This is a genomic window from Clostridiales bacterium (assembly GCA_014799665.1).
In the GTDB taxonomy this organism is placed as follows: domain Bacteria; phylum Bacillota; class Clostridia; order Christensenellales; family Pumilibacteraceae; genus Anaerocaecibacter.
On sequence record JAAVHP010000007.1, the window covers coordinates 230686 to 288356 of the forward strand.

A 57671-nucleotide genomic window follows, 5' to 3' on the forward strand; every position below is an offset into this window, starting at 1 on the left:
CTGCGCAGAGTGATCGAGCAGAACGTAGAGGACGAGATAGCCGAGGCGATCATCGACGGCAAGATAAAGAACGACAGCACCGTTCGCGTGGACTGTGTCGACGGAAAAATAGTTGTAGGATAAATAACTAAGTTTTTTCAAAAAGGCATTTACAATCGCGCATTAATTTGGTATAATATAACTACAAAGCATACGAATAGGAGGCAAAATCATGACAATTGAATATCTTTGCAAAGGTTACGACGCAAGCGACAAGCTTAAGACGATTATCGAAAAGAAAGTTCAAAAGCTCGATAAGTTTTTCGACGACGATACCCGCATTAAGATAGGGCTTAAAAAGGGTAATACCCGCAGTATAAACGATCAGTACACGCTCGAACTTACCGTTTTGCTCGACAGCACCGTGCTTCGCGCCGAGGTTACGAGCGATAATATGTACAATAATATCGACTTGGCACTGCCTAAGCTCGAAAAGCAAATCATTCGTCATCACAAAAAGATCGCTTCCAAGTCCAAGAAGTTCCGCGCCAAGGGCTTGTCGGTAGAAGAAGAAATCATAGAGGAAGGCGAGAAGGAAAAGACGGTCGTTCGCTCCAAGAGCTATACGCTAGTTCCCATGAGCATTGACGACGCGATAGAGGAACTCGAACTCGTCGGGCATAATTTCTACGTATTTCTTAACAAATCGACCAATTCTATCAACGTTTTGTACGTTCGTAACGACGGCAACTACGGTCTTATCGAAACGGTCGTATAATCTATTATAGTTTATACCAAAAATGTCGGCAAAATTTGTCGGCATTTTTGCTGTTATATAGGTATCGTATCGCTTGATTTTTTGTATCGTAAATGCTAAAATATATACGATAAAAATCTTATTTGAACGGAGATATACATAATGAAGCTCAAATTCGACTACAACAATATGATGGAAAAATCCATCGGCTCGCACGGTATTAAAGATGCTGACATTACCGGCGCAAAAGCCGCTCACGCCGCCGCCTTTAAAGAGGTTATCGATAACAGCGGCAAGGGCTGGCAGGAATGGACGGACAGCCCGCTCATCAGCGATAAAGAGGTCGCCGAGCTCAATACGTTCGGCAAGGCGATTCGCGACAAGGCGTCGAGCTTTGTCGTGCTCGGTATCGGTGGATCGGCGCTCGGTCCAATTTGCGTGTTCAACGCACTTTTGCACCTGCATCATAACGAGCTGCCTAAGGAAATGCGTAAAGCTCCTAAAATCTACGTAGAAGACAACGTAGACCCCGAGCGTATGGCGTCCCTTCTCGACGTAGTCGATATTAAAACCACCTATTTTAACGTTATAACCAAGTCGGGCGAAACGAGTGAAACGCTCAGCCAATTCCTTATCCTTTACAGCCTGCTAAAAAAAGCGTTGGGCGAAAAGGAAGCCAAAGAGCATATCTTTGTTACGACCACTATCGGCAAGGGCGCGCTTTATAACTGCGCGCAGAAGGAAGGCTTTAAGATTTTCGGTATTCCTGCAGGCGTCGGCGGCAGGTTCTCCGTCCTTTCCAACGTCGGTCTCGTGCCGTTTGCCGTTATGGGTATCGATATTGCCAAAATGATCGCCGGCGCGCGTGCAATGCGCAAAGCGTGCGAATGTGCGGATATCACCAAAAACCCTGCGCTCATGACGGCGTTTTTGCAAGTCAAGTCGATGGAAGCGGGCAAGAATATTTCGGTCATGATGCCTTACGCCGACGGGCTTAAAACAATGGCGGACTTCTACTGCCAAATCTGGGCGGAGTCGCTCGGCAAGGCTGTCGACAATGCGGGAAAAACGGTAAACTGCGGTCAAACTCCCGCTAAATCGCTCGGCGTTACCGATCAGCACAGCCAAGTTCAGCTGTATACCGAGGGCCCTTACGATAAAGTAGTTACCTTTATCGGCGTAGAGAACTACGGCGCAACGGTCGATATACCCAAGACCGAGAGCGCGGAAATAGGCGATTTCTTAAAAGGTCACACGCTTAATGAGCTTATCACTGCCGAGCGCAAGTCGACCGAGTATGCGCTTACCAAGGCGGGCAGGTCGAACTTTACGATCATTATGCCTGTAGTGGACGCCGAAACGGTAGGCGAGCTCCTTATGTACTATATGTACGAAACCGCGTTTGCGGGTGCTTACCTCAATATCGATACTTTCAACCAGCCCGGTGTTGAGGAGGGCAAAAAGGCTACCTTCGCCATGATCGGGCGCGCAGGCTACGAGCAAAAGCTTAAAGAACTTAATTCGATAAAGAAAGACGATAATTACATAATCGGCTAAAATCTTAAATTAAATTTTCGAAAACGTATTGCAAAACCCTAACAATTATGTTACACTTTTAGTAATTAAACCCAACGGAGGTTGTTATGAAATCAGTTCAAATTAAATTCCCCACCACCGAGAGCGTAAAAGAGTTCGTCAACGTGGTATCGCGCTATCCCTACGAAATAGACTTACATAGCGGGCGTTACGTCGTAGACGCAAAGTCGCTTTTGGGTATTTTCTCGCTCGATCTTGTAAAACCCATTGCTTGCGAGATTTATAACGATAACTGCGACGAATTATTGAAGGATATCAATAAATTTATTGCGAAATAAGTAAGTATTGGCTACTTTTCGGGTGAAATAAATGCGACGCGATTATATCGACAGTATGAAAGCCGACGGGTTCGGTGAGTTTTTGACTGCGTGCGAAAATTTAAGGAATTGTAAGTTTGTTATTGCGGAAACCAAGATTACGGCTCTGTTAAAGGCGATTGCCGATAACAAACAGCTGTATTCTATGTTTGGCATGGCACTATACGGGTTCGATTACGAACTTACTTTTTCCGAATGTATAAGCACTAATAATATTTTTTCACTGCCTACCGAACCGAAAAAGGCGATTGCGCTCGTATTCCGTATACTTTTGGATATTGACGCGGGCAAAATGCCGTTGCAAAATTTCCTGAGCGCGTACTTTCACAGCGCGTCGCTCAATGAGTCGTATGCTAGGTTTTGCCTTGAAATACTCGCGCCGTTCGAACGGTACTGCCGAAGCCTGTTCGCGCAGGCCGACGCGCTAAAAGACGTTGCAGCGTTGCGCGATGAAAAGGTAGCTTCGTCGTTAAGAGCGGACGCAAAAAACTGCGTTAATATCATAATCGAGATTGCAAATGCGGAAATTTCGGCGACCATAGAACGCGCCGAATTCGCGGCATGCGTTAAGGGCTTGACTCGAGCGCTAGATTCTAACGATTACGATCAGATAATTTCGTCCTTTCTTGGCGTTAAGTACGGAGTCGCGTACTTTTTTAAATCATCCAAAACAGTGCTTGATATCTTCAAGAAACTCGAATACGATATTAAGCATTTAGCCGACTGATTAATATTACGGTAAAAATAAAACCCTGTAAGTTGTTTCTTACAGGGTTTTATATTTTGTTGGGTTTTTATAGGTTTATCGTGTTTTCGTCGTCGCGAATTAAATCTACGTTGAAAATGAACAAACGGCGGGTGATAAAGTTATATACGAATACTATCAGCTGAACGATAAGCTTGACTAACCACATATTTCCGCCGATTACATCGTAGCCGATCCAACTGCCGAATGAGGTTAATCCGAGTCCGATTGCCGAGAATATCATGAACTTGGCAAATCCGCGCTTGGTTTTGCCTACGTTGCCGTACTTGTAAACAAATACGGACGAAAGAATGTAATTGACGGCAACCGACGCAACAAACCCTATCACCGTTGCGGTTATATATACCGAAACGGACGGCGAGTAGGGAATTCCGTCCTTGGTTGCGCCCGAAAACACGCCCCAAAAGCCCGCATAGTGTTCGTTACCGTACGCATACAAAAATATCGCCGTCAATAAAAAATCGACGGCGTTCGACGCCCAGCCCACGACGATCGATTTTAAAAATTCAAGCGTGGTTTGCTTATTTTTGAATACGCCGAACAAATGAAACTTCATTTTGTTTTATCTACGGTGCGTTTAGTCGTTAGTCGTTTTGGGAATGAACCCTTCGAAAATATAGTTGCTGCAAAATTCGAGTACCTTTTGCGCGGCAAGCTCGCTACGTACAGTCCAAGCGACTATCGGCAGCCCCGCATTTTTAACGTATTTGTTAGGCAAATAATGTGCATTGTACGCAATAAAATCGGGGTGGGATATGTCGTTGAACTTCAATTTTTTAAGCTTGGATCTTATCCGCCGAGGTCTGTCGAGCTCGGAATGACGGAAGTACGACGAAAGCTGCCCGCGCATGATTTGCGGCACGTTGTTATGGAAGTATTCCAGCGAAGTCGGATCGAACGACTCGACTGCGTAATCGCCGTTGTACGATTTAAGCATATCGATAAGTCGTTCTTCGAGCGCGAACGATTGTTCGGCCTTTTTGATTTCTATAAGAATTGGAACTTTGCCATTTACCGTTTCGAGCACCTTCTCAAAGGTGGGGATACCGAACTCGGTTTTGGCAAGTTTGATTTCATTCAAATCGGCGGCTTTAAGGCTGGATACGTAGCCGTCCTTTCCCGCCATGCGGCTCAATTTCTCGTCGTGAAATACTACCACCGTGCGGTCATCAATAATACGAACGTCGAGTTCAATAGCGAACCCGTGCTTAACTGAATTTTCAAACGCGGGCAACGAGTTTTCGGGCAATTCGAACGTGTGCAGTCCGCGGTGCGCTATCGGGTTACTGAGAACCCATGAAGTTTTAGTTTCCATAATAAACCTTTTTGTAAAGTTGCCCGTTTGTTCGTTTATCTAAAAACAACAATAGGCAATACAATTATATCATCTTTCAAATTTTTTTTCAATAGATTTTACCCACAAATAATAAATTTAGTTATTTTTTGACCTATATATTGATTTTTATTGCTGTTTTTCAAAGATTATGCTATAATTTTCGTATGGATAGGCAAAAGTTTATTCGCAATTTTTGTATTATTGCGCACATCGACCACGGCAAATCAACGCTCGCCGATAGGCTTATGGAAGCGACGGCTACGCTCTCCAAGCGCGAGCTGTCCGATCAAATGCTCGATAGCATGGATATTGAGCGCGAGCGCGGCATTACGATCAAGCTGACGCCCGTTAGAATGTTTTACCACCATAACGGCGAAAAGTATACTTTTAACCTTATCGATACGCCCGGGCACGTGGACTTTACCTACGAGGTCTCGCGGTCGCTCGCGGCGTGCGAGGGCGCTGTTCTTGTCGTGGACGCGGCGCAGGGCGTAGAAGCGCAAACGCTTGCCAACGTTTATCTTGCGCTCGATAATAATCTCGAAATCGTGCCCGTTATCAATAAAATAGATTTGCCCGCGGCACGCCCCGATGAAGTTAAAAAAGAGATAGAGGATATTATAGGCTTGCCGGCCGACCAAGCGCCGTGCATTTCGGCTAAGGAAGGCATTAATATAGACGAGGTGCTTAAAGCGATCGCCGAACAAGTTCCGCCGCCGTCGGGCGACGAGAGTAAACCGCTTAAAGCGCTCATTTTCGATTCGTACTACGATAACTATAAAGGCGCGGTGTGTTTGGTGCGCATTGTCGACGGCTCGGTCAAGGCGGGCGACCGCATAACGATGATGGCTAACGGCAAGTGCTATGATGTTACCGAGGTTGGCGTGTTCCAGCCTAAGCCCGTTGCGATCGCCAAGCTTTCGGCGGGTGACGTAGGGTATATTTGTGCTTCCATTAAATCGATAGCTGATACCGCGCCCGGCGATACCATAACGTTTGCCGACAACCCGACTGCCGAGCCTTGCCCCGGTTATAAAAAGGTCAAGCCCGTAGTTTACTGCGGAATTTATCCCGCCGACGGTTCACGCTACGAGGATTTAAAAGACGCACTCGAACGACTCAAACTGAACGATGCGTCGCTGTTCTACGAGCCCGAAACTTCGTCGGCGCTTGGATTCGGTTTTCGTTGCGGATTTTTAGGGCTTTTGCATATGGAGATTATCGAGGAACGGCTCGAACGCGAGTTCGATCTCGATATAATCACGACCGCGCCGAGCGTTGTGTATAAGGTTTATACAGCAAACGGCATGACCGAGGTGACCAACCCCACAAATCTCCCGCCCACAGGCGAGATTGAGCGCATGGAAGAACCCGTCGTTACTGCGTCGATCTATACTCCGCCCGAATATATCGGTCCTATCATGGATCTGTGTCAGGACAAACGCGGCGAGTATATCAATATGACTTATATCGAAAAAACACGTGTTTTGCTCACTTACACTATGCCGCTGAATGAGATAGTATACGACTTTTTCGACGGGCTTAAAAGCCGTTCGCGCGGTTACGCGAGCTTCGACTATGAGCAAGCAGGCTACCGCCCGAGTGATCTCGTCAAGCTCGACATACTTTTAAACGGCGAGGTTTGCGACGCGCTCAGTATTATAGTGCACCGCGATAAAGCGTACGGCAGGGGACGAGCCATGGCGGAAAAATTAAAAGAGGTTATTCCGCGTAAGCTGTTCGAAATACCTATTCAGGCTGCTATCGGCGGCAAGGTAATTGCCCGCGAAACGATTAAAGCGCTCAGGAAAGACGTTCTTGCCAAATGCTACGGCGGTGACGTTACGCGCAAAAAGAAGCTTCTCGAAAAACAAAAAGAGGGCAAAAAACGTATGCGCCAGTTCGGTACGGTCGAAATACCGTCCGAAGCGTTCATGTCAGTCCTCAAACTGGATGACAAGAAATGAGCTCCGCCTACGGTGTTTATATTCATATACCGTTTTGTAAAGCTAAGTGTAAATACTGCGCTTTCGTATCGGTTTCCGATTTTTCGTTGCAACACGCTTACGTAGATACGCTCATAAAAGAAATTCGTTCCGCACCCGAGAAGGGAAGCACCGTCGATACTATATACATAGGCGGGGGAACGCCGTCGTGCTTGTACGGCGGAGCGCTGCTCGATATAATAAACGCCGTGCGCGAAATGTTTTCCGTAGATCCATGTGCCGAAATAACAGTGGAATGCAACCCCGAGAGCGTAAATGAACGATTTGTAAACGAATGTATAGAGTGTGGCGTTAACCGCGTAAGTATCGGCTTGCAGTCGGCTGATGATCGCGTATTGAACGCTATCGGCAGGGTGCATACCAAAGAGAAGTTCATTCGGGCAATTGAATTAATAAGCTCGCGGTTTGATAATATTTCGTCCGATTTGATTTTGGGTTTGCCGCACCAAACCGAAAAAGATATAATAAATTCTATCGATATATTTGCAAAATACTGCACGCACGCGTCGGTCTATGCGCTGACAGTTGAAGAAGGCACGCCGCTTTTTAAAGATGGCTACGCAACAGACGATGATCGAATAGCTGATCTGTACGACCTTGCACGGAATAGGCTAAGCTTATACGGCTTCGAACGGTACGAGGTGAGTAATTTCGCCAAGCCGAATAAGCAAAGCAAGCATAACGGCAAATATTGGTTGTGCGAACCGTATCTTGGATTCGGCGTTGCGGCGCACGGCTACGACGGCGGAACGAGAAGATACGGACATACGGACCGTATAACCGATTATATATCCGCGCCCGAGCGAAGATACGTAAGCTTAACGCCCGATGACTTATATAATGAATACGTTATGCTGAGGCTGAGGACGGAGCGGGGGATAAACCTAAAAGACTTTTTGTCTCGGTTCTGCTACGATTTTATCGAGAAGAACAAAAGTGCGGTCGATCGCTTGATAAACGATAAGGCGTGCCTAGTACAGGAAGGTCGATTTTTTATTGCGCCGAACTATATGTTCGTCATGAACGGAATTATCGAAGAACTTATGGTGTAGGAGAGAATATGAAAAACGTTTACGAATATAAAGCGGTGTCGCGACTTAATATGTTAGATCCCAGACTGCGTTTGCTTCACAAGCTTAATACTTTTGCGGTAATAGCTATCGTTTTAAGCTGTTTGATCGGCGCGGTTCTAAATTACTGTTTGAGAATGCTTGGTGAAGCATTTGGAATGTATATCGTTTATATCTTATGCGGGGTGGTATTGTGTCTTATATATCCGTACGTTCACGAGTACGCTCACGCCTTTGCGATATTGATAACGACAGGCAAAGCGCCGAAGATCAGGTTTGAAAAGCTTGCCGCATACTGCGGCTCGCCCGATATTATGTTTAACAAGGCGCAATATTTTTTCGGCGCGTCCTTTCCGTTTATATTTTATAACGCGGCTCTTATTCCGCTGTGCGTATTGCTTCCTCCGATATATTTTCCGCTGCCGTTCATGCCGCTTATGTACAATGTTTTCGGCTCTGTTGCCGATTTCATCATGATCATCCGCGTAGCGCGCAGTCCTTTTCGCTCGATTATTGTCGACGGCGGTACGGATATAGTTATTTATATACCCGTTGATAAAAAGTAATTTATTTATATTATAGTAACTTTGGATATATATTGTGTATGAGTCGATTTGTCACATACTATTTTTGGAAATCTGTTTGAAAATTTTTATAAAAATGATTGACAAAGATAAGTGTATATGATAGAATAATTTTAGCAGTCAAGGTATAGGATTGCTAATTTATATAACGAATGTACGAATAAATGGGATTAACGGGACGCAAAGAAAAAATACTTCAAGCGGTGGTCGACGGTTATATCGAAAATTGTCAGCCCGTGTCGAGCACCGAAATAAAGGAACGGCATCTCCCGGCGCTTTCTAGCGCAACTATTCGTAACGAAATGGCGGCTCTCGAAGAAATGGGGTATCTGACTCAGATACACACTTCGTCGGGGAGAGTTCCTACCGCCGAAGCTTACAGGCTGTACGTTGAAAAGCTCATGCCGCGCCGTAAGCTGACGCGCTCGGAATTGAAAATCGTTAAGCGTTATTTTAACAAAAAAGTCACCGAGCTTGACGACGTGCTCAAAAGCACGGCAAAGGTCATATCGGAGATCACAAACCTTACCTCGGTAGCGTACGTTCAAAACAACGACGACGCAACTATCATAAATATTAAGATAGTGCGTATCACGAGTTCGACGGCTCTCGTAATAATCGTCACCAACCTCGGCGTTCTCAAAGACGCAACGGTGCATATAGACGGCGAGGTTACTGACGAATATTGCGACCAAGCATCGAGATTCGTTACCGAAGTTTTCGGCGGGCATAAGATCAGTGAGATCAACAAGCCCAAGCACATTGTAAAACAAGTAAAAAAAGAGTACGAAAAGGTTTTCAATACCATAATCGGTATCTTAAAGCATTATTCGCACGAGGAAATGTTTTCCGACATCGTGCTCGAAGGCAGCTCCAAGATCCTCGAACAGCCCGAATACGCCAACCTCAAAAAAGCGAAAGCAATGCTCGAATTTTTGGACGCCAAGGAAGAACTCGTTCCCGTCCTGCAAAACTCTGACGACGTGAATATCACGTTCAAGATAGGCAGGGACAACGAAATTCGTGACGGAATGCCCGAATGCGCGATCGTAACCGCGTCTTACAATATAGACGGCGTTACGGTGGGCAACGCAGGTGTCATCGGGCCCATCCGCATGGATTACAGTAAGGTTGTATCGGTACTCGACTATCTGTCCAAAACGGTGCAAATGTTACCTGAGGGCAAGGGCGCAAGCGAGACTGACGAAAACGACGAAGCTACAAATACCGATACGTCGGACGAACAATAATTTTTTAACAAAACAATCATCGATCGGAGGTAACAATGAACGACGAAAAAACGAGAGAGCGCACACGCGAGCTACCAGTCGTCGAGCTTAGGCAAGAGGAGTACAAGGCGTTGCAGGATCAAATCGCAAACGCCACTCAGCAGCTCAGCATTGCTCAGGCGATAGCTGTTAAGGAAAAGGCACGCTCGGAGGAGTTGTCCAATCTCGTTAACCGTATGCAAGCAGACTTTGATAACTACCGCAAACGTGTAAACGAGGGCAATAAAAAGCTTAAAGAGGATGGCGTATGCGCCGTTTTGGAGCGGCTTATCCCGTCGCTCGACGTCTTAAAGCAGGCTATTCAGTCCATTCCGGACGAGAAGGTTGCCGAGGGCGTTAAGATGATATACCGTCAAATCTTAGACGTTCTTGCGGCGTTCGGCGTGGAGGAGATCCCCGCGCTCGGTCAGCAGTTCGATCCCAATTTACATAACGCGGTTATGCAAACCAAGACGAACGATCCCTCTAAGGTCAATATGATCGTCGAGGTTTATAACAAGGGCTATAAAATGGGCGACCGCGTTTTGCGGCACAGCGTCGTCAGAGTCGCCAATTAAGCAATATATTTTCTAATTAAAACAATTTTTCGGAGGATTAATTTTATGGGCAAAATCATTGGTATTGACTTAGGTACTACCAATTCCTGTGTGGCTGTTCTCGAAGGTGGCGAACCTGTCGTCATCCCCAACGCAGAAGGCAAGCGCACGACTCCTTCCGTCGTCGGTTTTGCAAAAGACGGCGAAAGGCTCGTAGGCGACGTTGCAAAGCGTCAAGCCGTTGCCAACCCCGACAAGACCATCATATCGATCAAACGCGATATGGGTACGTCGAGAAAGGTAAACATCGACAAAAAGGACTACTCGCCGCAAGAAATCTCGGCTATGATCCTTACCAAGCTTAAACAGGACGCCGAAACCTATCTCGGCGAAACGGTAACCCAGGCGGTTATTACCGTTCCCGCATACTTCAACGACTCGCAGCGTCAGGCAACCAAGGACGCAGGCCGTATCGCGGGTCTCGAAGTTTTGCGTATTATCAACGAGCCTACGTCGGCGGCGCTTGCGTACGGTCTTGATAAAGGTCAGAATTCCAGCCAAAAGGTATTCATTTTCGACCTTGGTGGTGGTACGTTCGATATTTCGATTCTCGAAATCGGCGACGGCGTTTTCGAAGTTATAGCGACTTCGGGTGATACGCGCCTCGGCGGTGACGACTTCGACCAAGTCATCATCGACTACCTCGTTACCCAGTTCAAGAACGATAACGGCGTAGACCTCAGCAAAGACCGTATGGCTATGCAGCGTCTTAAAGAAGCGGCGGAGCGCGCCAAGATCGAGCTTTCCGGCACGCAAAAGACGACGGTCAGCCTTCCGTTCATTACTTCCAACGCTAACGGCCCGCTTCACCTTGAATACGAGATCACTCGTGCCAAGTTCGAAGCTTTGTCCGAAAAGCTTATTAACCGCACCATCGAGCTTACCAAGAAAGCCATGGCGGACGCGGGCTACACCAACAACGATATCGACAAGGTTATCATGGTCGGTGGTTCGACCCGTATCCCTGCGGTCGGCGAAGCCGTTCGCAAGCTTTCCGGCAAAGAGCCGTTCAAGGGCATCAACCCCGACGAATGCGTCGCTATCGGCGCGGCTATTCAGGGCGGCGTTCTTGCAGGCGAGGTTAAAGACGTTCTCTTGCTCGACGTTACTCCGTTGTCGCTCGGTATCGAAACGGTCGGCGGTATATTCACCAAGCTTATACCGAGAAACACGACTATCCCTACCAAGAAGTCCCAGGTTTTCTCGACCGCTACCGACAATCAGCCGTCCGTTGACATTCACGTTCTTCAAGGCGAGCGCGAGATCGCCGCGCACAACAAAACGCTTGCGCGCTTCGAGCTCGGCGGCATTCCGCCTGCACCCCGCGGTGTCCCTCAAATCGAGGTTACCTTCGATATCGACGCCAACGGTATAGTTCACGTTTCGGCTAAGGATAAGGGTACCGGCAGAGAGCAACGCGTTACCGTTACCGCTTCCACCAACCTTACGGAAGCGCAGATCCAGCAGGCTATCAAGGACGCGGAGAAGTTCGCGGACGAGGACGCCCAGCGCAAGGAAATCGTCGACTCCAAGAACCAAGCGGATATGCTTATCGGTTCTATCGAGAAGTTCCTTCGCGAGAACGGCGATACCGTATCCGCCGACGACAAGACCGAGCTCAACAAAGAGATGGCTAACGTTAAAGAAGTCGTCAAGACCGACGACCTCGAAGCTATCCGCGACGCCGTCGAATCCCTGCAAAAGCTTTCCAACGGCATATTCTCCAAGCTCTACGAGAATACTCCTCCGCCCGAGGAAGACGTTGTTATCGAAAATCCCGAACAGGTCGACGACAACAACTAATTAATTATAAGTTACAAAACCGTTAGCCAAGCCGTGGCTCATGCCACGGCTTGTAGCGGTTAGTTAGAGATTGCGGAGTTAAGCATGGCAAAAAGTTATTATGAAATATTGGGAGTGTCGAAAACCGCAAGCGACGACGAGCTTAAATCGGCTTTCCGTAAGCTTGCTCGTCAATACCATCCCGACCTTCATCCCGGTGACGAAGCCGCCGCAAACAAGTTCAAAGAGGTAAACGAAGCCTACGAAACGTTGTCCGACGCAACGAAACGCGCCGAGTACGACGCCGCTCAGGCGGGCGGTGGCAGCGGCGCAGGCGCCGGTGCGGGCTTCGGCGGTCAAGGCGGAGCGCACGGCGGACAGGGCGGTAGCTTTTTCGACGACTTCGTAAATATGTTCAGCGGCGACGGTCGCCGCAGTGCTCAGGGTGGCGCAAGCTCGAACGGCGGCGACATTAGTCTTAACGTTGCGCTTACGTTTGAAGAAGCCGCTTTCGGCACACAAAAGGAAATCACAGTCAATCGGTTTGAGCCGTGCGCCACGTGCCGCGGTACGGGCGCCAAGGGCGGTACGCAGTTCATTAAATGTACGAACTGCGGCGGCAGCGGTAAGGTCCGTTACGCACAGGAAACGCCGTTCGGCAGGGTCGTCAGCATGAAGCCCTGTAACGTTTGCGGCGGTTCTGGCAGAATTATAAAAGAGCCCTGCCAAGCTTGTGGCGGCAGGGGTTCTATCAGGAAAAATTCCAACCTCAGAATTACTTTCCCGCCCGGCGTAGAGCCTAACCAGATCATGACCATTCCCGGCGAGGGAGAACGCACTCGTACGGGCGCAAAAGCGGGCAATCTTATCCTTAACATAACGGTTCAGCCGCATAAGCTGTTCCGCAGAAAAGGTCTTGACTTGCTCGTTGATCTTCCTATTTCGTTCACTCAGGCGTTATTGGGCGATAAAGTGCTCGTTCCTACGCTAAAAGGCAATAAAATAGCGTTCTCGCTTCCGGAAGGCGCGCAGAGCGGTATGACCTTTAAGCTCAAAGAACAGGGTATCGAAAACCCGAAAAAAGGCTTGAAAGGCGATTTGCTCGTATCGATCGATATCGAATTGCCTAAAAACCTTTCAAAAGAGCAAAAACAAAAAATCAAAGAACTTCACGAAAGCTTAAAACCCGAACAGTACGATAAAGCGCGTGAGTTCGTAAAAAAATAAATTAGGTATTGTATCCCATGGCAAGCCATGGACTCGCGCGCTATGCGCGCTGTTCCGCCAGCAAGCTGTCGGATATAATACCTAATTTGTTCTCGTCGTAAATTTGCTCTCGCAAGCGGGCAAATTTACTTCTCAAATAAAAATTAATGCTTGCGACCGTCGACCCAACGAACAGTTTTATTGAAAATTTCGTATTTTCGGTAGATTTTTCGGTCGGCGGTTGTTTGCGTTTACTACGGAGTTATTATGAAAGTATTGGTTATAAATGCGGGCAGCTCCTCGCTTAAATATCAGCTTATCGAAACGGACACCGAAGCGGTTATCGCAAAAGGCGTTTGCGAGAGTATAGGCAACAGCAACTCGTCGTTTACGCACAAGGGTTCCAAAAAAATCGATGTAAAAGTAGCTATTCCTACGCACAAAGAGGCGATCAAGCTTGTTCTCGACGCGCTCGTCGATAAGGACCACGGCGTTATCTCGTCCATGTCAGAGATTGCCGCAGTCGGTCACCGCGTTCTTCACGCGGGCGAGGACTTTAACGATTCGGTCAAAGTCACGCCCGAAACGCTCAAATTAATTGAAACCAACACCGACCTCGGTCCTCTGCATATGCCGCCCAATATCATGGGTATCAAGGCGTGCCAAGACGTTATGCCTAACGCGCCGATGGTAGCGGTTTTCGATACGACCTTCCATTCGACAATGCCCGAGTATGCGTATATGTACGGCATTAAGTACGAAGATTATAAACAATATAAAGTACGCAAGTACGGCTTCCACGGCACGAGCCACGCCTATGTTTCGGGCAGGGCTGCTGCGCTCATGGGCACGGACAAGATCAAAACTATCGTTTGCCACCTTGGTAACGGCGCGAGCATAAGCGCGGTTAAGGACGGCAAATGCATAGATACTTCTATGGGTCTAACTCCGCTCGAAGGTCTTATTATGGGCACGCGCAGCGGCGATATTGATCCCGCAGTAGTCGAATACCTTATGGGCAAGAAAGGCTACGACGTTCACCAAATGACGAACTACCTCAACAAAGAGTGCGGCGTAGACGGCATTAGCGGGGTCAGTTCCGATTTCAGACTGCTCGAAGAAGCTATGAAAGCAGGCAATCCCAGAGCAAAGCTTGCCGTGGATATGTTCTCGTACAGAGTTAAGAAGTACGTCGGCTCGTACGCTGCGGCGCTCGGCGGACTTGACTGCTTGGTGTTTACGGGCGGTATCGGCGAGCACACCGATTTCGTGCGCGAAGCCGTTTGCCGCGATATGCAGTATATGGGCGTTGAGCTCGACGAAAAGCTTAATCTCAATGCACCGCGCGACCAGGAAGTGCTTATCAGCACCAAGAAGTCCAAGGTAAAGATTTATATTATACCTACCAACGAAGAACTCTATATCGCACGCGAAACGTTAAAGCATAAAGACGATTGAGAACTTCGATCAAAAACGAAATAATCAATCTGCTGTATCCCGACGATATTAAGTGTATCGTTTGCGGTATGGAAATGCACCCGACCCGTTACGGGCTGTGCGAAAATTGCAAGATTGATCTTAACGTAAACTATTGCGTTAGGTGCGGCAGGCATAAGGTAGGCGTGAGCGACTATTGCGGCGAATGCGCCGAAATGAGCTTATACTTCGACGAAGCTCGGTCAGCCGTCAATTACACGGGCAACGCGCAAGGCTTGGTGCGTAGGCTTAAATACGGCAAATCGCCGTTCCTGGCCAAGCAAATGAGCGCGTTTATGCTCGATATACTTTTAACAAGCGATTGGGCGATAGATTGTATTACTTTCGTTCCCATGCATAAAACACGGTTTAAAAAGCGCGGGTATAACCAAGCCGAGCTTTTGGCGCAGTGGATCGCGGACGGCACGGACGCACCGTGTATAAGCTTGCTCGATAAAATCAAACCGACCGTCAATCAGGCGCGGCTGGATAGGGAAGCGCGTATCGCGAATTTGCGCGGCTCGTTTTCGATCATTCAAAAACCGCCAGAACGCGTGCTTTTGATCGACGACGTAATGACTACGGGCTCGACCGCGAGTGAGTGCGCCAAAACGCTCAAAAAGGCGGGCGCGCGTGTCGTGTATCTTTTGACGTTTGCATCCGTTCCCGAGCGACCTTTGCTCGATAAACCCATGCAAAATATACGGGATTTTCGTAGATAAATAACTTGACTATCGGCGCTTAAAGTGATAAAATAGTAACGGTATAGTGTTTTACCGAAATTGAATTTACGTAGCGGTTGATTTTACCGTAATTACCGTTGCGGAGCAATAAACACAAAAAATATTTAAGGAGAGTGGTTTATGACCCTACTATCAAGTACGGTGGTTGTTTTATGTGCTGTTTTGCCCGTAATCGCGCTGATAGTCGGCGCCGTCGGCGGTATATTCGGTTATCGAATTTACCAAAACAAGCGACTCGGCGCGGCGAAGCAAGCGGCAAATAAAATGCTCGAAGACGCCGTAAACGAAGTAAAAGAAATGCGTAAGACCGCTAACCGCGAGGCAAAGGAAGAACTTGAAAAAGACCGCGCCGCGCAGGAGCGGGAATTGCGCGAAAAGCAGTCCAATATCTCGCGTTCTGAGCAGCGCTTGCTTCAAAAGGAAGAGAACTTGGACAAGAAAGAGCAATTGCTCGACAAAAAGTCTGACGAGCTCGAAGCGCAGCGCAACTCGTTGGCGCAAAAGCATGCCGAAGCAGATAAGCTCAAAGCCGAGCTTGCAGCGGCTAACAGCAAGATTCTGGACGAAATTCAGCACGTAGCCGGTATGTCGAAGGACGAGGCGAAATCTCAGCTTATCGACGCCATTCGTGACGAAGCCAAGCACGACGCCGCCAAAATGGTGCGCGAGATCGATGCCGAAGCTAAGGAAGAAGCGGACAAGCGCGCTCAAAAAATCGTATCGCTTGCGGTACAGCGTTGCGCAGTCGATCACAGCGCGGAAATAACCGTATCAACGGTCGCACTGCCCAACGACGAAATGAAAGGCCGAATAATCGGCAGAGAAGGCAGGAATATCCGTGCGCTTGAAACGGCGACGGGCTGCGATCTTATTATTGACGATACCCCCGAAGCAGTCGTTCTTTCGTGCTTCGATCCCATCCGTCGCGAGGTCGCGCGTATCGCGCTCGAAAAGCTTATAAGCGACGGTCGTATCCATCCCGGCAGGATCGAGGATCTTGTCGAGAAAGCGCAAAAGGAAGTCGACGTCAAGATCAAGGAAGCGGGCGAGAACGCTATGTACGAAACGGGCGTGTTCGGTTTGAGCCCCGAGCTTGTTAAGATTCTGGGCAGGCTGCGCTTCCGTACCAGCTACGGACAAAACGTTTTACGCCATTCTATCGAAGCTTCCAACCTTGCGGGCGTTATGGCTGCCGAGCTCGGCGCTAACGTTCAGCTGTGCAAGCGTGCGGGACTTTTGCACGATATAGGCAAGGCGCTCGACCACGAGATCGACGGAACGCACGTTTCTATCGGTGTGGACGTTGCCAAAAAGTACAAGGAAAGCAAGGAAGTCGTGCATTGTATCGCTGCGCACCATAACGACGTCGAGCCCGAAACCATCGAGGCTATAATCGTACAGTGTGCTGACGCTATTTCGGGCGCAAGACCCGGCGCGCGGCGTGAATCGCTCGATAACTACGTTAAACGGCTCGAAAAGCTCGAAGAAATCGCGAACGGGTACGAGGGCGTGGAAAAGGCGTTTGCCGTACAGGCAGGGCGTGAAGTGCGTATTATCGTTAAGCCCGAGATCGTCGACGACGTTAAGGCTATGTATATGTCCAAAGAGATCGCCAAGCAGATCGAGCAGGATATGCAGTATCCCGGACAAATCAAGGTCAACGTTATTCGCGAAACTCGCGCCGTTGAATATGCCAAATAGTGTTACTTCTTTGAAAAGAAGTCACCAAGAAACTTTAATGTCGTGTATATACTTGGGTGTTTGATTGATCATCACACCCGAGTATTTTTTTGTCGTTATTAATTTCTTTGCGCCACTCTATCTTGTCTAATCTTATTTTAAAATAAACGACTTAATATATACTTTTTCAACAAATACGGACAATTTTGTCCGTATTTTTTTTGTTATTATAAAAAATATGAAGATAGAGCATTACAAGAAATCCGACGAGCTACACGTTAAGCTTAGCGGCGAGCTTGACGAGCATTACAGCGCGTACGTGCGTATGTCGCTCGACGAGCTGATAGACAACAACAATATCAAGCGGCTGTACATTGATATGTCAGAGCTTGCTTTTATGGACTCAACGGGCGTTGGCGTGCTTATAGGCAGGTATAAACGGCTCAAACCGCGCGGAGTTCCTATATTCATTGAGTCGCCGTCGCCGACGGTTGATAGGTTACTCGGGCTGTCGGGTATATACGATATTATGATCAAGGCAGGTTGATTGATTTATGACTAACCAAATGACAGTGATTTTCGACGCTGTGACCGATAACGAAGCTTTTGCGCGTAATACCGTAGCGGCGTTTTGCGTGGGGCTGGATCCCACTGTGGACCAAATAAACGATATTAAGACCGCCGTATCCGAAGCGGTCACCAATTGTATAGTTCACGCCTATCCAAACAAGGATAAGCGCGAGGAGATTTCTATTAGTACCTCGATTGACGACAATTCCGTACATATCGTCATATCGGATACGGGTATCGGTATCGAAGATATCGAAGCCGCAAAACAGCCGTTCTTTACCACCAAGCCGATGGAAGAACGCAGCGGTATGGGTTTTACCGTAATGGAATCGTTCATGGACAGCATTACGGTGGAGCGCAACGAGCCGAGCGGTACCGTAATTCGAATGACCAAGATCATAAGAGGTGCGGATTGGAAAGAGAAGAAACGTTAAAACTGATTTACTCGGCACAACACGGCGATAAATCGGCGTCCGAACAGCTTGTTACGCAAAATTCGCCGCTTATTAAGTCTGTTATTCGAAGATACCGAAATAAAGGCGTTGAGTACGACGACCTTTATCAGCTTGGTTGCGTTGGGTTTGTTAAAGCTATCAAGAACTTTTCGGCGGACTACGAGGTACGGTTTTCAACCTATGCCGTGCCGATGATAGCGGGCGAGGTAAAGCGGTTCTTGCGCGACGACGGACCTATCAAGGTGTCGCGCAGTACCAAAGCTTCGGCTATCAAAATATCGCGGTTTATCGAGGAGTATAAGTCAAAACACGGTGAAACGCCAACGATCGATACGATAAGTAAAGAATTCGGTATCGAACCGCAGGAAGCCGTATTTATAATGGACGCGAGCAAGTACCCGATATCCATTTACGACAGTAACGATGACAGCACGCGCACGTTGGAGGATAGGCTTCAAACGTCAGAGAGCGAGGACGAAAAGCTCGATAAAATGATGCTCAAAAAAATAATATGCGAACTTGAACCGCGCGACCGAAAAATCATTTTGCTTAGGTATTTCGCCGATAAAACACAAGCCGAAGTTGCTCGAGTGCTTAAAGTTTCACAGGTCCAAATTTCACGGTTGGAGAGCAAGATACTAAATCGAATTCGCGCCGAATATTGCGACGGATGAAATAACCATACTTGACAATGAATGCCGTACTTGTTAAAATATAGGTATGGCATTTACTCTTGATTCGATCTTTACGACCGTCACGGCGCTTCCGTCCGCATTATCGGGTATAACGGAAATTGACCCAATTGCACCGTTAAAACCGTATGTTCGGTGCTTTTGGTCGTGCGAAAATTGTAAGCGTGAATCGTATATGCGCATAATTCCCGATTGCTGCGCCGATATTATTTTCGATTTAATCGGGGGATGTGCACGGTTTGTAGGGGTTAGCGATAACAGCTTTTTGTCTAGTAATAACGGAGTATTTTTCGGGATAAGATTCTATGCTTGGGCTGTTTCGAGGTTTACGGACGAAAAAATAGATTTTCTGTTTAACGGCTCTACGCAACCCGAAAATATTTTCAAAGGCTTTTCGCGCTTTAAGATCGAATTGCTTCATGCGAACGGTAACGAACGGCGAGTAACGCTTGCGCAAAAGTATTTACTTGATTTACTCGACGAGAACATCGACGCCGATATAATGAATTGTTTATTCGCTATGATCAAGCTTAACTGTAACGTGTCCGTGCGCGATTTGTCAAACCATGTTGCGATGAGCTCTCGCACTTTGGAGCGTAAATTTTTGCGAAATATCGGCGTTTCACCTAAAACAATGACGGAGCTGATTCGCTATCAAATGCTTTGGCAGGATTGTATAAAGCCGAACTTTTGCGTTCCGGATAGTGTGGACAAATTCGGGTACTACGATCAAGCGCATTTGTATAACGATTTTAGAAAGTATCACGGGGAAGGGCTGTTCGATGCGAGGAGTCGGTATACAAACTTGTCGCGTTTTTACAATACAACGGAGTTTTGATAAAGTATAATAGTCGTAATAAACTATACAGCGAGGTTTGAAATGAACGAACAAGCATTTGAAAAAGCACTTAGCTTTATATACCGCAACGCCCGCCCGCTGGATTTGGCGCTGTGGCGATATGCTTTTGAGGGCGGAAGCCGAAAGGACGTTATCGACATATTGTCGTATTATCAAAATGCCGACGGTGGGTTCGGGCACGCAATAGAGCCCGATTTCTGGAATACCGATTCCACGCCGATAGGAACGTGGAAAGCAATTTGCATTCTTAAAGAAATCGTGATAAATGAAAATGACGTTATCGTTCAAAAAATACTTAGATATTTAGATAGCGGTAAGGATTATATCGACGGTAAGTGGTTTAATACCGTAAAAAGCAATAACGATCATCCTCATGCTATTTGGTGGGAGTGTAACGACCCCGTCGGTGTGCCTAGCGATAATCCCACCATAAGCCTTGTCGGTTTTGCTCTTAGATATGCCAAAAAGGATAGTGCGCTCTATAAAAGGGCGCATGAAATTGCCGTGCCCCTAGTCAAAGCTTTTATTAAAGAGCCGATTTGCGATATGCATATCACACCGCTCTATTTGGAGCTTTATGAATATTGTACAGAGTGTAGCGGACTAAAGGATATTGATTTAGCGGCGTTTAAAAGCGCATTGTATGAAGCCATATCGAAAACGGTTTGCCACGATCATGATAAATGGCTTACAGAATACGTTTGTAAGCCGTCGGTTTTCTACGATAGATCGGGGCTTTTATTCGACATTTTAGGGCGTGATTTGTGCTTAAAAGAGGGCGAAATGCTTATTAAAGAGCAGCTCGTTGACGGCTCGTATCCCGTTCCGTGGTTATGGCATAACGATTACAACGAGTATTACGTTGCGGCCAATTGGTGGAAATCGTCAATGCTTCGTATAAATATGTTATACCTAAAAGATTTAAAATTGATTTGATTACTTAATAAAAAAACGGAGTAGTGTCAGGCGGCGCTACTCCGTTTTTTATTATTTATTAAGTATGTAATAGTCGGTAAATTGTTCGCCCTCGTTACCAATAAGCGGAGTATCGGCGAGCTTAAAGCCGAGTTTTTCTATTGCCGATCTGCGTTCGGTAGCAAACGGATTAACTTTCGTTATTATCTTATCGCACCAGAATAAATCGTAAACGCTGTCCTTAATAGCCGAAATTATCTCGAATATATCGTTTTTATTTTCGTAGTCGCTGTGAATGTCGAGCCGCAGGAGTCCGCCGTTTTTATATGTTTCGCTTTCGTCGTCGCGGTGGAAAAGCTCTATCGTGCCGATGGCAGTATCGGTCGATTTATCGACTACCGCCCAGCGCACGAAATAGCCTTGTTCGTAGCTCCACAGCCAAAACTTAACGGCTTCCGCCATGCGTTCGAGCGTTGTATAATGAAAATCGTCGCCGTGGCAGTTATCGCCATTAAAGAAAGGAACGGCTTTTTCGTCGGAATAAACTTTAAGCAAGTCGTCGGCGTCGTTTGATTTTAAGGCGCGGAGAATAAATTTATTGCTCTCGAATTGCGGTAATTGTTTAAAAACATCCATAATTAAAACCTCTGTCGATATTTTATAATACGCAGTGCCAAATGTCAATCGTATTTTCGAAAATGACTGCTGCAATGAATAATAATTTTTATCTTTATACAAATTAGTGATATGAGAAATAAAGATACAAAAATCGGCGAGGGATTGTTTGTCGTTACCGAGCGTGAATTGCTCGTTAAATCGGTCAAGCCTCGCGAGAAAAACAGGGGTTAAGCGCATTATGTTTGAAAATGCCAAAACGGTAAAGGCTCGAAACGAGCAATATAACAAGTACGTCGAAACGGTTACGCCAAAGACGAGCATCCCGAAAGCTTTGTTCCACAGCTTTATTTTCGGCGGAGCTACGTGCATGATCGGTCAGGGTATAGGCGATATAACCATGATCATCGCGCCCGATATGCCCAAGGATATGGTGGCTAATATAGCGTCCATGATACTTGTTACCGTCGCTATTCTTTTGACGGGCTTAGGCGTGTTTGACGTGATAGCGCGACAGGGCGGCGCGGGTTCGTTTCTGCCGATCACGGGGTTTGCCAACGCAATGGCGAGCGCGTCCATGGAATTCAAAACCGAAGGACTGATTTTCGGTACGAGCGTAAAGCTTTTTTCGGTCGTGGGTCCCGTCGTAGTCAACGGTATTGTTTGGTCGACCGTAGCAGGGCTTGCAAATCTTCTTATTTTGGGAAGGTATTAGTATGGCATTGTTTAGAAAATCAAAAAAAGACTCGGTGGAAACCGAGGAGAATATCGTCGGTTTAAATAATATTCCGTCGACCCGTCAGCGTATTATTAAGTTCAACAATTCGCCGCGTATCGTGGGGCGAATGAGCGTTGTCGGCGAGAAAGAAGCGAAAGGTCCTGTCGGTAAGTATTTTTCCAAGTGCGAAGTCGACGATAAAATGGGCGAAAAGACGTTTGAGCGCGCCGAAATAAGAATGTTTGATACGGCGGTGCGCGGCGCGGTACGCGACGCAAAACTCACGCTCGAAGATATCGACGTTATGGTGTCGGGCGATCTTCTCAATCAGATGACTACTTCGAGCTATGCCGCGCGCGATCTCGGTATACCGCATATAGGCATTTACGGCGCGTGCTCGACAATGACCGAGGGGCTTATGCTTTCGGCCATACTTGTAGACAGCTCGTACTATTCCAACGTGTTATGCGCCGCATCGAGCCATTTTGCCACGGCGGAGCGACAGTTCAGGTACCCGTTGGAATACGGTTGTCAGCGTCCGCCCTATGCGCAATGGACGGTCACGGGCGCGGCGGCTTCCGTCGTATCCAAAAATACAGAGGAGACAAAAAGCTTTCCGCGTATTGTCATGGCGCTTCCCGGACTTATAACCGATTACGGCGTAAACGACCTGAATAACATGGGCGCGGCAATGGCGCCCGCCGCTATGGATACTCTATATACGTTGTTTACACAGTCGGGCTATGACGAAAAAGATTTCGATTTGATAATAACGGGCGATCTCGGTAAGCTCGGCTCGGATATTCTTCGCGATCTTATGCGCGATCGCGGAATAAAGCTTGGGCAAAACTATATAGACTGCGGCAATATTATTTACGACGTCGAACAAAAATGTTACCAGGGCGGAAGCGGGTGCGCGTGCTCGGCTACGATATTCAATTCCTTCGTCATGGATAAGCTGATGAGCGGCGAGTACAAGCGCGTTGCATATCTTGCGACAGGTGCGCTTATGAGTACGCAAAGCTGCTACCAGGGCGAAACGATACCCGGAATTTCGCACGCGGTTATAGTCGAAAGTCCGTTTGGGGGTGAAGAATGAACGAAGTTTGGCAAAACATAGCTACGTATGCAATAGTTTTTGCGGTCGGCGGTGCGTTGTGCGCGATAGCCGAGCTGTTGATCGTCCGCACCAAACTCACGCCCGCGCGAATATTGGTAATATTCCTTATAGTGGGTATTATTCTCGAAGGCGTCGGCGTTTACGACTATATTTATAAAGTATGTCAAGCGGGAATAAGCGTGCCGATAGTTGGGTTCGGCGCAGCTCTTGCCAAAGGCTCAATCGAAATGGCGCGCACAGTTGGCTTTGTCGGCGCGTTCGCGGGCGGACTGATGCGCACGGGCTACGGCGTGGGTGTGGCGATCGTCATGAGTTATCTTGTAACGTTGGTCTTCAATCCAAAGACAAAATAGGTATCAACCGCAAGCCTTTTAGCATATATATTATTTGTGAAAAAGGAACGGTGTGCAATCGTAAGAAAGCGCAATAGACGAAAGAAATTGTTTATTGCGCTTTTTGTTTTAATCGCGATAATCGTGGGTATTTGCTTGTTTATTCAGCGAAACGTTAATCCTATGATCGTAATGATTTCCAACGAGCGAATACGCGCGCTTACGACCGACGCGGTCAGCACTGCGGTCATCGACGTAATGAGCGAGAATACCGACGTTGAGTATTTATCGGTTACTCGAGACGAAAAGCAAAATATTACGAGCATAGACCTTGACTCCAATACCGTAAATACGCTTGCGCAGGAGATCACCTTATCGGCGCAAAATAATATAAACGATATCGGCTCCGACGGAATAAAAATTCCCGTAGGGTCGCTGTCGGGCGTAACGCTGTTTACGGGACTGGGTCCCGATATTAATATCAAGATCTATCTTGTAGGTTCTACGCAAACACAAATAATATCTGAATTTACCTCGGCGGGCATAAACCAAACGCTTCACAGATTATATATTAATATTTCGGGTTCGGTTGCAGTAGCCGTGCCCGGGCTTCCTTCTACCATTAATACTTCTGCGCACGTTTTAATGAGCGAAATGATAATAGTAGGCGAGGTGCCGCCGACCTATCTTAATTCCACTTCGGTAGGCGATATGCTCGACCTTGTTGCGAAATAATGAAAAATGATTATAATTAATGATAAAAATATTTGTTAAAAACGATTGCGGTTGTCGATAATTTGTGATAAAATAGAAAAGTAATATTGATGCGTTAGAGTACGGCACAAGATAGGCGCAAAGACAGAGATCCGTCCACGGCTGAAAGACGGAGCGCGCCGAAGATATTCACCGTACGAGCACCGTCGCCGAAAGATAATGTAAGCGACGGCGTATGCCGCGTAACGAGCATTAACGAGTCCCAATTCGGGTGGTACCGCGCTTTCCGCGCCCCGAAGCATAGGGGCTTTTTACATTTAGGAGGTTTTTATATGAAACTCAGCGAAATTCGCGCCGAAGCTATTAAAAAGCTCGAAGCGATGCACGAAAAGACCGAACGCGACCTTGCCGCGTTTAAGACCTATTTATTCGGCAAAACGGGCGTGCTTACGGGGCTTATGCGCGGGCTTAAAGATCTTCCGCCCGAGGAAAAACCGCAAGCGGGCAAGGAGATAAACGATCTTCGCGTCGAGCTTACCGCATTATGCGACGAAAAGGAACGCGAACTGCATAGACTCGCTATCGAGCAGGCGCTCAATGCGGACAAGCTCGATTTGTCTATCGATAAGCCGTTGCACGCTGTCGGCGCGCGCCATCCGCTTAATCAGATAAGGAATAAGCTTGTAAACTACTTCGTCGGCAACGGCTACGTTGTGTACGACAGTCCGGAAATCGAAACCGACTATTATAACTTTCAGGCGCTAAATATTCCGCTCGATCATCCCGCACGCGATATGCAGGACACTTTCTTTATTAACGATAGTATGCTTCTTCGCACGCAAACTTCGAGCGGACAAATTCGGCTTATGGAAAAATTTAAGCCGCCGCTTAAAATGATTTGTCCCGGGCGCGTGTTCCGTAACGACGACGATTCCACGCATTCGCCCGTATTCCACCAAATGGAAGGGCTTGTCGTCGATAAAAACGTTACCTTATGCGATCTTAAAGGCACGCTCGAAGGGTTTGCCAAATTTATATTCGGCGAGCAAACCACAATAAGGTTCCGCCCGAGTTATTTCCCGTTTACCGAACCGAGCGTAGAGGTGGACGTTTCGTGCTTTAATTGCCATGGCAAGGGCTGCCGCGTTTGTAAAAACACGGGCTGGATAGAAATACTCGGCGCGGGCATGGTCAACCGCAGGGTGCTCGAAAATTGCGGTATCGATCCCGACGAATACCGCGGGTTCGCATTCGGTATGGGGCTTGACCGCATTACAATGATACAGTGCGCAATAAACGATATAAAGCTTTTGTGGGAAAACGACGTGCGTTTTCTTCACAACTTCAATTAGGAGGAAGCCATGAAATTACCTTTGAGTTGGTTGAAAGATTATGTTGATATAGGCGATATCACGCCGCAGGAATTGTCCGATAAGCTGTTATCCATAGGATTCGAGGTGGAAGAGATCATCACGCCGCGCGAGGATATTAGGGGCGTGGTCGTGGGACGTGTCGAAAGCATTGTTCATCACGAGAATTCCGACAAGCTTTGGATTTGTCAAATCGATATAGGTAGCGAAACGGTGCAAATCATTACGGGCGCGCAAAACGTTAAACAGGGCGATATGGTGCCTGTTGCTACGGTGGGCGCAATTCTTCCCGGCGGAAAAAAGATAGACGACGCGGTGCTTCGCGGCGTGCCCAGTCACGGTATGCTTTGCGGCGGCAGTGAGCTCGAAGTGGACGACGACATTATCGACGGCGCGAGCTTCGACGGCATTTTGATATTGCCCAAGGAAAGCAAGGTCGGCGAAAATATCATGCATACGCTCGGCATAGACGATACCGTTCTCGACATTTCGATAACGGCTAACCGTCCCGATTGTCAAGCGATAGTCAATCTTGCGCGAGAAATATCCGTTCTTCTCGATAAAAAATTCAAAGCGCCGTCTCTTAGCTACAAATGCTCGTCGACATCGACTATTCCGCCCGTCACTATTACCGACAAAAAGCTGTGCAGTCGGTATATCGGCAGGGTAATTACCGACGTAAAAATAGAAAAATCGCCTAAATGGATGCGTGACCGCCTTAGAATGTGCGGAATACGCCCTATCAATAATCTTGTCGATATAACTAACTACGTTTTGCTCGAATACGGTCAACCGCTTCATGCGTTCGATAAAAAATATATCGAGAAAAAGATTGTCGTAAGAAAAGGCAGTAACGGCGAAAAGATAACCGCGCTCGACGGCAAGCAATATAACGTAGACGACGTGCTTATTATTGCCGACGCAAATAAACCGCTCGCTATTGCGGGAATTATGGGCGGCGAGTACACGAGTATTTTCGACGATACCGAAACAGTATTTTTAGAAGCGGCACGGTTTGAGCGCAGTAATATAAGAAGGACCTCGCGCAAGATCGGTTTACGGTCTGACAGCTCTGCGCGCTATGAAAAGGGTGTAGATTGGCAGTCTGTCGAGCTTGGTTCTGCACGTGCGTTGGCGCTTATCGATAAGCTTAAATGCGGAAAAATTTGCGCCGAAACGGTTTGCGACGGCACAAACGAGCCCGAACAAAAGGTTATTTGCACCACTAAGGACGAAATTTGCTCGCTTCTCGGTATTGATATCGATATAGCGACCATTCAAAATATTTTGAAAAAGCAGGGAATTATCGTCAAGAAAGAGGGCAAAAAGCTTATTTGCACGATCCCGCTCGTTCGCGAAGATATAGACGGCTATCCCGATCTTGCCGAGGATATCATGCGTTTTTACGGCTATGATAAGATCGTATCCACTCATTCCGAAAACACGCATCAAACGCGCGGCGGTCTTAACGTTCACGACGAAAATACCGAAATCGTCAAATCGAAAATGTTCGCGCTCGGCGCAGACGAGATCCTTAATTACTCGTTTATTTCGCCCGATGCGCTCGATAAGCTTCTTATTGATAAAGCCGATTGCTTGCGCCGCGAAATACCGATAATGAACCCGCTCAGCCGAGATATTTCGGTTATGCGTACGCAGCTTGTTTCGTCCATGCTTGCAGTAATTTCGCGTAATTTATCGCGTAAGAATGAATCAATGCGTCTTTTTGAGCTCGGTAAGGTGTTCATTACTGACAAGCTCCCGCTCGAAAAATTGCCCGACGAACGCGACACGCTGTGTATTGGAATATGCAACGACGGCGATTTCTATACGCTTAAAGCAATCGTCGGTGAGATCATAGGCTTGTTCGGCACTCCTGAATATACGGTCGCTAACGTGCCGTATCTTCATCCCAAGCAATCACTTCACGTCGACGTAGCGGGCGTGTGCGGCGACTTCGGTAAGCTTCATCCGCTTGTATGCGAAAACTTCGATCTGCCTAACAACGTTTATATCGCGCAGCTCGATTTGAGCGAAGCTTTTAAAAACGCTATACCGCTTGCTCAATATAAACCTCTTTCCAAGCTTCAACCCGTCGACCGCGATCTTGCGCTCGTCGTTAAAGAGGATGTTGCGGTTGGAGATATGCTGAGAGGAGCCAAGAGCGTCAGTCCATATATCGAGCGAGTTAAACTGTTTGATATTTACAATGGCGAGCAAATCCAAGCCGGATACAAGAGCGTAGCGTTCTCTATTCGGTTGCAACCGCAAAACGCAACCTTCTCGGATAGCGAGATCAAGCAAATCGTAGATAACGTTATCAAGTTTGCAGAAACGAATTATGGAGCTAGCTTGCGCTAATGCAAATCGTTGCCCCCGCAGGAAGCTTCGAAGGTCTTAAAGCGAGCGTAAACGGCGGCGCAAATGCGGTATACCTAGGTATGCCGTCTTTCGGCGCGCGGGCAAAAGCCGAGAACTTCGACGCCGCCGCGCTTAAAAAAGCGGTAGAGTACGCGCATCTTTTCGGCGTAAAAGTTTTTGTAACGCTTAATACGCTTATTAAAGACAGCGAAATGGATAGCGCGGTCGAGGCGGCGAAATACGCTTATTCGGTCGGGGTAGACGCGGCAATAGTTCAAGACTTGCGCTTTATCAAGCGTTTAAGAAAGGAACTGCCCGATTTTATATTGCACGCAAGTACCCAAATGGGCGTTCATAATGCGCTCGGCGCTAAGAAGCTTTTGGAGCTGGGAATTAAGCGCGCCGTGCTTGCGCGAGAAACGCTACCTGCCGATATTGCCGAAATCAAAAAAACGGGTATCGAAATAGAGTTTTTCGTTCAAGGCGCGCTGTGTGTTTGCTTTTCTGGCAATTGCTATTTTTCGTCGCTCGCTTCGTCGTACAGCGGCAATCGCGGTAAATGTATGCAGCTTTGCCGTAAGCCGTATACGTTCGGCGGGAAGAAAGGATATTTTCTTTCAGCAAAGGATCTTTGCTTATATAACGACATAAAGCGTTTGGAAGAACTCGGCGTCGACGCGATCAAGATAGAGGGGCGTATGCGTTCGAACGAGTACGCTTATACTGCAACGAGCGTATATAACTCGGGTATGCCTACTTCTCGCGCTCTCGATGAGCTAAAACGGGTGTTTAACCGCGGAGATTACTGTAACGGGTATCTTGATAGAAATGCTCCGTTTCAAGTCATATATCCCAAAATTCAGGGCAATATCGGGCGGTTTGTCGGCAAAATAACCCAGGTAAAAGGAAATAGACTCACGGTGCCGACCTACACGCCGCACAAGGACGACGGTTTTAAGATCTTACGGGGCGGTAACGAGATATGCGGCGCAAGCGTTAGAGACGGCGTTATCACCGCAAGCGGCAACGTTAAAACGGGCGACGAGCTTCGGCTTACGCTCGACGGCGCGCTTGCTCAAACGGTCAAAGATATTCAAAAAAATATAGATATCGACATATCGGTTACGCTTAAAGCCGGCGTATTGCCGCAGGTAATATTAAAACGAAACGATACCGTCGTTGAGGTAAGTGGTGATTTCGTGCCGCAATCTGCTGTTTCTCGCGCGTTGACCGCCGCAGATATCGAACGTGCGTTTTATAAGGTAGGCGAATATCCGTTTGAACCTACCGTAAAATGTCAAATATGCGACGATATTTTTATGCCTGTATCCGCGCTTAACGAGCTTAGGCGTAAGGCGTATTTGGCGCTTTATAACGCCATATTATCTGACTATAAAATCAAACGTAGTGAATTAAGCCCGTCGGTAGAATTGGCGTATAATCGTTTTATCGGTAAGGGCAATATTTTAATGGTTGAGCGCGCAGACCAAATCGACGACGAAATTTTATCGCTTGTAGACTTTATCTCGCTAAATCCTCGGGACTACGGGAATTTTACGGTTCCCAAAATTAATAAACCCGTTTTATTGAATTTGCCCGTAATTTCGCGCGGCGACGATACGGATATTATTAAACGAGCGGTATCACACGACGGAATTTACGGCGTGATTTCTAATAACCTGTATTCGCTGAATATTACCGATAAACCAGTTTTATTGGGTACAGGGCATAATATAATCGGCAGTACGGATATGCCGCATATCAAGTCGTTTGAAGCCGATACGATCGACGGCAATGCGTTTGCTTACGTTTTCGGGTATGCGCCCGTAATGACTTTATGTCATTGTCCGTACGGAAAGTGCGTTAATTGCTCGGGCGACGACTCGTTGACGGACGATTGCGGGCGAACGTTTAAGCTAAGACGGTTTAAATCGGGACATTGCTATTGGCAGCTTCTTAATTGCACTCCGCATTATTTGTTGGGCGGAAAGGATAATTTTAAGAATAAATTTTTCGATTGCACTGAGCTTGATAGAGAGCAAATTATTCAAGTGCTTAACGGTGAGTATCGCGGTCCGTTTACGCGCGGAAACGTGAATAAAGGTTTGAAATAATGAAAGTTTATAAAGATCTCGAATTCGATAAAATACTTGACAGTGTTGCTTCGCTTTCGTATTCTCAGGTAGTTGCGGAGCGTATACAAAACACCGAGCCTACTAACGATATAGAAAAGGCGACTAAGCTTTTGCGCCAAACGGGCGACGCGCTAAACGTGCTTGCTTCGCATAGACCAAGCCTGTGCTTCGAAGACGTCGTGCCGTTTATAGATAAAGCAAAGGTGGGGGCGGTCCTTTCTCCCGCGGAGCTGATCAAAATTCGCGCAGGCATTCTTGCGCTAAGATCGCTTAAAAAATGCGTCGAGGAAATGACAGACTGCGATTACCTTAAAGATATTACTGCGTGGGTGCGGCCGTGCGACGATCTCGAATACGAAATCGATAGAACCGTCGAGAACGAAACCGAGATCAAAGATAGCGCGAGCGATAAACTTTATTCGCTTAGGCGTTCGATACAGCGCGCCAATGCTCGGCTCAAAGAAAAGCTTGACGGCTTTACGCGTCAAAGCGATATGAGCAAATATTTACAGGATAATATCGTTACTCTGCGCGGCGGAAGATACGTTTTACCTGTTCGTTCAGACAGCCGCTCTTTCGTAAAGGGGCTTGTACACGACGTTTCGTCGACAGGAGCTACGGTATTTATCGAGCCGTTTGCCGTAGTCGAGGCTAATAACGAGCTTATTACGCTTAGAACGGAAGAACAAAACGAAATAGAGCGCATATTAACGGAAATCAGCAAGTTTGTGGTAAGCAACTCGTCTGCACTCGTAGCAGGGCAGGAAGTGCTGACCGAGTGCGGCGTAATATTTGCCAAAGCAGAGTACGCAAAAATACAAAACGCGTATATGCCGAGCATTAACGATAACGGAAAAATCGTATTGCACGGTGCGCGGCATCCGCTTATTCCCGCGGATAGAGTTGTGCCCGTCGATATTGCGCTCGATACAAAAAAAGTGCTTTTAATATCCGGCCCAAACACGGGCGGGAAAACGGTCGCGTTAAAAACTGTTGGACTATTCGCTCTTATGTCGGCAAGCGGAATGTTTATTCCCGCTAACGACGGAAGCGAAATGAGTATATTCGACGATGTTTATTGCGATATCGGCGACTCACAGAGCATTGCGCAATCGCTCAGCACGTTCTCGGCGCATATTACAAATCTTGCCGCCGTAACTTCTAAAATGAACGAGCAGTCGTTGGTCCTTTTGGATGAGGTAGGCGACGGCACCGATCCCGACGAGGGTGCGGCTTTTGCCGTTGCGATCGTTAAGAAAATACTTTCGTCTAACGCTACGGCTGTTGTTACTACACATTTCAATTCGCTCAAAGAATTTGCATTGGGCTGCGAAAACATTGCAAACGCGTGTATGCAGTTTGATAATATTAATTTCAAGCCCACTTACAGACTGCTTCAAGGCGTTTCGGGTTCTAGCTATGCGCTTGAAATTGCCGAAAGGCTTGGGCTTGGCGATGAGATAATTCGCGACGCGCGAAATGCGTTGAGTGCCGAAAAGGTCGCGTTCGATACCGTAATGCGCGAAGCCGAAAAAATGCGCAATCAATCATTGCGCGATATGCAGGAATGTGAGAAACTCAAAGCTAATGCGCAAGAGGATGCGGAAAAAGCCGCCCGTCTGAAAAACGAATACGAACGTAAGCTTGCGGATATTAAAGATAATGCGCGTGCCATTATTCGCCGTCAAGCCGACGAGTACACCGAGTATGCCGAGGGACTTATCGAAGAACTAAAAGAGCAGCTCAAATCGGCAGACGAAAATGCTTTATTCGAGGCACGTAAGACAGCGAAGAAGATTTCTAAAAACGTTCCGGTCGATAAAGTTAAGCCAGATAAAGCGGCAGCGCCCGCTCAACCTAATGAATTGACCGTTGGTACGCGCGTGTTTGTTTCGGGTTTGAATAAAGAAGGCGTTATTGCAAGCCAATTGCGCGGTAATAAAGCATTAATTGCCATCGGTTCGATCAAAACCGAAATACCGATTTCTTCGCTTACGGTAATCGAGCAAGAGCACGAAAATAAGCCGACCGTCGAAGCAAAGCGCGAGAGCGAACCGATCAATACCGAAATTATGTTGCTCGGCTATACCGTTGACGACGCAACGTTGGAGTTAGACAGAATTATAGCCGATATTCCGTCGCACAGTACTATTCGCATAGTACACGGCAAGGGAACGGGCGCGCTCGGTAAAGGTATTCAAGCATATCTTCGCAAGCAGACGCGCGTAAAAACGTTTAGATACGGGCGTTACGGCGAAGGCGATACTGGCGTTACTATCGTCGAAATCAAATAAAAGATCTAGTAGTGCGGTAGCTCGATATTTTCGAGTTCTTCGTAGCTGTATGCGTGTAAGTATACCTCTTTGCTGTCTAAGTTATTGTTATTTTTAACGTCTAGCGAAATAACGTAAACTATGTAGTTTGTTATGCGCAGATCAAGCGCACGAATTTCGTCGTAGTTATCGCCGAGAACGCTTTTTGCGTACTCGTTAAATTTGTCTTCGATAGGGAAGAACGCGCTATCGATCGTAGTATACATTGAAATATTGCGCCTGCGAATACAGGTTATTATTTCGTCCGCCGACTTGGGTGTTATTTCGTCGTTGAGAACGAGATTAAGCGTTACGCAATCACAAATAAGCTTACTCGATAGGTAGTGTATACTGCGGAAATTTTTGGACACAGTTTGAGCGACTGCCGAGCGGAACAAGCTTTTTCGCGAAGCATCGGCAAGCCGAAATATAGCTTCTTCGGGTATGCGCATTCTCATAATTTCACCAACGAATAGTTATAATATCCGCCCTTTATGCCGCAAAGAGTATTATATAACGCCGTAGCGTTCTCATCGATTTTAAGCACTTCCGCAACTTCGATGTCGCTTGATGCAAGCTTAATATCGTTATTCGTAGTTTTTACGCAATTCGGCAGCAACGAAAAATCGAAGCTTTTCGAGCAAGCGAGTAGGCGAGTAACAAATCTGTTTTGTAACAGCTTACTATTTATATCCAGTAGACTATCCAAAAGCAGTCGCATAATGCGTTTTTTGGAATATCTTTTGCCGATCACGGCAGATATAAAGCTATCTTTATTGCATTCGACGGAGCTGTTTTTTACCAAAAATTCAAGACCCTCGGAACAATTGCGTAGAGTAGATATTTCTTTCGCAGTCTTGCTTTTTATGGAAAACAGGAGCATTTTTCCGTACGACGAAAGGTCGGGGGAATGTTCGATCCGCCATTTTTCGATTTTGTCATAATTGTATGGAATATAATTTTTAACGCTATCTAATTGTCCGCGCATTTCCGCAATTCGTATAGCTGTTGCCGAAATATGCTCGCCGTGTATTTCGCCGTCGTTATACGTTGCGCCACGGCGTTCTATTATAAGCGGTTGAATGGACGGGGCGTATTTTTCTATTGCTGAAATATATTCTATGCAAAGGATGTTATTTGGATCGGTAAATATGTTTTCGATAGACGGTTTATCGGGATAATGCTCCTGATATACCTTGATCAACGCCGCATTGCTTGCCGAATTATAGCTTTTTCCTTGCGCTAAATATTCTTTCAGCAGGGAATTGAATTTATCGCAGTTCTTTATTTTTATATCGGCGGCGCGTAAAATTTCTTCTTCCTTAGCGACGGCGCCCATTGCGATATGGGTTAGCGATTTTATGCCTGATAAAATCTTTATTGCGCCCTCTGCAAAAAATTGCGCGCTTGCCGTTGCATACAATACTGGAAGCTCTATTACTGCGTTTGTTCCGCCCATGATCGCGCACTCTGCGCGCAATGATTTATCGCAAAACGCGGGCTCCGCCGATTGTACAAACGATCCGCTCATAACGCAAATAACGTTATCGAAGCCGTGGCGGCGCACCTCGTCGATTTGATATTTATGCCCCGAGTGAAAGGGGTTATATTCGCAAACTATACCACAATTTTTCATGATTTTACTTTACATTGATTGAGAATAAGAGTATAATTATATTGAAACAAAAACAAATGATTGTTCTTTATATTATACAACAGTCAGCAGGTTTTGTAAATATTTTCGGAGGATATTATGAACGATTTATTGAATTCGGTACGCGAAAAGGCGAAAGCGCTCAAAAAGACGATTGTTCTTGCCGAGGGCGAAGAACCGCGTATCATTACCGCCGCCGCCAAGGTCCAGGCGGAAAATATAGCCAAGATTGTGCTTATCGGTAATCCAAAGAAGATCGCCGAAAAATGCCCCGGCGCCAACCTTAACGAAATTAAGATTATCGACACGGCTTCCGTCGATATCGAGCCGTATGCCCAGCTTCTTTACGAGCTTCGTAAAGCAAAGGGCATGGATATCGAAACCGCTCGTAAGCTTGCCGCAAACCCGCTGTATTTCGGCGTGCTCATGGTTAAGCGTGGCGAGGCGGACGGCATGGTCGCGGGCTCGATAAACGCCACAGGCGACGTTTTGCGCCCCGCACTGCAAATCATTAAGACCGCGCCCGGTATTAAAACGGTTAGCTCGTGCTTCATCATGTGCCTCGATAAAAATTCGAAGTACGGCGAAAAGGGTATTATGGTTTTTGGTGATTGTGCTGTAAATCCCAATCCCGACAGTCAGCAGCTTGCAGATATTGCGATCGCATCTGCGGACAGCGCAACGGCGATTGCCGGTATTTCGCCTAAGGTAGCGTTGTTGTCCTTCTCGACCAAGGGCTCGGCAAAGAGCGAGCTTGTCGATAAGGTTACCGCTGCGCTCGATATTGTTAAAAAAGCGCGTCCCGACCTTGCCGTGGACGGCGAGCTTCAAGCCGACGCCGCGCTTGTCCCGACCGTTGCCGACCTTAAAGCGCCCGGCAGCACCGTCGCAGGTAAAGCCAACGTATTGATTTTCCCCGATCTTCAAGCGGGAAATATCGGCTATAAGCTTGTTCAGCGTCTTGCCGGCGCGGAAGCTATCGGCCCGATTTGCCAGGGCTTTAATAAACCCGTAAACGACTTGTCGCGCGGATGCAGTAGCGAGGACGTTGTAAACGTCGTTGCTATGACTGCTCTCCAAAGCGCAATGAATAAATAATGAAATTCAAAAAGATAACCGTAGAATGTTCGACCGAGACTTCCGAAGTCGTTGCTTATACGCTGCACGAGGCAGGGAGCATGGGCGAAGTGTTCGACGATTACGGCAATATCAAGCAAGTGCTTGACGAAAAACGCTGGGACTATGCCGACGCCGCTCTATTCAATCCAACCGAAGGCTGTTTCGTAAGCGGGTATTTCACGATGGAAACAGATGAGTCCGTCGTATATAATCGTATAGAATCGCTTAAAACCGAAGACTGGGCGGACTTTTCTTCTCTTAAAGCCGTTTGCGAGATTATCGACTCGGAAGAATGGGAAAACGAGTGGAAAAAGTATTATAAACCGTTTAATATCGGCAAGCTTGTTATAGTCCCCGAGTGGATAGATTATCATCCCGTCGGCGGTGATATAGAAATCAAGCTTAATCCAGGGCTCGCGTTCGGTACAGGTATGCACGAGACCACGTCTATGTGTATTGATCTAATGCAAAGAATTTCGCTCAAAGGTAAGCGCGTTTTAGACTTTGGCTGCGGAAGCGGAATACTAGGCATTTGCGCAACGGCGCTTGGAGCGGACGATGTGGTATTTGCCGATACCGACGAGCAGGCGATCACGGCTACAAAATATAATTGCTCGCTCAATGGAATAACCGAACCGTCGGTTTACCAACTCGACGTACGTAACATGAGCGAGCCTGCCGACGTAGTTATAGCAAACATCACGGCAGACGTATTGATAGGCGTTCTTCCAATTATAAAACACGCGCTTAAAAACGGCGGATACGTAATACTAAGCGGTGTCATATCGAACAAAATCGACAGCGTTAAAAAAGCGTACTCAAACGAGTTTTCTCTCATCGAGCACGAACAAAAGAACGAATGGAGCGCGTTTATTTTCAAACTATGAGATTTTATCTTCCCAATATAAATAAATCGAATATCGAATTAACGGGCGACGCGCATACCCATGCAGCGTATTCGCTTAGAATTCGTGTGGGCGATTATATTACCGTATTCGACGGTAACGGCAACGAATATTCTTGTAAGGTAAAAGAGATCAAAAAGGATAGAACGTTGCTCGACGTGCTCGATAGCGCTACAAACGTAGGCGAGGCAGGTATTAACGTAACTCTCTATCTTTCTATGATCAAGCAAGATAGGTTTGAGTTAGCTACCCAAAAGGCTACAGAGCTCGGCGTTACTTCGATCGTTCCCGTTTATTCGACGTACAGCCAACGCAATACTTCACTCAATTATGAACGGCTTACCAAGATCGCTATTTCTGCGTGTGAACAATGCGGGAGAAGCCGCATTCCTACGATTGAACACACCATTGAATTTGACGAGCTATTAAACCGTGCAAAAAACACCTACTTGATTTTTCCGTGGGAACGAGAAATGCACGGCGATATGCGTGAATCGATCGATAAAAGCAAAACCGATATTGCGGTATTTATTGGGCCCGAAGGCGGAATAACCGAACCGGAAAAGATTGCGCTTACGGAAGCAGGGGCAAAATCGGTAACCCTCGGCAGACGAATTTTGCGCGCTGAAACTGCGGCGATATCGGCGCTGTCGGTTGTGTACTACGAGATGGGGGAATGGACTCTTTGATTATAAAGGTAGTCACCTTAGGGTGTAAAGTTAATCAATGTGAAAGTGCGTCGATTGTATCTACGCTTAATTCGCACAACTATAATGCGTCGGAAGGATTAGCTCCTGCCGACGTTTATATTTTGAACACCTGTTCTGTAACAGCGGAAGCCGATAAAAAATCGAGGCAACATGTTTCAAAAATGTGCAAGCTAAATCCCGACTGCCGTATAATAGTAGTAGGGTGCAGCACGCAGAATAAACCGCACAAATTCGAAAAGTCTAATGTTATTGCAATAGGCAGTACGACAGATAAAGCAAGATTTTGTCTTAGTATTATTGATAAATTATATAAAGATAACCATTATAATACTCTATTAAATAGAATAATTTTTGATGAAAATATAGAAAAAATTGATAAAAGTACTCAATTTTGCTATGAAAAATACCCAAAATCGACTAAAACAAGGGCATTTATTAAAATTCAGGATGGGTGCAACCGATTTTGCTCCTACTGTATTATACCGTATTTACGCGGGCGGAGTAGGTCGCGATCAATTGATGATATCGTAAAAGAATGCGAACATATTTCGTCGAAAGAAGTGGTTTTAACCGGGATTGATATGTCTATGTACGGTAAAGATATAGGCGTATCTTTTACGGAGCTTTTAAATGCTCTGAGCAGGGTAAAAGCACGTAAGCGCTTGGGGTCGCTTGAATGTGAAGTAGTAGACCGTCCTATGCTCGAAGCTATGCGTGACGGAAATTACTGCCCGCATTTTCATTTATCGCTGCAAAGCGGCAGTAACGAAGTACTTCGAACTATGAACAGGCATTATGATCAAGAGTTTTACTTTGAAAAAATCGAGCTTATTCGGCAATATTTTCCGCTTGCCGGCATTACAACCGATATTATTGTGGGATTTCCAACTGAAACGGACGAGTTTTTTAGAGAAAGCTGTGATTTTATTGATAAATGCAAGTTTTCCGATATACATGTATTTCCGTATAGCAGTCGAGAGGGAACTCTTGCGGCAAGAAAATATAAAACATTGCCTCCATCGATCGTAAAAGAACGTGTCAATGTGTTGCTCGATATAAAATCTCGGCTTCATGGCGCATTTTTGAATCAAAATACCAATGCCATAATGCCTGTTTACATAGAAGACGTTGAGGATTCATTTAACGTCGGTTATACGCCTAACTATATTAAAGTTTATTCCAAAGAGCCGTGCGGTGAAATTGTCGATTTATGTCTAACCGATAAGTACAAAGACGGTTTATTTGCTGTTCGAAAATAAGATTTTGTATTAATTCGGTTAATAGGGGATATTGTAGTTTATTTGCATGGATATAACTTTTCACTTCGCAAAAGACAGCTTTTGCGAAGTGAAAAGGGTGTTTTTAGGGTGAATAATGGGTTTTTATATGGTTTGATGTGTATTGGGACTTTTTGATTTATTTAAATAACTTTATTAATTTACCTTTTATGTGCAGTATTACATAAAAAATATTTCGTTTAAGATACTATTTATATGAAGAAAGCCGCCAAAGTATCTTTAATCGTTATAATATCGATAGTTTTGTTTATTGCGCTGTCGGTCGGCTTTTTCTTTTTATTGATAGAGCCTAACGTTACGATATTCGGCAGCACCGATCTTGATCTCGATAAGCTGACCTCGTATTCGCGTACTGTAACGGTTTTGGACTGTGACGGCAAACCTATCGACGGCGCGCTTTTTGATAATGATAAATTGTACGTTAAATATGACGAATTGAACGACTATACCGTAAACGCGTTTATTGCTATTGAGGATAAGAGATTTTACGATCATTCCGGAGTAGATTATAAACGCATGGCGTCCGCTGCGGTAAATAATATCAAATCGGGTAAATTCAGCCAAGGCGCGTCGACCATTACTCAACAGCTTATAAAAAATACTCACTTATCGAATGAAAAAACGATTAAGCGTAAAATCGAAGAAATACGTTTGGCGCGCAAGCTCGAACGCGTTTACGATAAAGAACAAATACTCGAAAGCTATTTGAATATTTTATATTTCGGCTCTGGTATTCGCGGTTTAGGTACTGCCAGTCGAGTTATGTTCAACAAGCCTGTTTCGCGGCTTACGCTCGCCCAGTCTGCGGCGCTCGCTTCTATTATAAATAACCCGACTAAATACAGTCCGTATAATAACATTGATAATCTTACGGAACGTAAAGAGCTTGTTTTAAGGCAAATGCTTGATCAGGGCTTTATTACGGAAAACGATTACAAATATGCGCTATCGGAAAAACTTAGTTTTAGCAGCGAAAGACCTAACCAGTTTACTTCGGCGTTATTAAGAGATGCGTGCCGCGAATTGGATTGCACCGAAAAACAGCTGTTTAACAATCAGTTTACTATCAAAACCGCATATAATCCTCGCGCCGTTTCCGCGGTGCGAGCCGAATTATCAAATGAAAAATACGATGATTACAACGTTAGAGTAATTATTCTTGATAATAAAACGGGTGGCGTTATGTGCGACGAAACAAACGTTATCGGTTATGTCAATCCGCAGAGGTCTCCGGCTTCTACTATTAAGCCGTTTATTTCGTATGCGCCCGCGCTGGAAAATGGGCTCAATCCCCTATCTCAAATCGAAGATAAACCGACGGTTTTCGGCGACTATGCGCCTAAGAATTATAAAGAAATTTATCGCGGGTATCAGTCGTTAAACGATTGTTTGGCTTATTCGTCGAACATTGCCGCGGTTAAATTGTTAAATCAAAACGGAATGGATAAATCGAAAGCCATTGCGCAGAACTTCGGTTTGTCATTTACAGCCAACGATGATTCGCTCGCGCTTGCACTCGGCGGAATGGATAAGGGCGTTACACTCATGGAGCTTGCAAACGCGTATAGAACGCTAGCCAACGGAGGTAAATATTCTAAACCGCACTATTTACTCGACGTATCTAATAACGACGGACAAATCTATGAGTCAGATATTCAATATAAAAACGCCGTCGGCGACGATACGGCGTACTTGATCACTAATATGCTTACTAATTGTGCGCAGTACGGCACCGCGAAAAAACTTAAATATTCGGGCGTAATTGCGGCTAAAACGGGCACGAACGGTGACGAAAACGGCAATTACGACTGCTATTGCATAGCTTATACTCCGAGTAATACCGTCGCCGTTTGGTTTGGCGCCAAGGATAACGAGCATCTTATCGATAACAAAATTACCGGCGCAAAATGCAGTGAAATAATAAAAATGCTTTGTGATACGAAAATAATTAAAACGACCGAACAATTCGAAATGCCGCAGTCGGTGGCGTATTACGATATCGACTATACGGCGTTAAACGATATGCATGAGGTCTATCTCGCCGACCCCATGCTTCCGCGTAGATATCGTTATAAAGCTGTTTTATCCAAGCGCCATCTGCCCGTAAAAAGGTCGATTGACATAATAGATTATTACGATTATTACTCGTGGCAAGACGGAGAATTTTGATTTTATATTTCGATTTGTTCTATATTAGCTAAGGCGTCTTCGATTAGTTCGTTATAATTTTCTATGTGCGCTTCCTGTTCTTCAACCTTATCTATTGTGGGTTTAATTAACGGGAATTCGGGCAAAAATACGGTGCAACAATCCTCATACGGCTTAATGGATGTATTAAACGTGCCGATTTTTTCGGCGATTTCGATGATCTCATCTTTATCCATACCGATCAGCGGGCGTAAAACCGGCAGTTTAACGACCGAATTTGTTACCGTAATACTTTCTATCGTTTGGCTTGCGACTTGCCCCAGGCTCTCACCGTTTATTAAGCAAAGCGACTCGGTATTATTCGCAACGCATTCGGCAATTCGCATCATGAACCGTCTTACGAGCGTTATCATATAGTTGGGCTTGCATTTTTCATGTATTGTCTCTTGAATTTTTGTGAGCGATACAGAAAGAAGTTTTATTTTAGGACAGTACTCGCTAAGTATTCGGGCAAGATCTATAACCTTTTCCTTCGCCGCTTCCGAGGTATATGGATATGAATGGAAATGCAGTGCGGTAATGCTCATACCGCGCTTTGCTATCATATATCCCGCCACTGGACTATCTATTCCGCCTGATAATAACAGCAATCCGTTACCTCCCGTTCCGTACGGCATTCCGCCCGAGCAGCGCACCGTACTGTCGTACAAGTATACGTCGCCCGCTTCGCGAATATCTACGTTTAGAACGTAATCGGGGTTATGGAGATCTACGGTAAGCTTATCGCGCGCGCTCAATATTTTATCACCGAGCGTGCAATTCATTTGCATGGAGTTAAGCGGATATTTTTTATACGAGCGGTGCGTGGATACGCGGAATGTGCCGCTACTTGGAATCATATCGAGCGCGGTTGCAACAATATCGTCAAGCTCGTAGCCACAACGGCGCGCAATTGATATGGAATATACGCCGAAAACCTGTTTAAGGCGTTTAACGATTTCGGTCTGTAAATCGGCTGAAAAATCTTTTACAACGTAACGCCCGCGCCCGAAATAGAGCTTGCAATCTAAACCGTCAAGCTTGCTCCTGATATTGTTTTTGAGCACATTTTCAAAGTAATCTTTGTTTTTGCCCTTTAAGTACAGTTCACCGTAACGTATGAGTATAACACTGTTATCCGACATGATTGCTCCTAAGTTTATTTGCTTCGTTCATAATAATTTGTGCGGCGTGTAAAGTATCGTCGCGATTTGAATTAATAAATAGGCTTATTCGAGTGCAGCATTCGATTTCTTTGGGTGATAGCCCCATAGCCGAAAGCACACGATTACCGCGCTTAGCGCCCGAACATGCCGCACCCTTGCCTATTATTACCCCGTTATCGTGCGCCATATTTTGCACGATCTCTGCCTTGGCGCCCGGAATACATACGCAAGCAATATACCCGTTGTTTTGTCCGCTCCCGACGATTTTACAGCCGTTTGATATGAAGAAATCGCATACTTCTTGGCGCAGGGCCTGTATTTTTTGCGCACAGTTATTAGCGTTAAAGCTTTTGATTTCGTCGACCGCCGCAGCAAAAGCCGCAATATACGGAGTGTTTTGCGTACCCGAACGCAGTCCGCGTTCTTGACCGCCGCCGTAAATCAGCGGCGCGATATTCAGTCCGTTACGAATATACGCAAGCCCTATTCCTTTGGGTGCACCTAGCTTATGCGCGCTTGCCGTATAGTAGTCTACGCCTAAATCGTCGAGTCTTGTGCCTATTTTGAGTAATCCCTGAACGCCGTCGCTGTGAATAAGTGTTTTTGGCGATTTGTGGTGAATAGCAGAAGATAAACGCTTTATATCGTTTACTACACCTGTTTCGTTGCTGACATGAATTAACGATACAAGTGCGGTGTTTTCGTCGACAAGATTTAAAAGTGCGCTTTCGTCAACGTAACCGTCTTTTGTAAGTGGAGCCATTCTCACGTCCGCGCCGCGACTTTTTAACGCCATTGCCGTTTCGTATACCGACGAATGCTCGCCCGCCGATATAACGATATTACCCTTTTTATTTTTTATTCCGCAGGAAAATACCCAATTATTGGCTTCGGTCGCGCACGACGTAAAAATGATCTCATTCGGCTCGGCGCCTATTGCCGTAGCAATCGATTTACGTGCTTGCTCAATTCGATCGTTAGCTTCTACCCCGCTTCTATAAGTAGCGTTGGGATTATGGAACTGTTCGAGCATTGTTTTTCGGGCGGCGTCGGCGGCGATGTCGAACACGCGCGTAGTCGCGGCATTATCAAGATAAATCATTCGTCGCCGTCCTTATACGTTTTATCTATTGCTTCGTCGGCAGATTCGGTATAATATTCTGAATCTTGCTCGTCTTCGCCATCATCGGCATCTTCGTCGGTTGATTTTACGGAGTCCGCGTGATTTTGCATTTCGAGCTCAGTAAGGCGTTTCTCAAAGTCCGAGATACTTTTATCGAATACCGTAAGCGCGGGCAAAATGCGCCTAAGCGTCAGCATAAAACCGCGATCCGGCTCGATAAATAGAATACGCTTGCCTTTGTCTGTGTTATAAAGAATATAAATAATCGACTTTTCGTCCTCATAATTTACGAGCGCAAGAATTTTTTTAGTCGCAGACTTTTCTATTTTTTTATAGCCTTCGCTATCAAACACGCCGACATTTTCCACCAGGCGCAAACGAATTTTATGTTTGAGCTTGCGGCGTTCGCGGAAGTATATCTCGCTTATGCTTAAATACTCGTCGTCGAGAACGTAGTCGTACTCTGTGTTATTACGTTTGTTAATGCGCGATACAACGAGGGTTGCGGCGAAAAACGGCAACGAGCCTATAAGAAACGCCCAAAAAAAGCTTATTGCCGTAGCACCCATAAGCAATATCGATAAGCCGAATATCAAACAAATCGTCTTAGTTATTGTGAGCGATTTTGTCTTTTTTGTGCGTTCGTCAATATTGTTGTTGACAACGTTTTGCTCGTAGAAAATTTCCATCCTTATATCTCCGTTGCGGTTTCGGTTTTAATCACCTTTCCGGCGTGAGCGCCGTGCTTTGCAGCGTCAAATTGCGCAAGCGTGAATATGAATGTTGCGCCTGCGCCGCGGCTGCTCTCGACCCATATAATTTCGCCATGCTCGTCTATGATCTTTTTTACGATAGAAAGTCCCAGACCTGAGCCTTTTGTTTTAACGGGCGATCTTGCTTTATCGGTCATATAGAATGTATCCCAAATAAGCGCCTGTTCTTTTTTGCTTATACCGTAACCGAAGTCTTTTACTGTAACGTAAACCTTGTTTTCGTGTAAATCAGTGGAAATTATTATTCTGGAATAAGCCGGCGAATATTTAATCGCGTTATCGATAAGATTGATAAGCACTTGCATAATCTTGTCTTTATCGGCATACACGCGACAGCTTTCGTCAAAGAAATTAACGTTGATCTGCAATGATTTTTTTATGAGCGACGGTTCGAACTTTGCTACGACGTCGTTTATGACGGAGTTAATATCGAAGCTTGTATACACCAGTGGATTTTTTCCGTTATCTAAGCGTGACAAGTCTAGCATTGACGTAATAAGCGCGTTTAGTCGCTTGGTTTCGCCGAGCGCAATGTTAAGGTATTTATCGCGCTCTTCTTCTTTTACGGTGCCGTCAAGAACAGCTTGAAGAAAGCCTTGTATCGAAGTGAGCGGCGATCTAAGTTCGTGCGAAGCATTGGCAACGAACGCTTTTCGCACTTGATCGAGCCGCGCGTACTCAGCTTCTGTCGACGCGACGGCGGAGGCAAGGTTATCCGTTATATTGTCTATCGTTTTTTTCTCGACCACGGTCTCCTGACCTTCGCTCGTCATGTTAATCAGCTGTTTCGCATAACCGTCGACGCGTAAATACACGAAATAATGCGTAATCAACACTAACGCGATAACCTCAAATGTGTAAACGAATACGACAAGCACAACAAGTAAGCCGCCGTAGTCTTTTTCGAAATCGGGATACGCAAAATACATAGGAAAAAACACCGTAGAAAACAGTATTATTGCGAAAACGATTATGCGGAAAGTATGAGATTTATAAAATCTATTTGAGGTCGATTTATTCTTAGACATACGCCTTTTTAAAAAACGTCGATTTTATAACCAACGCCCCAAACTGTGGTCAGCTTCCAATGCGGATTATCGCCCAACTTTTCCCTAACCCGCTTTATATGTACGTCCACTGTACGCGAATCGCCCGAATATTTTTGCCCCCAAATTTCTTTGAGCAAATCGTCGCGTGTAAAAACGTGCATGGGCGTTTTTACGAGCATATATAGAAGCTCTATCTCTTTGGGCGGCATATCTATACGCTCACCGTTAAGCGTAACGGTGAAGTCCGATATATTGACTATCAAATTAAAAAGTTCGACTTGTTTGACTTCCTTGGCGGAAGCAGTGTTCGCACGGCGCAAAACGGCTTTAAGCCGTGCAATAAGCTCTTGTGGCTCGAACGGCTTGGTTAAATAATCGTCCGCACCGTAATCAAGCCCCGTTATTTTGTCGTTGGCTTCGCCGCGCGCCGACAGCATAATGACGGGAACATTAGAAGTTTTCCTCAGCTCCGACAAAACCTCGAAGCCGCTCATGCCCGGCATCATTACGTCGAGTATTGCAGCGTCGAAGTCGATTTCGGTAAGCTTTGCAAGTGCGGCTTCCCCGTTGCTGCAAACGCAGGTATCGTAGCCGTTGCTTTCCAAGTACAATGCGACGAGACTACTGATATGATCGTCGTCGTCGGCTATTAAAATTTTTGTTTTTTCATTACTCATAATGACTCTCTTAACTCGTTATCAAACGTTATTTCCAAGTAGTTCATAGCTGGTCCGTCTTTTTCGAGCGATTCGCTCTCGACTGTATAATTATAATTGAGCTTGTATATCGTCCCTACAATTCCTACTACTTCAGTTATAGTCGGTTCGCCGAATACGTATAAAGGTTGTGGGACGGCGCATTGCGCTATCTTGATGAAATCGGGATTGTGCTTGATTGCCGCCTTGATATTATCCGCTACAACCTTAGGATAAGTTCCGCAGTCGTCGGCAATAGCCTTAATGGCACTCTTTTCGGTATAGTCGCTTTTGATTAGGTAGCGTGTGACGAGATAAATCAAATAATTAGTGCCGAGAAGCTTGGAATTAAACTTCATCATAGCGAGAATGGAAGCAACCGTAAGCATGATCTTATTCAATGTTGACGGCTTTTCGATTGCACACTCGTTATATAGAAAGCTTTCGAGCGTATAATTTTCAAGCGGAACGGGCGTAAAATTCATAAAGCCGTTATTGTTGATGTTATGCACGAATAAGCCCTCCGATAGAATATGTATTGCGTGCATAAACGGCTAAATCACAAAGAATATCGCTGCTTGTAAAAGGCTGAGATCCGGTGATTTGCGTTACCTTATCTACGAATACCGGATCGTAAACGTTAAGTTCGCGTTCAAGCAACCGCGATACGGCAAGAGCCGTCGAGCCGTGAGCTTTTGCGAAACCTGCAATCAGATCGTCGTAATCCATATCGGGGTTGGCCGCAACTATCTCTATCAAACGCGCAATGATCGCTGTATTTTTCTCCTTTGCGCTAAGTCCTATTTCGTTCAGAAGGTTCAGTATTTGCAGTTTGACCATGCCGCGGTTTAACAACACGCTTTCCACGTTATCGTAAAACGGTTTTACTTCCGTTGCGGATGACAAGTCAAAGGCTTTTAATACGCAGTTAATACGTTTTTCTCGGGTATTTTCGACGGAATTAAGCACATAGTCGTACAGTGGTGCAAGCCCTATCGTCTTATGGCTCGCTATGCTCTCGCCCGTCGGTTTGTCGAATAACCTAATATAGTCTTGTAAAAATGTTTTAGACATCTTTCCTGTAATTGTCGGTTGAAAGCTTTTGCCCGCCGAGAAGATGCATATGCAGGTGGAATACGGTCTGGTCGGCGTCGTCGCCTTGATTTATCACCAATCTGTACCCGTTTTCAAGACCGAGCGACGGCGCGATCTCGCCGATTTTTTTCATGCACGCGGCAAGCTCTTGCGAATCGGTATCGCTCATTTGCGAAAGTAATTTATAATGCTTTTTGGGGGTAGCCAAATAGTGCTTTTCAGCCTTAGGCGAAATATCGGCTATGACAATCATCCGCTCGTCCTCGTAAAATTTCTTCGACGGAATTTCGCCCTTGATTATTTTACAAAAAATACAATCGTCCATATTATCCTCGCAATTGCAAACTTCATTTAATATTGTAACATAAAAAATATTTTTTTGCAATAATATGACCTACTTCTTTTGAAAAAGAAGTAGGCTAGAAAACTTTTAATGCCGTGTGTGTGCTTTCGTGATTTATGTTTTGTTTCACCCGCATACACTCACATCGTTTTATCAAAGAAAAAGTCTATCGTGATATATTAAATGCTTTTATTCCCGCATACTCGGCACTGCAACCCAAGCTTTCTTCTATGCGCAAAAGTCGGTTATATTTGGCAACTCGGTCCGTTCGACACGGCGCACCTGTTTTTATTTGTCCTGCGTTGAGCGCAACCGCGAGATCGGCTATCGTTGTGTCTTCCGTTTCACCGCTTCTGTGCGAGACGATTGCCGTATAACCGTTATGTTGCGCAAGCCGTATTGCCTGCATGGTTTGTGACAGCGTGCCGATTTGATTGGGTTTTATCAAAACCGAATTTGCCGAGCTGCTGTTTATCCCCTTTGATATGCGCTTTACGTTTGTAACAAAAAGATCGTCGCCGACTAGCTGAACGCGATTTCCTATTTTTTCGGTAAGCTTTTGCCAGCCGTTCCAGTCCTCCTCGTCAAGCCCGTCCTCGAGCGAGTATATCGGGTATTTCTCGGTAAGCTCTACCCAATGATCGATAAGCTTGTCGGTGGCGAGGGTTTTATTCGCTTTGGGCAATCGGTATTCGTTTTTCTTTTTACTTTTCCATTCGCTTGCCGCGGCGTCTATCGCAAGAACGAAATCGCGCCCGTCCTTAAAGCCCGCCGATTTTACGGCTTCGAGTATGTTTTTTATCGCTTCTTCGTCGCTGTCCAGGTCGGGCGCGAAGCCGCCCTCGTCGCCGACAGCCGTTGCAAGATTTTTGTTTTTAAGGATAGATTTCAGCGTGTGATAAACTTCCGTGCACCATCTTAAACCCTCTTTAAAGGTTTTTGCACCTACGGGCATTATCATAAATTCCTGGACGTCTACCGTATTCGAAGCGTGCGCGCCGCCGTTAAGAATGTTCATCATAGGCACAGGCAGCGTTACGCCGTTGCTCCCACCCAAGAATCGGTACAGCGGCAAAGAATAAGCTTGTGCCGCAGCGCGTGCCGAAGCAATCGAAACGGCAAGAATTGCGTTAGCGCCGAGGTTTGATTTGTTATCGGTGCCGTCGAGCTCGATCATTATTTTATCAACATTAAAAATATCGCTTGCGTCGACACCGCGAAGCGCTTCGTTTATTTTCTCGATATTTTTAACGGCGTTTGTTACGCCTTTACCGTTAAACCTCGATTTGTCGCCGTCTCTGAGCTCGATAGCTTCGAACTCGCCCGTTGACGCGCCCGACGGCGCGATCCCCAATGCGGTAACGCCGTTTTCGAGTGTAACCTCGGCTTCTACCGTGGGATTTCCGCGCGAATCGAGAACTTCCCGTCCTTTTACGTTTACAATTTTAGACATAGCCATAATTATTTCCTCAATGATGATATTATTCAGAATTATTGGCTATATTCGTTAATTTATACCAAGTGCGTTAAGACAACCTTCAAGTGCAAGGATCCCGTGCTCGAACGTAAGTCCGCCCTGTAAATATGCGGTATACGGCGGGCGGATGGGAGCGTCGCACGAAAGCTCGATCGACGCGCCTTGCACAAAAGCGCCTGCCGCCATTATTATCTTATCGCTGTATCCGGGCATATCCCATGGCTCGGGTACGGCAAAACTATCCACAGGCGACAAGGTTTGAATGGTTTGACAAAACTTGATAAGCTTATCGGGATCGCCGAAATTGATTGAACAAATAATATCGTCCACGCTGTCGTTAGGCGACGGCAGAGTTTTATAACCCAAATCCGTGAACACCTTAGAAAATAAAAGCGCTGTTTTTATGCTTTGAGCGGTGACGTGCGGAGCGAGAAAAAGCCCTTGATAGAACGGTCTGTAATCACCCGCATACGAGCCGACTTCCCTACCGATAGACGGCGCGGTCAGCCTTCCTTCTATTTGACTTATCGCTCTTTTGCTGCCGCCTATATATCCGCCCGTAGGCGCAATGCCGCCGCCGACGTTTTTAATGAGCGAACCCACAAGCGCATCGGCAAACGACGGCTCAATGGTTTCGGTAAATTCGCCGTAACAATTATCGATCATGATATACGACGTTTTTCTGTCGACGAGCGAAGCAATATCCTGCATTTGTTTTACCGATAACGCAGGGCGCATATCATAACCGCGCGAACGTTGCATCATGACAACGCTCGGCTTATTAGCCTTTATTTCGTGCGAAATTGCCTCTAAATCGGGTTTGCCGTCTTTGAGCGGAACGATAACGCATTTTACGTTAAAGTCCTTTAACGAGCCTATTCCGTCGCCGAAAATGACGTCGTTAAGCGTATCGTACGGTTTGCCCGTAGCGCACAGCAACGTTTGATCGGGACGTAAAAGCCCGAATAATGCGGTAGTAAGCGCATGAGTTCCCGAAGCGATCAACGGCGAAACTATTGCGTCCTCGGTGTTAAAAACCTCGGCGTATAGCTTGTTAAGCGTGTCGCGCCCTACGTCGTCGTATCCGTAGCCCGAAGTCGGTGCGAAATGGCGAAGCGCTATCCGTTGAGACTTGAAAGCGTTAAGAACCTTATGCTGATTTTCAAGCGCAGTTCGGTCTACTTCATTAAACCGCTCGTTAAGCGCGGTTATTGTGTTTTGTATAAGCTTATTCATTTTATTTCCTCAAAAAATCGGTTACGCAATTTTTAATTGCCTCATAGTCGCGCGCGTCTATAAATACTTTATTCAGTCCCACGTTTTTAAAATACGTGATCTGGCGTTTGGCGTAATTGCGCGTTTTTTGCGCGACAAGTTGTTCGAGTTCTTCACGCGAAGCGTAGGGATTCGCCGCGATTTGCTTGTAGCCGAGTGCTTGCATCGATCCGCAATCTCTATACTTGATAAGCCCCGTTGCTTCCTCAATAAGCCCGTCGTCGAACATCTTCTTGACCCTGCGGTTGATCCTGTCATACAACATCTCGCGCGGCAAGGTCAAAACGATAGTCAAATCGTCATAGGGCTTGTTCGTGCCGACGGCTTGGGATTTGGGCGCGCCGCATAAAGCGTAAATTTCGAGTGCGCGAACCACCCGCTTATTGTCGTTAGCAGATATTTTTTGCGCCGAAGCTTTATCCACGTTTTCAAGCAGTCCGTGCATAACGATTGCGCTGAAAAAGTGCGACGAGAGTTTTAGCATTTTTCGAGTATGCTCGTCCTTGGGCGCGCTGCCGAAGTCGCAGCCCGAAAACAGCGAATAAACGTATAAGCCCGTTCCACCGACAACGATAGGCAGACGGCTGTTTTGAGAAATATCCGCTATTTCCTTTTTTGCAAGCTCTACGTATTCGCCCACCGAAAAGTCCGCGTCGCCGTCGACCACGTCTATTAAACGGTGTTCCACGTCGCCGCATTCTTCTTTTGTGAGTTTTCCCGTGCCGATATCGAAATTACGGTATATTTGCATGGAATCCGCACCGACAAGCACGCCGTTGAACTCACGAGCAAGTTTAAGCGCGGTATCGGATTTGCCTATCGCGGTACACCCAACTATAGCTATCGTTTTTATACGATGCGCTTGAACCACTTTTCAATCTCCTTTTTTGAAAAGCTTACGACTATCGGTCTGCCGTGCGGGCAAAACATAGTTATGTTTCGTGCCGCCATTTCGGAAAGCAATGCTTCTATCTCGCTGTCGCTTAAATCGTCTATTTCGCCCTTAACGGCGGCTTTACACGCCGCTTGCATCAATCGTTCTTTAAGTATCATAGGGCTTTTATCGCGCGAATTGACGAGCAGCAACAAATCGGAAACGAACGCTTGAAGATCTATGCCCGTGCAAGCATACGGCAAATACGACAGAGTAAAGGTGTATTCACCAAAAGGCGTAATGCCGAACCCGCAGTTCTCGAACAATCCGATATTCTCGTTGATCAAATCTGCGTCGCTCGGCGACACGTCGAACACGAACGGGATCATGAGCGGCTGTGTTTGCAAGCGTTTCGCCTCGTAGTCGCTTAAAAGCTTATCGTAAAGCAATTTTTCGTGTGCGGCGTGTTGATCGACGAAATAGCACGTTTCACCACGTTCGAGTATTATATAAGTATTAAACAGCTTGCCGACCTTAATACATTCTATCGGCTCGAAAACCATGGCCGAACTGAAATCGGCGGCGGGAGTATAAACGTCGGAATAGTTATTGATCGGCGGCGGCTCGGGTTCGTAACCGTTATCGCCGTCTATTAGTCCCATATCGACAGCCGAGCTCTGAGTAATAACGCTCGGTCGTGCCGACGAATTATCGTTCGGCTTAGCCTGAACGTCGAAGAAGGGGCGCAATGTATGCGACTTTCCGTAATCGGCGGACGAAGTAAACGAAAAATCTTCGTCTTTTAATGGCTTTGCGTCGGTAAGCTTAGGCATGACCGCATTCTTGACCGCGGAAGCGACAAGCGATTTAATTTTAACGGTATCGGCAAACTTGACCTGAAGCTTGCTTGGATGAACGTTTACGTCGACCATGTCGAGCGGCATAGTTATATGCAGAACGAACAACGGGTATTGTCGTTTCATAAGATATGGCGCATACACCGAATACACGGCGTACTGAACGTCCGCGCTCTCCACGTACCGCCCGTTGATTATTACGTTTTGATAGTTTTTAGACGGCTTGGTAAATGTGGGTAAACAAGTAAAGCCTGTCACTTCGAGCGGCGGATCGGCAAGGTTTACCTTAACTGTGTTTTTAAGCGCATAGTCACCGTATACCGCGAAAACCGCACTCTCCAAGCCCTCGCCGGGCGACGAGAAATGCTTGGTCTCGCTGTCGAACTTAAACACGATATCGGGATTGGCGAGCACCAAGTTCTCGATAAGCGTAAATATCTTGGTTTCTTCGCGCGTCGGTTTGTTAAGAAATTTCTTGCGCGCGGGAATATTACCAAACAGGTTTTCGACGGTTACGGTTGTGCCGAGGTTAGCACCGCATTCGTCGTGACAAACGAGCTTGCCGCTCTTGTACGAAATCGTTCCGCCTATCTCGCTGCCCGCAGTGCGCGTCGTCATAGTAACGTCGGCGACGGCAGCAATGCTCGGCAGCGCCTCGCCGCGGAAACCGAGCGTACCGATCGTATCGAGATCGTCCAAGCTTTTTATCTTGCTCGTAGCGTGCGGCATAAACGCCGTAGGCATATCGTCGAAATCAATACCGCAACCGTTATCGGTAATACGTATGTAGTCGATTCCCCCGCCGCGAACGGAAACGGAGATCTCCGTCGCGCCCGCGTCAATGGCGTTTTCGCACAGCTCTTTTACGATCGACGACGGGCTTTCCACAACCTCGCCCGCCGCGATACGGTTAAATATTTCGCTCGGTAGCTTGTTTATTTTCATTTATCCGTTTTTTCCTTTAAGTCGCATAGTATATCGAGCGCAGCGCGCGGGGTTATATCGTTTACGTCGAGCTCTTGGAGAATTTTGATGACCTCGTCGTACTTGGCAACATTGTCGAAAAGCGAAAGCTGGCGCGCGTCGTTCGCCTTGTGCGCAATATCTGCGTTTACAAGCTTATTAAGCAGCTGCTTTGCTCTGTCGAGCACGCTCTGCGGAAGTCCCGCGAGCGCCGAAACCTCTATACCGAAGCTCTTGTTTGCGCTACCGCGCATGATCTTGCGCACGAACTTAATGCCACCGTCGCTTTCTTTTGCCGTAAACTTGTAGTTTTTTAGCCCGTTGATCGTGCCCTCGAGCTCGGTAAGCTCATGGAAGTGCGTAGAGAACAGCACTTTGGCTGTAAGATTCTGCGCGAGATATTCGATAACCGCCCATGCAATACTAAGTCCGTCGTAGGTTGCCGTGCCGCGTCCTATCTCGTCAAGAAGAATAAGGCTTGCGTCGGTGGCGTTTTCGAGGATCTGCGACACCTCGCTCATTTCGACCATAAACGTGCTTCGACCGGTCGAAATATCGTCGCTTGCACCCACTCGTGTAAATACCTTGTCAACAAGTCCGATTTTTGCAGACTTGGCGGGAACAAACGAGCCTATGTGCGCGAGCACGGTAATTAACGCAACCTGGCGCATATATAAGCTTTTGCCCGCCATATTGGGACCGGTTATAAGCATTATTTTGGCGTCAAGCGTGTCGAGCGCAGTGCTGTTAGGAACGAAAAGTTCGTCAGACGGTAACAGCTCGGCTACGGGGTGACGCCCCTCAGATATGGCGATAACGCCGTCCGTGGTGATCTCGGGTTTACAATATCCGTTTTTCTTAGCGACGGTCGCAAGCGAAACCAAACAGTCGAGATCGGCTACCGCCTTGCCTATCTCGTTGATCTCCTTACATTTTTTACGGAGCGCCGAAAGCACTTCCGCATATAGCTCGGCTTCACGCTTATCGGCAAAATCGGATGCATTAAGCACCTCGTATTCAAGTTTTTTAAGTTCTTCGGTGCAGTAACGCTCGGCATTGGCGACCGTTTGTCGGCGTTGGTAGTAATCGGGAACCTGACTGTCATATTGGCGCGGGACTTCGATAAAATAGCCGAAAAGCCTGTTATACGAAATACGCAGATTTTTTATTTGCGTTTTCTCTTTCTCACGCGCCTCGACCTCGGCAATGATCTTGCGCGAGTCGTTTACCATGGTGCGGTACTCGTCGAGCTTTACGTCGAACCCCGTCTTGATAACGTAATTTTTCTTTTCTTTATCTTTATCGTCCGTTTTGGTTTCCGCAAACTCGTTTACTATCGCTCTATCGATAAGATCGGACAAATCGAACATTATCGTGATTCTGTCGTTGATCGATTTTAAGAGCGGCGAAGCTAAGCCGTTAAGAGTATCTTTCAGTACCGGCAAAGCGTGAAAAGACGAATTAAGCGCAAGCACGTCCTTGGGCTTAATATCGCCGAGCGCAAGGTTTGACGAAATACGAACGATATCCTTAATATCGCTTAATGCGGTCCTGAACCGTTCGCGCGAAATCGTGTTGCCGTAAAGCTCGCCCACTGCGTCGAGCCGCTCGTCGATTTTTTCTTTAACGCACAACGGGCGGAGCAACCATTTTTGGAGCAGCCTATCACCCATCGGCGTGCAAGTCTTATTGATTACGTCGCGAAGCGTTGTGCCCTTTTTACGGCTTTGCGATTCGACGAGTTCGAGCGTTTTTGCCGTGTTCGCGTCAATATCCATACAAACGGCGCTCTCAAAGTTTTCGGAGGCGCCGATATTGACGTCAGAGCGGAACTGCATACTGCGAACATACGCAACGAGCGCGCCCTCGGCGCAAACGCAGCACGGCGTTTTTCCGAGCTCTTTAAGCTCTTTTTCGCTCATTACCGTAGACAGCGCGCGCCTTGCGACTTCGAGCTCGTACATTGCGTCGTCGTACTGCGACATATTACACACCGACCCGTACTTGACGGCGGAGAGCTCAACGCTCTCGGCAAGCATTTTGCCGTTACAAATAATTTCTGACGGCTTTATTCTCAAAAGCAAATCGTTCAGCTTTACCTTAACTGGGCATGGGATAAAATGATTATACGTTTCTGACGTGGTAATGTCGGTCCAGACCGCACCGACGCCAGTATCGTCGAGATAAAGCGACATTAAGTAATTGTTTTTATCGTCGCTTAAACTGTCGGGATCGGTTACCGTACCGCCCGTAATAATGCGCGTAACGTCGCGGTCGACAAGCCCCTTAGCCTCGCTCGGGTCCTGCATTTGATCGCAAATGGCGACCTTGTACCCTTTTTTGATAAGACGGCTTATGTACGTTTGCACGGAATGGTACGGTACTCCGCACATGGGCGCGCGCTCGTTGTTTCCGCACGCCCTGCCCGTTAAAGTCAAATCGAGCTCGCGCGATACGGTTACCGCGTCCTCGAAAAACATTTCGTAGAAATCGCCGAGCCTAAACATAAGCACGGTATCGGGATGTTCCGCTTTTATCTGCTTGTACTGCTTCATCATTGGTGACAAACCCATTATATCACCTCGCCTGTAAGATTGGCGTTCTTCGCCGTTGTAATTTTTACGTTAATAAAATCGCCCACGCTTGCATTGTCGCTAATAAAGGAAATAGCTTGATCGTTACTCGCCTTGCCGTAGCATTTATTACCCGTCTTTTCGGATACGAGCACCTCGACGGTTTTGCCTATACTGTCCGTCGCAATAGCCTTGGATATTTCGAATTGTTTTTTGATAAGCCTATCTATGCGCTGTTGCTTGGTCTTGTAATCGAGCTGCTCCATTTTGTCGGCGGGAGTGCCGCTTCGCCGCGAATAAATGAACATGAACAAATTGTTATACCTAACGCGCTCGACCAGATCCAACGTTTGTAAAAAATCGTCTTCCGTCTCGGTTGGGAAACCTACCATCACGTCCGAGCTTAAACCTATATCGGGCACCGCCGAGCGGAATAAGTCTATTTTTTCAATGTACTGCTCGCGGGTGTACCGCCTGTTCATAGCCGCCAATATTCTATTGCTACCCGCTTGAACCGGCAAATGCAGAGTTTTAGCCAAAACCTTTGAGCTCGAATAAACATCCACAAGAGACGGCGAAATATCTTTGGGATGCGAAGTCATAAATTTAAGTCGATACTTAGTATCAAGTTCGAGCATTTTAAGAAGGTCTACAAACGTCTTGTCCTTGTACGAATAAGAGTTTACGTTTTGCCCCAAAAGCGTGATTTGTTTATATCCGTTCGATACGAGTTCGTTTACGTCGCGCAGAATATCGTCTATCGGGCGCGAGCGTTCTCGCCCGCGAACGTACGGCACGATACAGTACGCACAAAAATTATTGCAGCCGTACATTATATTTACCCATGCGTTAATGCCCGAAGTGCGGTACGGCATAACCTCGGCCTTCGCTTCGCCGTCCTTTTCGCTCTCCCAAACCTCGACGATTTTCGTTCCCGTATGCGCAAACAAATCGAGATAATCGCCCAATCTCGACTGATTGAACGTCCCGATAACTATATCGACGAACGGACAGCGTTTAATAAGCTTTTCCGCCGCACCTTTTTGCTGTGTCATACATCCGCAAACGACGAGTACCGCGCCCGCCTTCTTTTGGCTTTTTATCCTGCCGAGATGCCCCAAGACCTTGGTCTCGGCGGTTTCACGCACACAGCAAGTATTAAGTATTATCACGTCGGCTCTTTCAACTTCGTCACACGCGCCGAAACCGCGAGCTTCCAATATTCCCGCGAGCTTTTCCGATTCGTGAACGTTCATTTGACAACCGTACGTGTGTATGTGATACTTATTATTCATTTGTATAATTATACACCAAATCGTGCAAAAAGTACAGCAAATTACTCATTTTTTTGCTATAAACCGACTTTCGAGAAATAATCCAGCTTGGCAGGTATCTTCTCGTCGTATCGCGATATGTAGAGGTTTACGTCGCGCATATTGGCAAACCTATAAATGTTTCCGCCGGCGATAAACTTGGATATCGCGCCCGCTCCGCACGCCATAACGCCAACAGTTTCTTCCATGGTCGTAATGTTGTTTACGCACTGAAAGTCTTGCAAGAATAAGCCTACGTTTTCCAGATTGCCCGCTTGGCGTTTTTGGCGGTACAAATAATATGGCTCGTATTCGCCGAGATTATTAAGAACGTATTCGAGCATTTGGGAAGCGTCCGCGTTTTCGCCGTCGCGGTAACGTATCGCGCTTCCGTTCTTTTTAGATAACGAATGAACCGTAAGGTTGTGCGGCGCAAGCTTCTTTACGCCCTCGTAGCTGTTAATAAAATCGTTCGTTGTTTCACCGTCCAGCCCAGCGATAAGGTCGCAGTTAATAACAAAACCGTGGCTTTTTACCTCGTCGTACACGCGGTAGAAATCGTCCGTACCGTGATTGCGCCCGATTAAAGCCAAAGTCTTATCGTTGAGAGTTTGCGGGTTTACGCACACACGTGTTACGCCGTGCGCTTTCATTATATCTATCTTTTCGGGCGTTACCGTATCCGGCCTACCCGCTTCGCACGTGTATTCGCAGTCAAACCCATCAAGCGCACATAAAAGCTTTTCAAACGATTTTGGATCGAGCGCAGTAGGCGTTCCACCGCCGATATAAACGGAAAGAACCTTTTTTCCGCACGCCGAAAGCTTTTCGCGCGATCTCGATATTTCGTCGACAAGTAAATCGACATATTGTTTTGCTTGTTCGGCACACTTACCGATCGGCGCCGACACGAACGAGCAATAATTACATCTCGTCGTACAGTACGGAACATGAACGTAAAGATTGTAAAACTCGGGCGAAAATTCGACCTTGCCGCGCTGAGCGCAAATAATGCGTTTTAATACGTTCGCTCGCTCGGCACTCACTCTGTAAACGTTACGCATTATGTTTTCGGCTTGCTCAATCGTTTTATTTGCGCGTAAACACTCGTAAAACAGCTTTGTCGGACGCACGCCAGTAAGAGCACCCCACGGCATTACGCGCCCTGTAAAGACGTTTAACGCGTCGTACAGCGCGATTTTGGACAGCCTACCCACTCGGCGTTCCCGCGGAATGATGTTATAACGCTCGTCGGTATAAATATTTCTGTACGACGCTTCGTTGATTTTCACAGTAAACTCGTCGCCAAAGTTATCAAGCGTAATACTTGGGCAATCGTCGCCGAAAAAGAGCCTGGCTACGTCGTATAATTCCGTATTGTTACGTATATCAATTGACATAGGGATTATCTTTCCGCTCGCAATCGAGTGTAGTTTCCTCGCCGTGTCCTGACAAAATCGAGTAGTCGCCGTCAAGCTCGACAAGCTTTTTTAGTGATTTGTTCATGGTCGAAAAATCGCCGTATTCGAAATCGGTTCGGCCTATACTGTTCTTAAACAGCGTATCGCCCGAAAACATTATTAGTCCGTCCATGATATAGCATACGCTTCCGGGAGTGTGTCCGGGCGTTGATATTACTTTAAATTCGTGTCCTGCAAGCGAAAGAACGTCGCCGTCAACGACAGGATTATCCAACTCGAACTTATCACGCGAGGAAAAAAGCCCGTAGGCTTCGCCGAAATCGATAAGCTCGTAGTCCAAGCTTGACATATAAATTTTCGCACCGTAGCTTTGTAAATCGGCGACCGCACCGATATGATCGTAATGCCCGTGCGTTAATAAAACGTGTATGGTTTTAACGTTTTCTTGCG

At 46.6% G+C, this 57671-nt stretch carries 54 protein-coding genes (2 of these 54 only partly in view); 33 read left to right on the top strand and 21 right to left on the bottom strand.

The genetic code is table 11. The features are described from left to right. The 5 genes from HDT28_03675 to HDT28_03695 form a co-directional block, all read left to right on the top strand. A protein-coding gene (locus HDT28_03675; GenBank protein MBD5131677.1) for an ATP-dependent Clp protease ATP-binding subunit crosses the window boundary here: on the top strand, nucleotides 1-123 show its 3' end. It extends 2373 nt beyond the left edge of the window; the window shows 123 of its 2496 coding nt (coding positions 2374-2496); its start codon lies off the left edge, out of view; the stop codon is at nucleotides 121-123. An 88-nt stretch (nucleotides 124-211) separates the two neighbouring features. Further along, on the top strand, nucleotides 212-757 hold the full coding sequence (gene raiA / locus HDT28_03680; protein ID MBD5131678.1) for a ribosome-associated translation inhibitor RaiA: 546 nt from the start codon (nucleotides 212-214) through the stop codon (nucleotides 755-757). A 132-nt stretch (nucleotides 758-889) separates the two neighbouring features. Continuing rightward, nucleotides 890-2293, top strand: a complete 1404-nt coding sequence (locus HDT28_03685) for a glucose-6-phosphate isomerase (protein MBD5131679.1) — start codon at nucleotides 890-892, stop codon at nucleotides 2291-2293. Nucleotides 2294-2379: 86 nt separating this feature from the next. Further along, nucleotides 2380-2610, top strand: coding sequence for an HPr family phosphocarrier protein (locus tag HDT28_03690; protein ID MBD5131680.1), 231 nt, complete (start codon nucleotides 2380-2382; stop codon nucleotides 2608-2610). Nucleotides 2611-2641: 31 nt separating this feature from the next. Further along, nucleotides 2642-3376 (top strand): hypothetical protein, encoded by a 735-nt coding sequence (locus HDT28_03695; GenBank protein ID MBD5131681.1) that lies wholly within the window; start codon nucleotides 2642-2644, stop codon nucleotides 3374-3376. Between the two features lie 67 nt (nucleotides 3377-3443). Here HDT28_03695 and HDT28_03700 read toward each other — a convergent pair whose 3' ends face one another. Continuing rightward, complete coding sequence (locus HDT28_03700) at nucleotides 3444-3971, bottom strand: GtrA family protein (protein MBD5131682.1); 528 nt, start codon at nucleotides 3969-3971, stop codon at nucleotides 3444-3446. A gap of 21 nt (nucleotides 3972-3992) precedes the next feature. Further along, nucleotides 3993-4730 (bottom strand): glycerophosphodiester phosphodiesterase, encoded by a 738-nt coding sequence (locus HDT28_03705; protein MBD5131683.1) that lies wholly within the window; start codon nucleotides 4728-4730, stop codon nucleotides 3993-3995. 185 nt (nucleotides 4731-4915) lie between these two features. Here HDT28_03705 and lepA point away from each other — a divergent pair, with 185 nt between their 5' ends. The 15 genes from lepA to HDT28_03780 all read left to right on the top strand — a co-directional run bounded on the left by lepA (nucleotide 4916) and on the right by HDT28_03780 (nucleotide 20695). Beyond that, nucleotides 4916-6718 (top strand): elongation factor 4, encoded by a 1803-nt coding sequence (lepA, locus tag HDT28_03710; GenBank protein MBD5131684.1) that lies wholly within the window; start codon nucleotides 4916-4918, stop codon nucleotides 6716-6718. Continuing rightward, nucleotides 6715-7809 carry a radical SAM family heme chaperone HemW gene (hemW, locus tag HDT28_03715; GenBank protein MBD5131685.1) on the top strand — a complete coding sequence of 365 codons (1095 nt, stop codon included), beginning with the start codon at nucleotides 6715-6717 and terminating at the stop codon, nucleotides 7807-7809. The genes lepA and hemW overlap by 4 nt, the downstream gene beginning before the upstream one ends. A gap of 8 nt (nucleotides 7810-7817) precedes the next feature. After that, on the top strand, nucleotides 7818-8393 hold the full coding sequence (locus tag HDT28_03720; GenBank protein ID MBD5131686.1) for a DUF3267 domain-containing protein: 576 nt from the start codon (nucleotides 7818-7820) through the stop codon (nucleotides 8391-8393). 182 nt (nucleotides 8394-8575) lie between these two features. Continuing rightward, nucleotides 8576-9661 (top strand): heat-inducible transcription repressor HrcA, encoded by a 1086-nt coding sequence (hrcA, locus tag HDT28_03725; GenBank protein ID MBD5131687.1) that lies wholly within the window; start codon nucleotides 8576-8578, stop codon nucleotides 9659-9661. Between the two features lie 35 nt (nucleotides 9662-9696). Continuing rightward, entirely contained in the window at nucleotides 9697-10257 is a 561-nt protein-coding gene (locus HDT28_03730) for a nucleotide exchange factor GrpE (protein ID MBD5131688.1), read from the top strand. Nucleotides 10258-10302: 45 nt separating this feature from the next. Beyond that, entirely contained in the window at nucleotides 10303-12099 is a 1797-nt protein-coding gene (dnaK, locus tag HDT28_03735; GenBank protein MBD5131689.1) for a molecular chaperone DnaK, read from the top strand. Between the two features lie 84 nt (nucleotides 12100-12183). Next, nucleotides 12184-13305 carry a molecular chaperone DnaJ gene (gene dnaJ / locus HDT28_03740; GenBank protein ID MBD5131690.1) on the top strand — a complete coding sequence of 374 codons (1122 nt, stop codon included), beginning with the start codon at nucleotides 12184-12186 and terminating at the stop codon, nucleotides 13303-13305. Nucleotides 13306-13551: 246 nt separating this feature from the next. Beyond that, entirely contained in the window at nucleotides 13552-14742 is a 1191-nt protein-coding gene (locus HDT28_03745; GenBank protein ID MBD5131691.1) for an acetate kinase, read from the top strand. Continuing rightward, nucleotides 14739-15482, top strand: coding sequence for a ComF family protein (locus HDT28_03750; GenBank protein MBD5131692.1), 744 nt, complete (start codon nucleotides 14739-14741; stop codon nucleotides 15480-15482). The genes HDT28_03745 and HDT28_03750 overlap by 4 nt, the downstream gene beginning before the upstream one ends. A gap of 141 nt (nucleotides 15483-15623) precedes the next feature. Then, entirely contained in the window at nucleotides 15624-17204 is a 1581-nt protein-coding gene (gene rny / locus HDT28_03755; protein MBD5131693.1) for a ribonuclease Y, read from the top strand. Between the two features lie 217 nt (nucleotides 17205-17421). After that, nucleotides 17422-17730 carry an anti-sigma factor antagonist gene (locus HDT28_03760; GenBank protein ID MBD5131694.1) on the top strand — a complete coding sequence of 103 codons (309 nt, stop codon included), beginning with the start codon at nucleotides 17422-17424 and terminating at the stop codon, nucleotides 17728-17730. A 7-nt stretch (nucleotides 17731-17737) separates the two neighbouring features. Then, nucleotides 17738-18187 (top strand): anti-sigma F factor, encoded by a 450-nt coding sequence (locus HDT28_03765; protein ID MBD5131695.1) that lies wholly within the window; start codon nucleotides 17738-17740, stop codon nucleotides 18185-18187. Continuing rightward, nucleotides 18166-18882, top strand: coding sequence for a sigma-70 family RNA polymerase sigma factor (locus HDT28_03770; protein ID MBD5131696.1), 717 nt, complete (start codon nucleotides 18166-18168; stop codon nucleotides 18880-18882). The genes HDT28_03765 and HDT28_03770 overlap by 22 nt, the downstream gene beginning before the upstream one ends. A gap of 46 nt (nucleotides 18883-18928) precedes the next feature. Continuing rightward, complete coding sequence (locus HDT28_03775; GenBank protein MBD5131697.1) at nucleotides 18929-19738, top strand: helix-turn-helix transcriptional regulator; 810 nt, start codon at nucleotides 18929-18931, stop codon at nucleotides 19736-19738. Nucleotides 19739-19780: 42 nt separating this feature from the next. Continuing rightward, nucleotides 19781-20695 carry a hypothetical protein gene (locus HDT28_03780; GenBank protein MBD5131698.1) on the top strand — a complete coding sequence of 305 codons (915 nt, stop codon included), beginning with the start codon at nucleotides 19781-19783 and terminating at the stop codon, nucleotides 20693-20695. Nucleotides 20696-20746: 51 nt separating this feature from the next. Here the strand turns inward: HDT28_03780 and HDT28_03785 are convergent, their stop codons facing one another. Then, a complete protein-coding gene (locus tag HDT28_03785) occupies nucleotides 20747-21313 on the bottom strand; it encodes a GNAT family N-acetyltransferase (GenBank protein ID MBD5131699.1) in 567 nt (188 codons plus the stop codon). A gap of 217 nt (nucleotides 21314-21530) precedes the next feature. On the opposite strand from HDT28_03785, the gene HDT28_03790 reads away from it, so the two are divergent. The 8 genes from HDT28_03790 to HDT28_03825 all read left to right on the top strand — a co-directional run bounded on the left by HDT28_03790 (nucleotide 21531) and on the right by HDT28_03825 (nucleotide 32333). Continuing rightward, on the top strand, nucleotides 21531-22004 hold the full coding sequence (locus tag HDT28_03790) for a SpoVA/SpoVAEb family sporulation membrane protein (GenBank protein ID MBD5131700.1): 474 nt from the start codon (nucleotides 21531-21533) through the stop codon (nucleotides 22002-22004). 1 nt (nucleotide 22005) lies between these two features. Next, nucleotides 22006-23106, top strand: a complete 1101-nt coding sequence (gene spoVAD / locus HDT28_03795) for a stage V sporulation protein AD (GenBank protein MBD5131701.1) — start codon at nucleotides 22006-22008, stop codon at nucleotides 23104-23106. Continuing rightward, nucleotides 23103-23480, top strand: a complete 378-nt coding sequence (locus HDT28_03800; protein MBD5131702.1) for a SpoVA/SpoVAEb family sporulation membrane protein — start codon at nucleotides 23103-23105, stop codon at nucleotides 23478-23480. The genes spoVAD and HDT28_03800 overlap by 4 nt, the downstream gene beginning before the upstream one ends. Nucleotides 23481-23516: 36 nt before the next feature. Continuing rightward, entirely contained in the window at nucleotides 23517-24194 is a 678-nt protein-coding gene (gene yunB, locus HDT28_03805; GenBank protein ID MBD5131703.1) for a sporulation protein YunB, read from the top strand. A gap of 311 nt (nucleotides 24195-24505) precedes the next feature. Next, nucleotides 24506-25525: a phenylalanine--tRNA ligase subunit alpha gene (gene pheS, locus HDT28_03810; GenBank protein ID MBD5131704.1), complete on the top strand. Its 1020-nt coding sequence runs from the start codon at nucleotides 24506-24508 to the stop codon at nucleotides 25523-25525. A 9-nt stretch (nucleotides 25526-25534) separates the two neighbouring features. Beyond that, nucleotides 25535-27904, top strand: coding sequence for a phenylalanine--tRNA ligase subunit beta (locus HDT28_03815; GenBank protein ID MBD5131705.1), 2370 nt, complete (start codon nucleotides 25535-25537; stop codon nucleotides 27902-27904). Next, the gene (locus tag HDT28_03820) at nucleotides 27904-30018 is read left to right on the top strand and encodes a U32 family peptidase (protein ID MBD5131706.1); all 2115 of its coding nucleotides are present in this window, start codon (nucleotides 27904-27906) and stop codon (nucleotides 30016-30018) included. Before HDT28_03815 ends, HDT28_03820 begins: the two co-directional genes overlap by 1 nt. Continuing rightward, complete coding sequence (locus tag HDT28_03825) at nucleotides 30018-32333, top strand: endonuclease MutS2 (protein ID MBD5131707.1); 2316 nt, start codon at nucleotides 30018-30020, stop codon at nucleotides 32331-32333. The genes HDT28_03820 and HDT28_03825 overlap by 1 nt, the downstream gene beginning before the upstream one ends. A 5-nt stretch (nucleotides 32334-32338) precedes the next feature. On the opposite strand, the gene HDT28_03830 is transcribed toward HDT28_03825, so the two are convergent. Both HDT28_03830 and HDT28_03835 read right to left on the bottom strand, forming a co-directional pair. Then, nucleotides 32339-32809, bottom strand: a complete 471-nt coding sequence (locus HDT28_03830; protein MBD5131708.1) for a hypothetical protein — start codon at nucleotides 32807-32809, stop codon at nucleotides 32339-32341. Further along, nucleotides 32806-33987: a nucleotidyltransferase family protein gene (locus tag HDT28_03835; protein ID MBD5131709.1), complete on the bottom strand. Its 1182-nt coding sequence runs from the start codon at nucleotides 33985-33987 to the stop codon at nucleotides 32806-32808. The genes HDT28_03830 and HDT28_03835 overlap by 4 nt, the downstream gene beginning before the upstream one ends. A gap of 117 nt (nucleotides 33988-34104) precedes the next feature. Here HDT28_03835 and pta point away from each other — a divergent pair, with 117 nt between their 5' ends. The 5 genes from pta (at nucleotide 34105) to HDT28_03860 (ending at nucleotide 40206) form a co-directional block, all read left to right on the top strand. Then, nucleotides 34105-35103, top strand: coding sequence for a phosphate acetyltransferase (gene pta / locus HDT28_03840; protein MBD5131710.1), 999 nt, complete (start codon nucleotides 34105-34107; stop codon nucleotides 35101-35103). Beyond that, nucleotides 35103-36011, top strand: coding sequence for a 50S ribosomal protein L11 methyltransferase (gene prmA / locus HDT28_03845; protein MBD5131711.1), 909 nt, complete (start codon nucleotides 35103-35105; stop codon nucleotides 36009-36011). The genes pta and prmA overlap by 1 nt, the downstream gene beginning before the upstream one ends. After that, a complete protein-coding gene (locus HDT28_03850) occupies nucleotides 36008-36718 on the top strand; it encodes a 16S rRNA (uracil(1498)-N(3))-methyltransferase (protein MBD5131712.1) in 711 nt (236 codons plus the stop codon). The genes prmA and HDT28_03850 overlap by 4 nt, the downstream gene beginning before the upstream one ends. Then, nucleotides 36706-37998 (top strand): tRNA (N(6)-L-threonylcarbamoyladenosine(37)-C(2))-methylthiotransferase MtaB, encoded by a 1293-nt coding sequence (mtaB, locus tag HDT28_03855; protein MBD5131713.1) that lies wholly within the window; start codon nucleotides 36706-36708, stop codon nucleotides 37996-37998. The genes HDT28_03850 and mtaB overlap by 13 nt, the downstream gene beginning before the upstream one ends. Nucleotides 37999-38232: 234 nt before the next feature. Continuing rightward, the gene (locus HDT28_03860) at nucleotides 38233-40206 is read left to right on the top strand and encodes a penicillin-binding protein (GenBank protein MBD5131714.1); all 1974 of its coding nucleotides are present in this window, start codon (nucleotides 38233-38235) and stop codon (nucleotides 40204-40206) included. A gap of 2 nt (nucleotides 40207-40208) precedes the next feature. Here the strand turns inward: HDT28_03860 and thiI are convergent, their stop codons facing one another. From thiI to HDT28_03940, 16 genes are all read right to left on the bottom strand, one after another. Further along, on the bottom strand, nucleotides 40209-41369 hold the full coding sequence (gene thiI, locus HDT28_03865; GenBank protein ID MBD5131715.1) for a tRNA 4-thiouridine(8) synthase ThiI: 1161 nt from the start codon (nucleotides 41367-41369) through the stop codon (nucleotides 40209-40211). After that, nucleotides 41359-42492 carry a cysteine desulfurase gene (locus HDT28_03870; protein ID MBD5131716.1) on the bottom strand — a complete coding sequence of 378 codons (1134 nt, stop codon included), beginning with the start codon at nucleotides 42490-42492 and terminating at the stop codon, nucleotides 41359-41361. Before HDT28_03870 ends, thiI begins: the two co-directional genes overlap by 11 nt. After that, entirely contained in the window at nucleotides 42489-43202 is a 714-nt protein-coding gene (locus tag HDT28_03875) for a hypothetical protein (GenBank protein ID MBD5131717.1), read from the bottom strand. Before HDT28_03875 ends, HDT28_03870 begins: the two co-directional genes overlap by 4 nt. 2 nt (nucleotides 43203-43204) lie before the next feature. Then, complete coding sequence (locus HDT28_03880; GenBank protein ID MBD5131718.1) at nucleotides 43205-44215, bottom strand: HAMP domain-containing histidine kinase; 1011 nt, start codon at nucleotides 44213-44215, stop codon at nucleotides 43205-43207. 107 nt (nucleotides 44216-44322) lie between these two features. Continuing rightward, complete coding sequence (locus tag HDT28_03885) at nucleotides 44323-45012, bottom strand: response regulator transcription factor (protein ID MBD5131719.1); 690 nt, start codon at nucleotides 45010-45012, stop codon at nucleotides 44323-44325. Next, nucleotides 45009-45542, bottom strand: a complete 534-nt coding sequence (locus HDT28_03890) for a hypothetical protein (GenBank protein ID MBD5131720.1) — start codon at nucleotides 45540-45542, stop codon at nucleotides 45009-45011. Before HDT28_03890 ends, HDT28_03885 begins: the two co-directional genes overlap by 4 nt. Then, nucleotides 45535-46104: a hypothetical protein gene (locus HDT28_03895; protein ID MBD5131721.1), complete on the bottom strand. Its 570-nt coding sequence runs from the start codon at nucleotides 46102-46104 to the stop codon at nucleotides 45535-45537. The genes HDT28_03890 and HDT28_03895 overlap by 8 nt, the downstream gene beginning before the upstream one ends. Beyond that, nucleotides 46097-46450, bottom strand: a complete 354-nt coding sequence (locus HDT28_03900) for a histidine triad nucleotide-binding protein (protein ID MBD5131722.1) — start codon at nucleotides 46448-46450, stop codon at nucleotides 46097-46099. Before HDT28_03900 ends, HDT28_03895 begins: the two co-directional genes overlap by 8 nt. A gap of 184 nt (nucleotides 46451-46634) precedes the next feature. After that, nucleotides 46635-47927 carry a phosphopyruvate hydratase gene (gene eno / locus HDT28_03905; GenBank protein ID MBD5131723.1) on the bottom strand — a complete coding sequence of 431 codons (1293 nt, stop codon included), beginning with the start codon at nucleotides 47925-47927 and terminating at the stop codon, nucleotides 46635-46637. Between the two features lie 48 nt (nucleotides 47928-47975). Further along, the gene (locus HDT28_03910; GenBank protein ID MBD5131724.1) at nucleotides 47976-49181 is read right to left on the bottom strand and encodes a hypothetical protein; all 1206 of its coding nucleotides are present in this window, start codon (nucleotides 49179-49181) and stop codon (nucleotides 47976-47978) included. A gap of 1 nt (nucleotide 49182) precedes the next feature. Beyond that, nucleotides 49183-50091 carry a tRNA (adenosine(37)-N6)-dimethylallyltransferase MiaA gene (gene miaA, locus HDT28_03915; protein ID MBD5131725.1) on the bottom strand — a complete coding sequence of 303 codons (909 nt, stop codon included), beginning with the start codon at nucleotides 50089-50091 and terminating at the stop codon, nucleotides 49183-49185. Continuing rightward, nucleotides 50070-51896, bottom strand: a complete 1827-nt coding sequence (gene mutL, locus HDT28_03920) for a DNA mismatch repair endonuclease MutL (protein ID MBD5131726.1) — start codon at nucleotides 51894-51896, stop codon at nucleotides 50070-50072. Before mutL ends, miaA begins: the two co-directional genes overlap by 22 nt. Then, nucleotides 51893-54472: a DNA mismatch repair protein MutS gene (mutS, locus tag HDT28_03925; GenBank protein ID MBD5131727.1), complete on the bottom strand. Its 2580-nt coding sequence runs from the start codon at nucleotides 54470-54472 to the stop codon at nucleotides 51893-51895. Before mutS ends, mutL begins: the two co-directional genes overlap by 4 nt. Before the next feature lie 14 nt (nucleotides 54473-54486). After that, nucleotides 54487-55782 (bottom strand): tRNA (N6-isopentenyl adenosine(37)-C2)-methylthiotransferase MiaB, encoded by a 1296-nt coding sequence (miaB, locus tag HDT28_03930; GenBank protein MBD5131728.1) that lies wholly within the window; start codon nucleotides 55780-55782, stop codon nucleotides 54487-54489. A 56-nt stretch (nucleotides 55783-55838) separates the two neighbouring features. Next, entirely contained in the window at nucleotides 55839-57200 is a 1362-nt protein-coding gene (gene hemZ, locus HDT28_03935) for a coproporphyrinogen dehydrogenase HemZ (GenBank protein MBD5131729.1), read from the bottom strand. Continuing rightward, nucleotides 57190-57671: the 3' portion of an MBL fold metallo-hydrolase gene (locus HDT28_03940; protein MBD5131730.1), read on the bottom strand. It continues 121 nt past the right edge of the window; 482 of the gene's 603 nt are visible here — the last part of the coding sequence; its start codon lies off the right edge, out of view; it ends in the stop codon at nucleotides 57190-57192. The genes hemZ and HDT28_03940 overlap by 11 nt, the downstream gene beginning before the upstream one ends.

Excerpts from the sequence above, each read along its gene's own strand:
- raiA (MBD5131678.1), top strand. The coding sequence starts at position 212 with ATGACAATTGAATATCTTTGCAAAGGTTACGACGCAAGCGACAAGCTT.
- HDT28_03690 (MBD5131680.1), top strand. The coding sequence starts at position 2,380 with ATGAAATCAGTTCAAATTAAATTCCCCACCACCGAGAGCGTAAAAGAG.
- HDT28_03695 (MBD5131681.1), top strand. The coding sequence starts at position 2,642 with ATGCGACGCGATTATATCGACAGTATGAAAGCCGACGGGTTCGGTGAG.
- HDT28_03700 (MBD5131682.1), bottom strand. The coding sequence starts at position 3,971 with ATGAAGTTTCATTTGTTCGGCGTATTCAAAAATAAGCAAACCACGCTT.
- HDT28_03705 (MBD5131683.1), bottom strand. The coding sequence starts at position 4,730 with ATGGAAACTAAAACTTCATGGGTTCTCAGTAACCCGATAGCGCACCGC.
- lepA (MBD5131684.1), top strand. The coding sequence starts at position 4,916 with ATGGATAGGCAAAAGTTTATTCGCAATTTTTGTATTATTGCGCACATC.
- hemW (MBD5131685.1), top strand. The coding sequence starts at position 6,715 with ATGAGCTCCGCCTACGGTGTTTATATTCATATACCGTTTTGTAAAGCT.
- HDT28_03720 (MBD5131686.1), top strand. The coding sequence starts at position 7,818 with ATGAAAAACGTTTACGAATATAAAGCGGTGTCGCGACTTAATATGTTA.
- hrcA (MBD5131687.1), top strand. The coding sequence starts at position 8,576 with ATGGGATTAACGGGACGCAAAGAAAAAATACTTCAAGCGGTGGTCGAC.
- HDT28_03730 (MBD5131688.1), top strand. The coding sequence starts at position 9,697 with ATGAACGACGAAAAAACGAGAGAGCGCACACGCGAGCTACCAGTCGTC.
- dnaK (MBD5131689.1), top strand. The coding sequence starts at position 10,303 with ATGGGCAAAATCATTGGTATTGACTTAGGTACTACCAATTCCTGTGTG.
- dnaJ (MBD5131690.1), top strand. The coding sequence starts at position 12,184 with ATGGCAAAAAGTTATTATGAAATATTGGGAGTGTCGAAAACCGCAAGC.
- HDT28_03745 (MBD5131691.1), top strand. The coding sequence starts at position 13,552 with ATGAAAGTATTGGTTATAAATGCGGGCAGCTCCTCGCTTAAATATCAG.
- rny (MBD5131693.1), top strand. The coding sequence starts at position 15,624 with ATGACCCTACTATCAAGTACGGTGGTTGTTTTATGTGCTGTTTTGCCC.
- HDT28_03760 (MBD5131694.1), top strand. The coding sequence starts at position 17,422 with ATGAAGATAGAGCATTACAAGAAATCCGACGAGCTACACGTTAAGCTT.
- HDT28_03765 (MBD5131695.1), top strand. The coding sequence starts at position 17,738 with ATGACTAACCAAATGACAGTGATTTTCGACGCTGTGACCGATAACGAA.
- HDT28_03775 (MBD5131697.1), top strand. The coding sequence starts at position 18,929 with ATGGCATTTACTCTTGATTCGATCTTTACGACCGTCACGGCGCTTCCG.
- HDT28_03780 (MBD5131698.1), top strand. The coding sequence starts at position 19,781 with ATGAACGAACAAGCATTTGAAAAAGCACTTAGCTTTATATACCGCAAC.
- HDT28_03790 (MBD5131700.1), top strand. The coding sequence starts at position 21,531 with ATGTTTGAAAATGCCAAAACGGTAAAGGCTCGAAACGAGCAATATAAC.
- spoVAD (MBD5131701.1), top strand. The coding sequence starts at position 22,006 with ATGGCATTGTTTAGAAAATCAAAAAAAGACTCGGTGGAAACCGAGGAG.
- HDT28_03800 (MBD5131702.1), top strand. The coding sequence starts at position 23,103 with ATGAACGAAGTTTGGCAAAACATAGCTACGTATGCAATAGTTTTTGCG.
- pheS (MBD5131704.1), top strand. The coding sequence starts at position 24,506 with ATGAAACTCAGCGAAATTCGCGCCGAAGCTATTAAAAAGCTCGAAGCG.
- HDT28_03815 (MBD5131705.1), top strand. The coding sequence starts at position 25,535 with ATGAAATTACCTTTGAGTTGGTTGAAAGATTATGTTGATATAGGCGAT.
- HDT28_03820 (MBD5131706.1), top strand. The coding sequence starts at position 27,904 with ATGCAAATCGTTGCCCCCGCAGGAAGCTTCGAAGGTCTTAAAGCGAGC.
- HDT28_03825 (MBD5131707.1), top strand. The coding sequence starts at position 30,018 with ATGAAAGTTTATAAAGATCTCGAATTCGATAAAATACTTGACAGTGTT.
- HDT28_03830 (MBD5131708.1), bottom strand. The coding sequence starts at position 32,809 with ATGAGAATGCGCATACCCGAAGAAGCTATATTTCGGCTTGCCGATGCT.
- HDT28_03835 (MBD5131709.1), bottom strand. The coding sequence starts at position 33,987 with ATGAAAAATTGTGGTATAGTTTGCGAATATAACCCCTTTCACTCGGGG.
- pta (MBD5131710.1), top strand. The coding sequence starts at position 34,105 with ATGAACGATTTATTGAATTCGGTACGCGAAAAGGCGAAAGCGCTCAAA.
- prmA (MBD5131711.1), top strand. The coding sequence starts at position 35,103 with ATGAAATTCAAAAAGATAACCGTAGAATGTTCGACCGAGACTTCCGAA.
- HDT28_03850 (MBD5131712.1), top strand. The coding sequence starts at position 36,008 with ATGAGATTTTATCTTCCCAATATAAATAAATCGAATATCGAATTAACG.
- mtaB (MBD5131713.1), top strand. The coding sequence starts at position 36,706 with ATGGACTCTTTGATTATAAAGGTAGTCACCTTAGGGTGTAAAGTTAAT.
- HDT28_03860 (MBD5131714.1), top strand. The coding sequence starts at position 38,233 with ATGAAGAAAGCCGCCAAAGTATCTTTAATCGTTATAATATCGATAGTT.
- thiI (MBD5131715.1), bottom strand. The coding sequence starts at position 41,369 with ATGTCGGATAACAGTGTTATACTCATACGTTACGGTGAACTGTACTTA.
- HDT28_03870 (MBD5131716.1), bottom strand. The coding sequence starts at position 42,492 with ATGATTTATCTTGATAATGCCGCGACTACGCGCGTGTTCGACATCGCC.
- HDT28_03875 (MBD5131717.1), bottom strand. The coding sequence starts at position 43,202 with ATGGAAATTTTCTACGAGCAAAACGTTGTCAACAACAATATTGACGAA.
- HDT28_03880 (MBD5131718.1), bottom strand. The coding sequence starts at position 44,215 with ATGTATTTTGCGTATCCCGATTTCGAAAAAGACTACGGCGGCTTACTT.
- HDT28_03885 (MBD5131719.1), bottom strand. The coding sequence starts at position 45,012 with ATGAGTAATGAAAAAACAAAAATTTTAATAGCCGACGACGACGATCAT.
- HDT28_03895 (MBD5131721.1), bottom strand. The coding sequence starts at position 46,104 with ATGTCTAAAACATTTTTACAAGACTATATTAGGTTATTCGACAAACCG.
- HDT28_03900 (MBD5131722.1), bottom strand. The coding sequence starts at position 46,450 with ATGGACGATTGTATTTTTTGTAAAATAATCAAGGGCGAAATTCCGTCG.
- eno (MBD5131723.1), bottom strand. The coding sequence starts at position 47,927 with ATGGCTATGTCTAAAATTGTAAACGTAAAAGGACGGGAAGTTCTCGAT.
- HDT28_03910 (MBD5131724.1), bottom strand. The coding sequence starts at position 49,181 with ATGAATAAGCTTATACAAAACACAATAACCGCGCTTAACGAGCGGTTT.
- mutL (MBD5131726.1), bottom strand. The coding sequence starts at position 51,896 with ATGAAAATAAACAAGCTACCGAGCGAAATATTTAACCGTATCGCGGCG.
- mutS (MBD5131727.1), bottom strand. The coding sequence starts at position 54,472 with ATGATGAAGCAGTACAAGCAGATAAAAGCGGAACATCCCGATACCGTG.
- miaB (MBD5131728.1), bottom strand. The coding sequence starts at position 55,782 with ATGAATAATAAGTATCACATACACACGTACGGTTGTCAAATGAACGTT.
- hemZ (MBD5131729.1), bottom strand. The coding sequence starts at position 57,200 with ATGTCAATTGATATACGTAACAATACGGAATTATACGACGTAGCCAGG.